Here is a 56,331-nt window from a genome sequence, read left to right as displayed (position 1 = left end):
GGCCACCGCCGACGCCGTGGCCGCGGCCGACCGGCTCACCCGGTCGGGGCTCATGGTCACCATCGACCACCTGGGCGAGGAGGTGCGCGACACCGACGCCGCCGTGGCGACCACGAAGGCGTACGTGGAACTGCTCGGCGCCCTCGCCCCGCTGGGGCTGGGACACCGGGCGGAGGTGTCGGTGAAGCTGTCGGCCGTCGGGCAGGCGCTCGACGACGCGATGGCGCTCGAACACGCCCGGGAGATCTGCGAGGCCGCGCTCTCCGCCGGGGCGACCGTCACCCTCGACATGGAGGACCACACCACGGTCGACTCCACCCTGGGCATCCTGCGCGACCTGCGGGCCGACTTCTCCGACGTCGGGGTGGCCGTCCAGGCCTACCTGTTCCGGAGCGAGGCCGACTGCCACGACCTTCGCGACTCGCGGGTCAGGCTGGTGAAGGGCGCCTACCGCGAGCCGGCGTCGGTGGCGTACCAGAAGAAGAACGACGTCGACCTGGCCTACGTGCGCTGCCTGAAGGTGCTGATGGCCGGCGCCGGGCACCCCATGGTCGCCACCCACGACGACCGGCTGATCTCCATCGCCGAACTGCTCGCCGACCGGCACGACCGGCCCCGCGACACCTACGAGTACCAGATGCTCTACGGCATCCGCACCGACAAGCAGCAGGCGCTCGCCAACTCGGGCGCCCTGGTCCGCGTGTACGTGCCCTACGGCGACGACTGGTACGGCTACTTCATGCGCCGCCTGGCCGAACGACCGGCCAACGTGGCCTTCTTCCTGCGCTCTCTTGGGGGTAAGTGATGGACGCCGTCTCCACGGTCCCGGCCCCGGTCAACGAGCCGGTCCGGTCCTACGGTCCCGGCAGCGCCGACCGCGCCATGCTGGAGGGGCGGCTGAAGGAATTGGCCGCCACGAGCATCGACCTGCCGATGACGATCGGCGGCGAACGCCGCATGGCGGGCGGGGCGCCCATCCCCGTCGTTCAGCCGCACAACCACGCCTCGGTGCTCGGCACCACCAACGACGCCACCCCCGCCGACGTCCAGGCGGCCGTCTCGACGGCCCTGGCGGCGGCCCCGGCGTGGCGGGCGCTGAGCTTCGACGAGCGGGCGGCGATCTTCCTGCGCGCGGCCGAGCTGCTGGCCGGGCCGTGGCGGGCGACCCTGAACGCCGCGACCATCCTCGGGCAGTCGAAGTCGGCCCAGCAGGCCGAGATCGACGCGGCCTGCGAGCTGATCGACTTCCTGCGCTTCAACGTGGCGTTCGCCCGGCAGCTCCTCACCGAACAGCCCGTCTCCTCCCCCGGCGTGTGGAACCGGATGGAGTACCGGCCCCTTGAGGGCTTCGTGCTGGCGATCACGCCGTTCAACTTCACCGCCATCGCCGGGAACCTGCCCGCCTCGGTGGCGCTGATGGGCAACGTGGTGGTCTGGAAGCCGTCGCCCACGCAGCAGTTCGCCGCCCACTTCACGATGGCGCTGCTGGAGGAGGCCGGGCTGCCGCCGGGTGTGATCAACCTGGTGACCGGCAACGGCGCGGCGGTGTCGGAGGTGGCGATGACCCACCCGGCGCTGGCGGGCGTGCACTTCACCGGCTCGACCGCGACCTTCCAGCACCTGTGGGCGACGGTCGGGGCCAACATCGGGCGCTACCACGCCTACCCGCGCCTGGTCGGCGAGACCGGCGGCAAGGACTTCGTGCTGGCCCATCCCTCGGCCGACCCGGCGGCGCTGACGACGGCGCTGATCAGGGGCGCGTTCGAGTACCAGGGCCAGAAGTGCTCGGCGGCGTCGCGGGCCTACGTGCCGCGCGCGATGTGGAACTCGATCAAGGACGACTTCGTCTCCCTGGCCGAGTCGCTGACCGTGGGCGACGTGGCGGGCGACCTGTCGACGTTCATGGGCGCCGTGATCGACGCCCGCGCGTTCGCCAAGCACAAGGCGGCGATCGACCGGGCCCGCGCGGCCGACAACATCGCCGTCCTGACGGGCTCCTACGACGACTCCACCGGCTACTTCGTGAAGCCGACCGTCCTGGAGTGCGGCGACCCGACCGACGAGATCTTCACGACCGAGTACTTCGGCCCGATCCTCGCCGTCCACGTCTACGACGACTTCGAGGCCACCCTGGGCCAGCTGGAGTCGGCCACGCCGTACGCCCTGACCGGCGCGCTGATCGCACGGGACCGCTACGCCATCGCGTCGGCCTCGGAGAAGCTCCGGTACGCCGCCGGCAACTTCTACGTGAACGACAAGCCGACCGGCGCCGTGGTCGGCCAGCAGCCGTTCGGCGGCGCGCGGGCCTCGGGCACCAACGACAAGGCGGGCTCGATCCTCAACCTGATCCGCTGGGTCAACGCCCGGACGATCAAGGAAACGTTCGTGCCCCCGGTGGTCGTGCCGCCCTACCGCGGCGACATCCCCCAGTCCGGCTGGCAGCAGCCGGAGCTCTGACGGCAGACTGTCGGGGTGATCAGGTACGGAGCCGTCGAAGCGGGCGGTACGAAATGGGTGTGCGCGCTCGCCGACACCGACGGAAACATCGTGGCCACCGAGGTGGTCCCGACGACGACCCCCGAGGAGACGATCCCGGCCGCGGTCGGCTTCTTCCGGCGTCATCCCGCCCCGGCGGCGGTCGGCGTCGCCACGTTCGGCCCGGTCGACCTGTCGACCGGGCACATCACGGCCACGCCCAAGCCGGGCTGGTCGGGGGCCGACGTGGTGACGCCGTTCCGTGAGGGGCTGGGCGTCCCGGTCGGGCTCGACACCGACGTCAACGGGGCGGCGATCGGCGAATGGCGCTACGGCGCGGGGCGGGGGCTGCACACGCTGGCCTACATGACGGTCGGCACCGGCATCGGGGTCGGCGTCGTCGTCGACGGCCGGCCGCTGCACGGGCGCACCCATCCCGAGGCGGGGCACATGCTGGTCCCCCACGACACCAAGCGCGACCCGTTCCCGGGGGCGTGCCCGTTCCACGGCGACTGCCTCGAAGGGCTCGCGTCGGGGACGTCGATGCGGCAGCGCTGGGGACGTCCCGCGCAGGAGCTCGGCGACGGCGAGCCGTGGGAGCTGGAGGCCGACTATCTGGCGAAGGCCGTCCACAACCTGGCCTCCTCCCTCTCCCCGCAGGCCGTGATCATCGGCGGCGGGGTCGGCGGGCGCCCGGGGCTGCTCGACCTCGTGCGGGCCCGTGCGGCCGAGCTGGCCGGGGGCTACCCGCTCGACACGCTCATCACCGCGCCCGGGCTGGGGAACCTGTCGGGGGTGACGGGCGCGGCCGAACTGGCCCGCCAGGCGCTGAACGCTACCTGAGGACGGGCGACCCGGCGGTGACCTCGGCCCACCTGCGGCCGAGGCCCCACGTGTCGCCCGCGTCGCCGGCGGCCAGCCCGATCAGGACGATCGCGTAGACGAGGTGGTCGTCCAGGAACGGGTGGGTCGCGATCGGCAGCGCGGCTCCCCACATCATGACCAGCATGACCGTCCCGGCGCCGGCCGCGATCCGCATCCCGACGCCGAGGACGAGGGCCGCGCCGACGCCGAGCAGCCCGGCCATGAACAACACGTCGACCCACCAGTGCCCGGCCAGGGCGCCGTAGAGCCCGCCGAGCGGGCCGTCGGCGGCGCCCTTCAGGAAGCCGGTCGTCGGGCTGCCGCCGTTGAGCCACGACCGTTCCCCCGGGGTCGCGAAGCCGAGGCCGAGCAGCTTGTCGAGGAAGGCCCAGAGGAACACCCAGCCAAGGGCGATCCGGGCGACCGCCCAGACGTGGTCGGCGCGGACGATGGGGGTCATGAGGGCTCCTTCTGCACGGGGTGATCTCGGTTCCCTCATCCCACGCGTTCGCCGGCCGGGACGGCAGAGCACGAGGACCCGCGGGCGAAGGACCTTCGGCCCGCCCGGCGGGGGCCCATCGGCCGTGTCGGAGGGCCCGCGCGGCCGCCACAGTGGAGGCCATGAGCACCCTGCGCACCCTCACCGCCGACGAATGCCTCACCCTGATCGCCCCCGGGGGCGTCGGCCGGATCGCCTTCACCGGCTCCCACGGGCCGACCATCCTCCCGGTCAACTACCGTCTCGACGACGGCCGGATCGTCTTCCGCACCCGCACCGGCGGCGCCATGGACGACGACCTGCGCACGAACGTCGACGACCTGGAGATCGTGGTCGCCTTCGAGGTCGACGCGATCGACCCGGAGCGTCAGGAGGGGTGGAGCGTGCTGGTCCAGGGCCCCTGCCGGCACGCGGCGGGCGAGCCGGGCGGCTCGTGGGTCGAGGGTCGCGACCACCTGATCACCATCAGGCCGCAGCGTGTCACCGGGCGGCAGCTGGAGGCCTGACGGGTCCTAGCGAGGCCGGGCGCTGAGGCCGTCGAGGATGAGCGCCAGCATGCGGGGCGACCGGTCGTCCGGGCCCGGCGCGGCCCGCCAGAGGGCGCCGCTGAGCTGGAGGAAGTCGCCGGGGTCGGCGTCGTCGCGGATGCTGCCGTCCTTCTTGCCCGCGTCGAGGAGCTCCGCGATGGCGGCGACGACCGGGCCGTAGGTCCGCTCGGTGATGGCCTGGTGGGCGCCGGGGCTGAGCGCGTCGCCGAGGCCGTGTTTCCGGCGCATGGCCTCGACCAGGTCGGCGGTCCAGCGGCGGAGCGCTTCGAGCGGCGGGTGTGCGGCCAGCAGGCCGGGCACGGCGGCCACGATGCGGTCGACCTCGTCCTGGTAGACGGCCAGCAGCAGCGCCTCGCGGGTGGGGAAGTTGCGGTAGAGCGTCCCCGCGCCGACGCCCGCGCGCTGGGCGATCTGGTTCATCGACGTGCCGCCGTCTTCGGCGAACGCCTCCCGGGCGGCCGCGAGGATGCGCACCCGGTTCTCCCGCGCGTCGGAACGGACCATCAGGCTCCCGCCTTGCTATGTGGAGAACTCTCCACTACGTTATCCGGAGAGTTCTCCACATAGTTTAGAGGGACCGATGCGCTACATCAAACTCGGCACGACCGGCCTCGACGTGTCCCCCATCGCCATCGGCGCGATGACCTACGGCGACCCCGGCCGGGGCCACCCCGTGTGGTCCAAGGGCGAGGCGGAGGCGCGCCCGCTGATCAGGCACGCGCTGGAGGCGGGGATCAACTTCTTCGACACCGCGAACATGTACTCCAACGGGTCGAGCGAGGAGATCCTCGGCTGCGCCCTGCACGACTTCGCCGACCGCGACGCCGTGGTGATCGCCACGAAGCTGCGCCATCCGATGCGCCCGGGCCCGAACGGCCGGGGCCTGTCCCGCAAGGCGATCATGACCGAGGTCGACCACTCGCTGCGGCGGCTCGGGACCGACTACATCGACCTCTACCAGATCCACCGCAACGACCACTCGACGCCGTGGGAGGAGACCCTCGACGCGCTCAACGACCTGGTGAAGGCCGGCAAGGTGCGCTACCTCGGCGCGTCCTCGATGCACGCCTGGGAGTTCGCCAAGGCCCTCCACCTGCAGAGACAGCACGGCTGGGCGCGGTTCGCGTCGATGCAGGACCACTACAACCTGCTCGCCCGCGAGGAGGAGCGGGAGATGCTCCCGTTGTGCCTCGACGAGGGCGTCGGCACCGTCGTCTGGTCGCCGCTGGCCCGCGGGCGCCTCGCCCGCGCCTGGGACGACGCCAGGGCGACGGCGCGGTCCGAGACCGACGGCGCGTTCGCGGACCTGCTCTACCCCCCGGCGGACGAGGCCGCCAACCGCCTGATCGTCGAGGCCGTCGGCCGGGTCGCCGAGGCCCGCGGCGTGAGCCGGGCGCAGATCGCCCTCGCCTGGTTGCGCCGCCAGCCGGTCGTCACCGCGCCGCTGGTCGGCGCCGGGTCGATCCGGCAGATCGACGAGGCCGTGGCGTCGCTCGACGTCGAGCTCACCGACGACGAGGCCCGCGAGCTGGAGGCCCCCTACACCCCGCGCTGGGACTGGCAGGGCGTCTCCGACGAGGCCGCGATGGAGGCCATCCGCGCCCGCGTTCCCGGAATGGCGCTGTCTCGTTAGCCTGCGGGGGTGGAACGCATCCTCCTGGGGCTGATCCTGGAGTTCGTCGGCCTTCACCTGCTGGCCCAGGGGCAGGCGGTGCGGCGGGCGGCGCGGGCCTTCCTGTCCACGGCGGTCCGCGCCGAGGGCGAGGTGATCGCGCTTCTGGTCAGCCGCGCCGGGGTGTCGCAGCGGCCCCGGCCGAGCCACGTCTACCTGCCGGTGCTCCGGTTCCGCACCGCCGAGGGCACGCTCGTGGAGGCCCGCTCGCCGGTCGGCGGCAACCCCGCACCGGCCGCCAAAGGCGACCGCGTCGGCGTGCTCTACGACCCGGCCGACCCGCGTGACGTGCGCATCGACACCGTCACCGGCCACGGCACGACGGCCGGGCGGCTGCTCACAGCCCTCGGGGCGGCGGTGCTGGTCGTCGCGGTCGGGGTGGTCGTCAGCGGCGTCTGGTGACCCGCGCCAGCAACACCCGGGCGGCCGCCAGGAGGGCCATGCCGACCGCGCCGACCAGAGGTTCCCGTTCCTCCTCCTTCGAGGGGCCGGGGTCCGGGAGTGCCGGTTCGGTCTGGTGGGTGCGCGAGGCTTCGAGCTGGGCCGCGAAGGCCAGGCCGAGGAACAGCGCGATCGAGGTCAGGAACGCCCAGAGCAGCAGCGCCATCACCGCCGTCAGCGGGCCGTAGGTCTCGCCGAAGCCCTCGTTGAGGCTCGTGTAGAGGGCCAGGCCCAGGGTGAACGTCGTCCACAACACCAGGGTCACGAGGGCGCCGAAGGCCAGCCATGTGTGGCCGGGCTGGCGGCGCCGGGGCGCGGCGCGGAAGATGACCGAGGTCGCCACCAGGGCCAGCAGGAAGCCGAGCGGCCATCTGACCAGGTCGAAGGAGAAGCGCAGGGCGGGGCCCCAGTCGTACACGCGGGTGAGGGCCTCTTTCAGCGCGTCGCCGCCGACCATCATGACGAACCCGGCCACCGTGAACGAGCCGGCGGTCGTGGCCAGCACCAGCCCGCGCAGGTATTTGCGGTGGAAGGGGCGGTCGCGCTCGATGCCGTAGATGCGGTTGGCCCCGCGTTCGACCTGGGCCATGGTGCTGACCAGGGCGAACACGGAGGTGGCGAGGCCCGCCCACAACGCCACGGCGTCGGAGCGCGAGCCGCCGTCGAGGATGCTGCGCACGGCCGCGACGCCCTCTCCTGGGCTCAGGTGGCTCAGGGTCAGCGCCAGGACCTGGCCGAGTTCCTCGGTGTGGACGACCGAGGAGAGCCCGACCAGGGCGATCGCGCCGGGGATGACCGACAGGCACATCTGGAACGCCAGGGCCCGCGAATGGCTCATGCCGTCGCCGTAGCGGAAACGCACGAACGAGTCGCGGGCCAGCCGCCACGCGCCGTAGGCGCGCAGAGCCGCCCAGGCGTCGTCGGCCGACAGGTCGTCGCCGGTCATCGACTGGGTTTGGGGGACGAGGGTCGCTGAGCCCACGCCGCCAAGTTACCCAATCTCAGATGAACTGCACGACCGGGATCACCTCGGACCCGATCTGCTCCAGCGGGGTCAGCTCGTACACCCCCTTGACCTGGCCGATCGCCATGGAGAAGCCCATCTCGGCGAAGCCGCCGAGGTCGTCGACGATCTTCTGGACGCCGTGGGTGGTGTCGTAGGCGTAGTAGACGGTCTTCTGGATGTCGTCGTAGTTGCGGCCGACCGCCTCGCAGTGGCCGCGCAGCACGTCGAGCTTGTGCTGGAGCTCGTCGGAGGGGAACAGGTTGCAGGCGTCGCCGTACTGGGCGACCAGGCGCAGCGTCTTCTTCTCGCCGCCTCCCCCGATCATGATCGGCGGGTGCGGGCGGGTGATCGGCTGCGGAGAGTTCAGCGGCCGCTCCAGCTGGAAGTGCTTCCCCCGGTACGGGCTCTCGTCGCCGTCCCACATCCGGTGGCAGATCTGCAACGCCTCTTCGAGCTGCTCGAAGCGTTCGGCCAGCGGCGGGAACGGGAAGCCGAGGCCCTTCGACTCGTCCTCGTTCCAGGCGGCCCCGATGCCCAGCCAGGCCCGGCCCCCCGACAACACGTCGAGCGTGGTCACGATCTTGGCGAGCAGACCGGGCTGCCGGTAGATCACCCCGGTGATCAGGGCCAGCAGCCGCGCCCGCGAGGTGTGCGCGGCGATCCAGCCGAGCGTGGTGTACGCCTCCAGCATGGGCTCCTCGGGAGCCCCCACGCCGCGGATCTGCCAGAAGTGGTCCATCGTCGCGATCGTGTCGAACCCGGCCTGGTCGGCGGTGGTGACGATCTGGGCGAGCCGGTCACTGAGCACCGGGTCGCCGGGGTACGTGAAACTCGGGATCTGAAGTCCAACCTTCATGCTTACATTCTTACTGGTATTACCTCGCAATTCCGGACAGGGCGGCGAGCTGCTCCGTACGCGCCGCCGTCATGTCGGCCGCCAGGTCGAGGGCCTCCTCCGCCGCGCCGGCCTTCTGCTCGCTCGCGGTCACCATGGCCGACTGGTCGAGGTGGCCCTTCAGGCTCCTGACCAGGATCTTGTCGAACGCCTTCCCCTTCGCCCTGGCCGCCGCCTCGATGACGATCGGGGTCGGCATGCCCGGCATGTCATGCCCCTCGTGCGGGTTGGGGCCCGCCTTCGCGCTGGTCAGGATCGCGCGAAGACGGGCCAGCTCGTCCCGGTGGCCCCGGCCGACGGACCCCGCCAGGTCGGCGAGCGCGGGGTCCGCGGTGCGGCCGGGGGCCAGGTCGAGCACTTTCAGCACCCGCTCGTTCATCGCCGCCATGAGCTGCGCCCACGCCACGTCCGTCGGGTTGTAGGCCGCCACGGTGACCACCGGCTTCGGCGGGGGCGGCGGCGCTTCCGGCGTACAGGAGCAGAGCGCGAGGATCAGGGCGGCGAGAACGAGTCTTCTCATGGGCGGCCGTTGGCCCCGCACTTGATGACCGGACGGATGCAGTCGCGCACCCGCTGCCACATCTCGGCCTCGGGCCAGGCGTTGAAGAAGTCACCGTGCATGGTGAATCCCCGGCCCGACGAGAGGCGGATCCGCGACGGATCGCCGTTGACCGGGTAGCGGAGCACCTGGCGCAGCTTCGGCACGGGGACCGGGTGGGTCGACGGGCACGCCTGGTTGACCGGGTAGGCCATGTGGCTCTTGTGGTCGGGCGAGTCGAGGTTCACCCCGTCCCAGCACTGCGGGAAGTCCAGGTACGACTCGAGCATCGTCCCGGCCGGACAGTTCACGAAGTCCTTCGACGCGCCCGCCTCGTTGGCGTGCAGGCACGACCAGCGGGCGATCGTCGTGCTGTCGGGCGCGGTGGCCTTGGCGTTCCCCGCGACGATGCGCAGGCCCAGCGGCAGCGGCTGGATCTGCGCGGTGATGTCGGGCCGCACGCCCTCGCCGAGGTAGTAGAACGTCGTGATGACCGGTTCGACGGGCTGGTCGTTGACGTAGAGCGTCGGCACCCAGTACGACGACAGGTCGATGCGCGGGTTGCAGTTGGAGTCGCCCGCGAGGAGCGTCTGCACGGTCGAGTTGGCGTTCGTCGTCAGGTTGCCGAAGAACGAGTGCATGTGCGAGGCGCCCGGCAGGTTCGGGTAGATGATCGGGTCGTCGGGCAGCCGGTGCGTGAACGGGCAGTCGGCCAGGAACTCCGACACCCGCACGATCGGGCCCGTCGGGCCGGTCGGGGTGGGCGACGGCGACGGCGCGGGGCCGCTGCCGGGGCCGTACACCTCGAACTCCCACAGCGACACCCCGTAGCCGGTGGCCCGTGCGGTCGTGTAGACGCGGATGTAGCGGGCGGACGTCTGGGTGAAGCTGATCGTCTGCACGCCGCCGGTCTGGGCGGTGCGGCTGGCCACCGTCGACCAGTTCGTGCCGTCCGACGAGGTCTGGAGCTGGTAGGCGGTGGCGTAGGCCGCCTCCCACCGCAGCACGACCTGGTTCATCGAGGTGGCGGCGCCGAAGTCGACGCGGAGCCACTGCGGGTCGGAGAAGAGGCTGGACCAGCGGCTGCCGGCGTTGCCGTCGACCGCGTTGGCGGCCACGTGGCCGCCCTCGACGGAGGAGGCGGTGGCGGTCTTGCCCTGGGAGATGGGGGCCGCTTCGGCCCGTTGGGTGACGATCGTGAGCATCGCCAGGATCAGCACGCCGATGGCGGCGATCCTGGCCCACGTGATGGTCAGGGACATCGCGTACTCCAATGGTGGGGGGTGCTCCCCGGGGGCCGTGAGCCCCCGGAGAGGTGGATCACTGGTACACGCGCACGTAGTCGACGAGCATCTGCTTCGGGAAGCCGGTGCTGGCGTCCGGCGGACCCGGCCAGTCGCCGCCGACGGCGAGGTTGAGGATGATGTAGAACGGGTGGTCGTAGACCCAGGGCCCACGGGTCGCCTCGACCTGGGCCTTGCTGAGCGTGAAGACCTGGCGGCCGTCGACGTACCAGGTCATGCCCTGGCTGTTCCAGTCGAGCGACCACACGTGATAGTCGTCGGAGAAGTCGGCGCCGTTCGGCAGGGTGTTCGGCGCCCCGATCCCGCCGCCGCCGTTGTAGGCCGGCGCGTGGATCGTGGTGTACGACGTCTTCACGTCCTTGCCGAGCACCTCGACGATGTCGATCTCACCGTTGTAGGGCCAGGGCCGCCCGGTCAGGAAGTCGGCGCCCATCATCCAGAACGCCGGCCACAGGCCGTTGCCCTTGGGCACCTTGATCCTGGCCTCGATCCGGCCGTAGGTGAAGTGGAACTTCGTGCCGGTGTTCATGCGGTGGGAGGTGTACTGGCAGGTGCCGCCCGGACACGACGATCCCGGCGTGACCTCCTGGCGGGCCTCCATGACCAGCTGCCCCGCGCCGTTCATGTTGGCGTTGTTGTTGTTGGTGTAGTACTCCAGCTCGTTGTTCGGGCCGGTGCCGGGGTCGGGCCGCCACTTCGCCGCGTCGGGCTTGCTGCCCGCCGGGCCGTTGAACTCGTCGCTCCAGACCAGCTGCGGGGGGTTGCGCGGGTCGGGCGGAGCGGCGGGCGGGGTGTTGGGGGCGCCGCCGGTGCCGTACACCTGGAACTCCCACAGGCTGTAGCCGTAGGGGGTGCCGCGCTGGGTGCCGTACATCCGGACGTACCGCCCGCTCCCCGTCACGGGGATCGACTGCTTGAAGCCGGTCCCGGTGGTCGTGGAGTAGATGTTGGTCCAGGTGACGGCGTCGTTGGAGGTCTGGATGTTGAACGACCGCGCGAACGCCGGGTCCCACTGCAGCACGACCCTGCTGATCTGGGCCACCGCGCCGAGGTCGACGTAGATCCAGCCGGGGTCGACCCAGCCCGTGGTCGAGCTCGTCGCCCAGCGGCTGGCCGGGTCGAGGTCGAACGCGCGGGCCGGCGTGCACTCCCAGCAGTTCCCGTCGCTCTGCGACGTGGAGGCCACGGCGGGCTTGTTGTACGAGAGCAGCCGCTCCCCACCCGGGTCAGGTGACGGAGAGGGACTCGGGCTGGGACTCGGAGAGGGGCTCGGCGACGGAGACGGCGACGGGCTCGGGGACGGGCTGGTCGTGGTCCCGGTGCGCACCTGGATCTCGAAGAGGCTGACGCCGAAGGGCAGCGCCCGGTTCGACATCACGATCCGCAGGTAGCGGCCGGAGCCGCTCAGCGTGACGTTCTCCGTGCCGCCGGCGCCGGTGGTCGTCGCGTAGACCTGGGTGAACGTGGTGTTGTTCGGCGAGACCTGCACCTGGTACGTCCGCGCGAACGCGGCCTCCCAGACCAGCGTCAGGCCGCAGATCGACGTGGTGGCACCGAGGTCGATCGTCACCGACTGGGGCTCGCCGTAGGCGCTGGCCCACCGCGTGCCGGCGACGCCGTCGACGGCGTTGGCCGCCACGAAGGTCCCCTCGGTGGAGGTCGCGGTGATCGGCTTGCCGAGGGCGGCGTTGCCGCCACACGTGCCGGTCGGGCCGGTGGACCCGTAGACCTGGAACTCCCACAGGGAGTAACCCCAGGCGGTGCCCCGCTGGGTGCCGTACATCCGGACGTAGCGCCCGGTGCCGGTCACATTGAGGGTCTGGACGCCGCCCGTTCCGGCGGTGGTGGTGTGGATGGTCGTCCAGGTGGTGCCGTTGGCGGAGGTCTGGATCTGGAACGCCCGCCCGTAGGCGGCCTCCCAGTTCAGCACGACCTGGCTGATGGTCGCCGAGGCCCCCAGGTCGACCTGGATCCACTGGGGATCGGAGAAGGCACTGGCCCACCGGGTGCCGGTGCTGCCGTCGACGGCGTTGGACGCCGCGAAGGCCCCCTCGACCGAGGAGGCGGTGGCGGTCTTCCCCTGCGAGAGCAGGGCGTCGGCGGCCTGGGCCGGCTGGATGGCGACGTAGGAGGCGAGCAGCGCCAGCGCTGCCGCGATGAGCACGCCCAGGCGTAACCGGCCCGGACTGCGCGATGAACTCAACGTGTCTCCTCGGGAGGGCGGGGGGTGAAGTTCGGGGAGCGCTCCCTGGGCCCTGAGGTTCTCCTTTTGTTCCGATATCTGTCAAGTATCAAATTAACTCTGACGTAACGAGGGCGAAAGGGTTAACTGGATCGGAGAGCGCTCTCCGGAAGCGATCATGAGACGGACGGTGGGCGTTTGAGCTTTGAATATCCAATGGAACGGTTTCCGCCGACGTCAGGGGGCGATTCACTGACAGGGGCCGGTACGAGCCATTGACGAGCCCAGCCAGCCCGGGTCACCCTGGTGAGGGAACGTTCTCTCCATGATCATTTAACCGCCTCGGATGGCGGCCGTCATAGATTCCTGAACCAGCCTGTACGTCTGCTAGACCTATAACGATTCGATGACACGCCGGGTTTTCCCGGTCGCGGTGCGTAATGTCAGAGGCATGCCGACCACCGAGCACGAGATGTGGCTGGACCTGTTCGCCAACAACCCCCGCCTGGCCCCCGACCTCTTACAGGAGACCTTCGGCGTCGACATGCCCCCTTACGAGGAGGCCCGCATCGAGACACCGGTCATGAACGAGGCCAAGCCCGTCGAACTGCGGGCCGACTCGGTGATCGTCCTGCACAACCGCGGCCGGCCGGTCCTCGCCTGCGTGGTCGAGATGCAGCGCGATCACGACTCACGCAAGGAGTGGACCTGGCCGAAATACCTCACGGCCGTCCGGGCCCGGCACAAGTGCCCCGCCATCCTCCTGGTGATGTGGCCTCATGCCAATGGCGCCGAGCGCATCTCCACGCCGATCGCCCTGGGACCCTCTTCAGTGGTGACACCCCATGTCATCGGGCTGTCCACCATCCCCATGGTGACGGACGAGGCGCAGGCCATCGCCAACCCCGAGCTGGCGACCCTTTCGGCCCTGGCCCACGCCGAAGGCCCTCAACGTGAAGCGGTGCTGGCCGCGACCAGCGCGGGCGTCCTGGCGTTCGGGAAAAAAGACGCCAAAGAAGCCAGAAATTACACTGACTATCTCTCTGAGGCGCTGAGCGAAGCCGCCGCCGAGTTGTGGAGGACACTGATGGGTGTGGCATCCAAGGAATACCGGAGCGAGTGGGCCCGCGGGTACGTCGCGGAGGGCAGGGCTGAGGGCATGGCTGAGGGCAGGGCCACGGGCAGGGCCGAGGCCGTGCTGGCGATTCTCGCGCACCGGCAGCTGACGGTGACCGACGAGGTCCGTGACCACATCCTCGCCTGCCCGGACCCCGAACTGACGGCAACGTGGCTTGAACGCGCATTCCATGTCGGCAGCGCCGAGGAGCTCCTCCGGGAAACGTGATGGGTCAACCCGGCACGCCGGGTCCGAACCACTTCTCCAGGTGCACGTTCAGGTCGGTCTGGTCCTCCCCCACCCACGCCACGTGCCCGTCCGGCCGCAGCAGCGCCGCGGGCACGCCCACGTCGACCCGCACGACCTCGACCCGGTCGGCCCAGCCCACGACCGACAACCGCCCGGCCGGGTCGGCGAGCACCCCTCGTCCGCCGTGCATCGACGCGTACAGCGACCCGTGGTCGCGCATCCGGCGGCCGACCAGTTCGTGGTCGGAGCCGAAGTCGTAGCGCACCCCGATCGCGGTGATCTTCTCCAGCAGGAAGCGGGTCACGTTCTCGAAGTCCATCAGCTCCGACATCAGGGCGCGCACCGCCCGGGGCCCCGGCTCGGTCGACAGCAGCAGCATCTGGGCGGCCGTGTTGACCAGCACGTTCGCCGCCACCGGGTGGCGTTCCGCGTGGTAGGTGTCGAGCAGTCCCTCCGGGGCCCAGCCGTTCACCTCGGCGGCGAGCTTCCAGCCGAGGTTGAAGGCGTCCTGCACGCCGAGGTTGAGGCCCTGTCCGCCGGTCGGCGGGTGGATGTGGGCGGCGTCGCCCGCCAGCAGCACCCGGCCGACGCGGTAGTGCTCGGCCAGCCGGGTCGCGTCGCCGAAGCGGGAGAGCCAGCGGGGCGAGTGGGCGCCGAAGTCGGTGCCGGCGTAGGCGACCAGCTGGCGGCGGAAGTCGTCGAGGGTGGGCGGAGTGGTGGAGACCTCGGCGGCGGGCACGCCGACCCGGTAGACGCCGTCGCCCTGCGGGATCGCGCCGAACTTCAGTTCCGTCTTGCGGACCTCGGCCACGACTTCCGCGATGGTGTCCGGCGCCGCGGTGAGTTCCATCTCGCCGAGCAGGGTGTCGACGCGGCTGGGCTCGCCGGGGAAGGCGACGCCGAGCAGTTTCCGGACGGTGCTGCGGCCGCCGTCGCAGCCGACCAGATACCGGGCCCGCAAGGAGGTGCCGTCGGCCAGCTCGGCCGTGACGCCGTCGTCGTCCTGGGTCAGGCCGGTCAGTTCGGCGCCGCGCCGGATCTCGGCGCCGAGGCCGGTGGCGTGTTCGGTCAGGAGGCGTTCGGTGACGACCTGCGGGATGCCCAGCAGGTAGGGGCAGGCGGTGTCCAGCTCCACCGGCCAGGGCTTGACGATTCCGGCGAAGTGGCTGGTGAGCGGGTACTGCTGACCGTGCGCGAGGAATTTGTCGAGCAGGCCGCGCTGGTCCATGATTTCGAGGCTGCGGACGTGCAGGCCGAGCGCCTTGGAGTGGGTGACCGGTTCGGCGAGCCGCTCCACGACGACCGTCTCGATCCCGTGCAGGCGCAGTTCGGCGGCCAGCATCACTCCGGTCGGCCCGGCGCCGACGATGATGACGTCAATCATGAGCGGTGATTTTGCAGCACACCCCGGGTCTTGTGGCAAGACCCGGGGTGCGCTATAGCTTGGTAGTGGCGGGGAGGTTCAGTCGTCGCCGCGGTTCTCGCGTTCCTTGCGCTCCGCCTCGTCCATCGCTGCCGCCTCTTCGGGCGTCGGGGCCGTGCCACCGAGATGCGCCGGCTGCCACCAGGTGCCGCTTCCGTCGTCGGGGTAGGACCGCTGGGCCTTGTCGACCAGTTCCGACAGGCGGCGGTGGAGTTCGGCGGTGGCGGCGTCCATGTCTTCGCGGCGCTGCGGGCGCATCGGCTCGCCGATCGAGATCGTCACCGGGATGTTCCGCTGCACGATCTTGCGCGGGCGGCCCTTGGTCCAGAGCCGCTGGGTGCCCCACAGCGAGATCGGGACCAGCGGCACGTTGGTGGCGGCGGCCATGCGGACCGCGCCGTTCTTGATGTCCTTGACGGTGAACGACCGGCTGATGGTCGCCTCCGCGAACACGCCCACGACCTCGCCCGCCTTGAGGGCCTTCAGCGCGGCGATGTAGGCCCCGGCGCCCTCGGCGCGGTCGACCGGGATGTGGTGCATGCCCCGCATCAGCGGCCCGGAGATCCGGTGGTCGAAGACCTCCTTCTTGGCCATGAACCGCACCAGCCGCCGCGACGGCCGGGCCGCGAACCCGGCGAAGATGAAGTCGAGATAGCTGATGTGGTTGCTGACGAGGACGGCCCCGCCGGTGGTCGGGACGTTTTCGGCGCCCTCGATGTCGATCTTCATTCCGAGGACCTTGAACATCGTCAGGGCAGCCCCGATCACCGGGGGATACACGATCTCAGCCATGCGAGAACCGTAACCTACGCAAGCCGGGTCAGTGCCCTCTGAACGCCTCCTCCAGCCACCAGGAGCCGCGTTCCCTCGTCACCTTCGCGTGGATGAGAAGCGGCAGGTCACGCGGCCCGTCGAGCCACTCGCGCACCGCGTCCAGATCGGCCGGGGCGCGCACCGTCACGGCCGCGCAGCCGAAGCCGCGCCCGATGGAGGCGAGGTCGACCGGCGGGAAGGTGACGGTGTCGTGCGGGGCCCCGTGGAAGTGGTGGACCTCGGCGCCGTAGCCCTCGTCGTCGTACACCACCACGACCATCGGCAGGCCCAGCCGCACGACGGTCTCCAGCTCGGCGATCCCCATGAGCGCGCCGCCGTCGCCCAGCGCGGCGACGGGCAGCCGGTCGGGCCGGGCCAGGGCCGCGCCGATCGCGGTGGCCAGCCCGAGCCCGATCGACTGGAACGACTGGGTGAAGCAGAAGCCGTGTTCGTCGGGGACGTCCAGGAACATCGCCGGATAGCCCATGAAGTTGCCCGAGTCGACCGAGACGATGCGGTCGGCCGGCAGCAGTTCGTCGAGCCGGATCGTCAGCGTGCGGGGGTCGATGCGCCCCCCGCCGCTCTCGTCGTCGTAGGCGACGTCCTGCCAGCGCCGCCCCGCCGCGATGCGCGCGGCCAGCTCATCGCTCCGGTATCCGCCGCGCTGAGCCGGGATCATCTCCGTTACGGCTGTCGCACACCCCGCCACCTCCCCGACGACCCCGAAGCTCACCGAACGGTGCGCCCCCAGGGCCGCGGCGTCGAGGTCGACCTGCACCACGGTGGCCGACGGGGCGATGAGCGCGCCGTGCCGCATCGTCCACATGTTGAGCGCGCAGCCCCAGCCCACGATGAGGTCGGCGTCCCGGATGAGCTCGGCGGCGAGCGGCGTGGCGAACCCGCCGGAGACGTCCAGGTCCCAGGGGTTGCCCTTGAACAGCCCGCGCGCGACGGCGGAGGTCGCCAGCAGCGCCCCCACCCGGTCGCCGAGCAGTTCGAGCTCCCGCCGGGCCCGCCGCGCGCCGCGCCCCGCCACGAAGACGGGCCGCTCGGCGGCGGCGAGCACCTCGGCCAGCCGCTCGAACGACCCGAGGTCGGCCGGCACGAGCGGGGTGCCCTCGGGAGCGCCAAGGGGGAGGACCTGGGCGGGGAGGTCCCCGGCCTCGTGTCCCTGCACGTCGAGCGGCAGGTTCAGCAGCACGGCCCGCCGTTCCCTCAGGGCGAGGCGGTAGGCCGCGACCGCCTCCGCGACGGCCGTCCCGGCCGAGGTGATCCGGACGGACAGCGCCCCGACGGCCTGGGCGAGCGCCGCCTGGTCGACCCAGAAGTTGGACAGCGGCGAGGTGACCTCCCCGGCGAGCACCAGCAGCGGGGTGCGGCTCTTGGCCGCCTCGGCCAGCCCGGTGATCATGTTGGTCAGCCCCGGCCCCTGGTGCACGGTCACCACGCCGACCTCGCCCGACATGCGGGCGTAGGCGTCGGCCATGGTGGCCGCGCCGCCCTCGTGACGAGCCGCGACGTAGCGTGCTCCCCCGGCCACGAGGGCGTTGGTCACGTGGAAGTTCCCCGAGCCGACGACCCCAAAGACGGTCCGGACCCCTTCGGAGGCCAGCGCCCGCCCCACCGCTTCGTCGACGTGGACTTCGGGCAGATTCACGGCGCGAGCCACGACCGGCCTTCGGCCGTCCGCGTCTCGCTTCACCTCTCCACCAGGGCCAGGACGCGCACCGGCGACCCCGACCCGCCCGCGATCGGCAGCGGCGGCGCGACCACGACGGCCCCGGTGACCGGCAGCCGGTCGAGGTTGCGGAGCTGGGTCAGGCCGTACTTCCCCGCGCCGAGCAGGAACGAGTGGCAGGGGAACGCCGGGTCGAACGAGTGGGCCGTGCCCGCGTCGGTGCCGACCGTCTCGACGCCCAGCCCGACGATCGGGGTCTGCTCGGCCAGGTAGCGGGCGCACTCGACCGAGACGCCGGGCGTGTGCGGGCCCGTCTCGTTCGCGTTGAGGAACTCGGCCTGGTCGTGGGCGCGGACGTCCCAGCCGGTCCGGTAGAGCAGCCAGCCGCCGTCGGGCAGCGGCCCGTGCTCGGACTCCCACGCCTTCACGTGCTCGATCTCCAGCAGGAAGTCGGGGTCGGCGGCGGCCTGCGCGGCGAAGTCGAGCACGACGGCGGGCGCGAGCAGCTTCGACGGGGCGACCTGTGAGACGTCCTCGCCGTCGCGGGCGGTGACCCAGTGGACCGGGGCGTCGAAGTGGGTGCCGGTGTGCTCGCCGGTCGAGATGTTGTTCCAGTACCACCCGGGGCCGCGGTCGTCGTACCGGCTGATCTCCTGCAGCGTGAACGGCACGGTGTTTCCGAACGGCTCGGGCAGCATCAGGATCGGGGTCGACTCGGCCAGCGGCGCGGTCAGGTCGATCACCTCGATCGAACCGCCCTTGATGCCTTCGACGAGATCACGCAGCACCGACATGAGAGAACCCTTCCGTTGAGCCTGCTGGGGATCTTCCTACAGGTTCGGCGGCACGGGGAAGATGAGAGTCTTCTCATCGTGCTCCCATGATCTTCTCCCGAAAGGGCCCGACACTGGGGCCATGGGTCGCAGGGTGTCGGTGCTGTTGCTGATCGCCGGAGCGGTGGTCGCCGCGCTGGCCGTGTCCGGCGTCTTCGCGGCGTTCGGCGACGACGGCCCCCAGTTGGGCGGCCCCGTCGTCGTCACGGTCGAGCCGTCCGAGACGGCCACGCCCGCCAAGGAACCCACGCCCCGCCCGTCGACGTCCCCGGCGAAGAAGACCCGTGGCGAGCCGGTCAAACCGCCGCCCCCCAAGCAGGGCGGAGACGACGACGGAGATGACGATGACGACGGTGACGACGACTGATCGCGGGGTGCGATGAGCGCCCGTGCCCGGATCGTGGGCTGGATGCTCTTCCTGGTGGCGCTCGCCCTGTCGGTGTCGTTGTCGGCGACGTGGAGCATCCTGCTCAGCCGCCTCGACGCCCGCGTCAGCGCCGAACTGGAGAACGAGACCGAGAAGCTCCGCCGGTACGTCGCCAACGAGACCGCCGCCGGCCCGCCCGCCGGCGTGAAGACGCTGCTCGACGGCTGGTTGTCGGTGAACCCGCCCGACCGGTGGGAGACCTATTTCACCGTGGTCGGCGGCCGCATCGAGTCGATCCCCGGCGGCGACCGTCCCCCGGCCGCGCTCGACGCCGACGAGAACCTGGTGCGGGCGGTCGCGCGGGTCACCGAACGGCCGGTGGCCGGCTGGACCGACAGCACCGCCGGACGGGTGCGTTACGCCGCGATACCGGTCCAGATCACCGGCGACGCCACCATCGGGCAGTTCGTGGTGGCCGTCTTCTACGACCGCCACCGTGAGGAGGTCGTCGCGTCGGTCCAGGTCCTGGCGATCACCGGCCTGGCGGCGCTGACGCTCGCGGGCGCGGCCGGGTGGTTCGTGGCCGGACGCGTGCTGGCCCCCATCCGCCTGGTGCGCCAGACCGCCGAGGCCATCTCCGACAGCTCCGACCTGACCCGGCGGCTGGAGGTCACCGGCAACGACGACGTGGCGGCGCTGGCGGCGACCTTCAACCACATGCTCGACCGGCTCGACCAGGCCTTCGCCGCGCAGCGCAGGTTCGCCGACGACGCCGGCCACGAACTGCGCACCCCCATCACCGTGATCCGGGGCCACCTGGAGCTGATGGGCGACGACCCGCACGACCAGCGCGGCACCCTGGCCCTCGTCAACGACGAGCTGATCCGGATGAACCGCCTGGTCGACGACCTGCTGACGCTCGCCAAGGCGGGCCAGCCCAACTTCCTGACCCTGGAGCCGGTCGAGCTGGCCGAGCTCCCGGTGGCCGTGGTGGCCCGCGCGCGCGGCCTGGCCGACCGCAAGTGGCGCGTCGACGAGGTCGCCGAGGAGTACGCGGTCGCCGACCAGCAGCGGCTCACCCAGGCGTTGATGCAGCTCACCGCCAACGCGGTGCGCCACACGCAGGAGGGCGACCTGATCGCGGTCGGGTCGGCGGTCCGCGACGGGCACGTGGTGTTGTGGGTGCGCGACAGCGGCCCGGGGGTGCCCGTGGAGGACCGCGAACGCATCTTCCAGCGGTTCGAGCGGGCGCGCATCGCGGGTGAGGGTTCGGGCCTCGGGTTGTCGATCGTGCGGTCGATCGCCGAGGCGCACGACGGCCGGGTGTTCGTGATGGACGCGCCCGGCGGGGGCGCCCAGTTCGTCCTGACGTTCCCGATGGTGGCGGAGAGAGTGGAGACGGTGTGAACAGCATCCTGATCGCCGAGGACGAGGAGCGCATCGCCGCGTTCCTGGAGAAGGGCCTGCGGGCCAGCGGTTTCGTCACGACCGTGGTGACCGACGGCCTGGCCGCCTACGAGCACGCCAGGGCCGGCCACTACGACCTGATGATCCTGGACCTCGGCCTGCCGCTGAGCGACGGCTTCACCGTCTTACGGCGTCTGCGGGCCGCCCGCGCGGAGATCCCCGTGATCATCCTGACCGCCCGCGACAGCGTCGGCGACACCGTCGCGGGCCTGGAGGGCGGCGCCGACGACTACATCGCCAAGCCGTTCGCGTTCGAGGAGCTGCTGGCCCGCGTCCGGCTGCGGCTGCGCACCGAACGCGCGCCCGAGGCGACCGTGCTGCGCGTCGGCGACCTGGCCCTCGACCTGCGCACCCGCCGCGCCCACGCGGGGGAACGCTCCATCGACCTGTCCACCCGCGAGTTCGCGCTGGCCGAGGCGTTCTTCCGGCATCCGGAGCAGGTCCTGTCGCGGGAACAACTGCTCAGCCAGGTGTGGGGCTTCGACTTCGACCCCGGTTCGAACGTCGTGGACGTCTACGTGCGCTACCTGCGCCGCAAGATCGGCTCCGACCGCATCGAGACCGTGCGCGGCACCGGCTACCGCCTCCGCGCCCGATGAGACCGCTCTAACGCGGCTCTCAGACAGGCCCAACCCTCGCTCACGAGGCTCGTCTCAGCACCGGAACACGAACCCGAACAGGGAGCCGAGATGAACCTCGAAGCACGCCGCGCCCTCCTGGCCCTCGCCGCCTTCGCCACCGTGGGCGGCGCGACCATCGCCCTCCCGGCCACCGCCCACGCGGCCCCCACCTGGACGGCCACGACCGCCGACGACGATGACGACCGCCGCGACGACGACGATGACGACCGCCCGCGCGGCGGCGTCGAAACGGGCAAGGGCGGCACCTCGGACGACGACGACCGAGGCGATGACGACGATGACGACCGCCCGCGCGGCGGAGTCGAGACCGGCAAGGGCGGCACCTCGGACGACGACGATGACGACGACGACCGCGCCCGGGGCGGAGTCGACGCGGGTGCCGGTGGGACCCAGGATGACGATGACGACGACCGGCCCAACGGCGGTGTCGAGACGGGCGCGGGCGGCACCCAGGACGACGACGATGACGACCGTCCGAGCGGTGGCGTGGACACCGGCATGGGTGGCACGGCCGACGTGCGGTTCGTCTCGGCCGAGGAGGGCACGAGCCCGTGGGTGCCGCTCGGCATCGCCGGGATGGCCGGCGTGGGGGCCGTCACCGGTCTGGTCGTGCTGGCCCGGCGGCGTCAGGGCGCCGGGTCGTGAGGGCGTACACGATGAGGGCCGGCGCCTTTCTCGCCGGTGCGCTGCTGCTCGCGGCGTGCGCCGGGGAGGGCGCACCGCCGGCGCGGGCGGCCGTCGCCCCCGCGAGTGTGGTGCCCGCCGCCAAGGACGTCGCGAACCCGACCCGGGTCCGGATCCCGGCCATCAAGGTCAACTCCCGGATCATCCCGTTGAAGCTGGACAAGAAGGGCAAGCTCCTCGCCCCGAAGCGGTTCGACGTCGCGGGATGGCACAAGTCGGGCCCGGAACCGGGTGAGAAGGGCGTCGCGGTCATCGCCGCGCACGTCGACTCGACGTCGGGCCCGGCGGTCTTCTACCGGCTGCGCGAGCTGAAGCCCGGGCACAAGGTCACCGTCGGCCGGGCGGACGGGTCGAGCGTGACCTTCACGGTCTACCGGGTCGCCCGCTATCCCAAGAACGGCATCCCGGACAGGCTCGTCTACGCCTCCGGCGGCGGCGCCCAGCTCAGGCTGATCACCTGCGGCGGCACGTTCGACCGCGCCCGGCGCTCCTACCGCGACAACATCGTGGTGTTCGCCCGCTGATCACCGGGAAGGGGAAGCCGTGAGGAACGGCTTCCCCTCTCGCCGTGGAGGCACCCGTGAAGAAACTCATCAACGCCGTCGGCGACGTCGTGCCCGACACGCTCAGAGGCATGGCCGCCGCCCATCCGTCGCTGCGCGTCGACGTCGAGAACCGGATCGTGCTGCGCGCCGCCGGCCCCACCCCGGGCAAGGTCGGCCTGGTCTCGGGCGGCGGCTCGGGCCACGAGCCGCTGCACGCGGGCTTCGTCGGCTACGGCATGCTCGACGCCGCCTGCCCCGGAGAGATCTTCACCTCCCCCGTCCCCGACCAGATGATCGAGGCCACCAAGGCCGTCGACGGCGGCGCGGGGGTGCTCCACATCGTCAAGAACTACACCGGCGACGTGCTCAACTTCGAGATGGCCGCCGAACTGTGCGCCGAAGAGGGCGCCCACGTGGTCAGCGTCCTGGTCGACGACGACGTCGCCGTCCAGGACTCGACCTACACCGCCGGCCGCCGCGGCACCGGCGCGACGCTGTTCGTCGAGAAGATGGCCGGCGCCCTGGCCGAACAGGGCGCGCCCCTGGAGGCCGTCGCCGCGATGGCCCGCACGGTCGACGCCCGCAGCCGCTCGTTCGGCGTGGCGTTCTCGGCATGTACGGTCCCGGCGGCCGGCAAGCCGACCTTCGACCTGGGCGCCGACGAGATCGAGCTCGGCATCGGCATCCACGGCGAACCGGGCCGCTCGCGGGAGCGGTTCCGGGAAGCCCGCGAGATCGTCCGGGTGGCCATGGACGCCATCGACGCCGACCTGCCGTTCTCCGGCGACGTGCTGGTGATGGTGAACGGTATGGGCGCGACCCCCCTCATGGAGCTCTACGTCGCCTACGGGGAGGTGGACGCCTACCTGCGGGAGAAGGGCGCGACCGCCACGAGGTGCCTGGTGGGCGACTACGTGACCAGCCTCGACATGGCCGGGTTCTCGATCACGACCTGCCTGCTCGACGCGGAGCTGACGTCGCTCTGGGACCATCCGGTGGAGACCCCGGCCCTGCGGTGGGGGCGCTGATGGACACCGCCTTCTTCCTGCGCTGGATCGCGGCCGTCACCGAGCGGGTGCGCGCCGACCGCGACCACCTGACCGACCTCGACCGCGCCATCGGCGACGCCGACCACGGCGCCAACCTCGACCGCGGCTTCACCGCCGTCGAGGAGGCCCTGGCGGCCAGGCCTCCCGAGACCCCCTCCGACGTGCTGACGACGACGGGCACGACCCTGATCCGCAAGGTCGGCGGGGCCTCCGGTCCTCTGTACGGCACCCTCTTCCGCACCCTCGGCCGCGCGGTCGGCGACGGGCCCGAGGTGAGCCAGGAGGCGCTGGCCGAGGCGTTCGCCCAGGCCCTGGCCGCCGTCATGAAACTGGGCTCGGCCCAGGAAGGCGACAAGACGATGATCGACGCCCTGGCTCCGGCCGTACCGGAGCTGAGAACCTCCTTCGACGCCGCGGCGCGGGCCGCCCTCGACGGCGCGCGGGCCACGACCCCGATGCGCGCCCGCAAGGGCCGCGCCAGCTACCTGGGCGACCGCAGCATCGGCCACCAGGATCCGGGCGCGACGTCGACGGCCCTCGTGATCGACGCGCTGAGGGCCGCCTGATGGTCGGCATCGTGCTGGTCTCCCACAGCGCCGGCCTGGCCGAGGAGGCGGCGGCCCTGGCCGTCGGCATCGCCGGGGAGGACGCCCCGATCCGTCCGGCGGGCGGCACCGACGACGGCGACCTGGGAACCAGCCTGACCCGGCTGGAGGAGGCCGTCGACGAGGTCGACCAGGGCGACGGCGTGGTCCTGATCATGGACCTGGGCAGCGCCGTCCTCACCGCCCGCACCTTCGTTGAAGACCGGGCCGACGTGGTCATGGCCGACGCCCCCTTCGTCGAAGGGGCCATCAACGCCCTGGTCACGGCGGGCACCGGCGCCCCGCTCGACGCGGTCGTGGCCGCCGCCGAGGAGGCCAGGACGATCGGCAAACTCTGCTAACCTCGCCGCTCGTGACAGAACGGGTGTACGTAGGCAACGCGAACGCCGACGCGCTGCTCGACCGAGGCTGGCTGCTCGGCCACTTCCGCCCCGAGGGAGACGCCCGGCACAGCGACGAGGTCGAGATCAAGTGGGGCGTCCACCCGGCGGGCGAGGAGCGCACCCAGTGGGTACGGGGCGAGTCCCGCACGGCGATGATCGTCCTGATCAGCGGCCGCTTCCGCATGGAACTGCCCGACCGCAGCGTGGTCCTGGAGAAGCAGGGCGACTACCTGGTGTGGGGCCAGGGCGTCGACCACTCATGGGTCGCCGAGGAGGAGTCGGTGGTGCTGACGGTCAGATGGCCGTCGGTCCCCGGCTACCGGGCCCCGCTCACGCCGAGATCCTGAGGTCGACCGTCCGGCCGTCGGGGTCGGTGTGACGACCGGGCTCCCGGCCGGGGCCGCTCGGCAGCGTGAAACCGAGACGGAGCCGGCCGGTGGGCGGTCGGTCACCGGCCGGATAGAGCTCGAAGACGGTGGACCCGAGCGTGGCGGAGAAGTGCTCGGGTCCGGTGCCGTGCCGCTCCTTCTCGAAGGTCAGGCCGAGGCCGGTGTAGAAGGCCCGGCATTCCTCGACGCGTTCGGTGTAGACGACGATCAGGTCGATCACTTGTTGTGCCGGAAGTACACGAACAACCGGCCGTGGTTCTTCGCGTCCTTGTCGATCCGGTGATAGAGCGCCTTGATCTCCTTCTGGTCCAGGAAACGCAGCACCTTCTTCTTGAGCTGGCCCGACCCCTTCCCGGGGATGATCTCGACCTCGGTCGCCTTCTTGTCGATGGCCTCCTGGATGATCCCGCGCAGGGCCCGGTCGATCTGGTCGCCCTTGTTGAAGATGTCGTGCAGGTCCAGCTTCAGCTTCATGGTCAGGAGTCTAGGTCGCGGCCACATGTGGACACTAGGCGGCGGAAAACCCTCTGGTTAAACTCCGGGGCAGGTTAGACCGTTCCAAAGCCGACGCTCCGGGGAGCGGTCGACCTCCCCTGCGCGGCCCCGCAGCCCCCATGGGAGGTTACGTGTCAAAGAAGTCACGCTTAGCCGCCGTAGCCGCAGGACTGAGCCTGGTCATATCGGCCTCACCACCCGCGAGCGCGCCCCTCTCCCCCGCCGAGCGCCAAGCTCACCGCCACCCCGCTGACCAACCCCGAACGGGTCACCGGCGCCAAGTCGGCCACGGGCCGGCTCGCCGAGAGCGACCAGGCGTTGATCCGGTCGCGGTCGTCCACGCCCGTGAACGTCGTGGTCAAGCTCGACTACGACGCGCTGGCCGCCTACGAGGGCGGGATCAAAGGGCTGGCGGGCACCTCCCCCTCGGTCACCGGCAAGGCGCTCGACCTGCGCAGCGCGGCCGCGAAGAACTATCTCAAGCACATCGAGGGCGTCGAGAACACCTTCCTCGCCGAACTGCCCAGGCGGGTGGGGGGCGCCAAGGTCGGGCAGCGGCTGCGGACCGTCTACGGCGGGGTCGCGCTGACCGTCCCGGCGAACAAGGCCGCCGAGTTGCTGAAGATCAAGGGGGTGGCGGCCGTCCAGGAGGACAAGCTGGTGCAGCCGCTGACCGACTCCAGCCCGGCCTTCATCGGCGCGCCGACCGTCTACTCGAAGCTGGGCGGGGCGCCGAACTCCGGCAAGGGGGTCGTCGTCGGGATCCTCGACTCCGGCGCGTGGCCCGAGCATCCGCAGTTCGCCGCCTCCGCCGACGTTCCCGCGCCGCCCGCCAAGGCCGACGGCACGGCCCGGACCTGCGACTTCGGCGACAACCCGCTCACCCCGGCCGCCGACGTGTTCACGTGCAACAACAAGCTGATCTCGGGGCAGCCGTTCCTCGACACCTACAACGCCGTCGTCGGCGGCGAGGTCTACGGGGACAGCGCCCGCGACTCCAACGGCCACGGCACGCACACCGCGACGACCTCGGCCGGCGCGCCGGTGGCCGACGCGAACCCGCTGGGCATCTCGCGCGGGCCCGTCCACGGCGTCGCCCCGGCCGCGCACGTGGCGGTCTACAAGGTGTGCGGGGCCGAGGGCTGCTACCAGTCCGACTCGGCGCAGGCCGTGGCGCAGGCGGTCCTCGACGGGGTGCGGGTGATCAACTTCTCGATCAGCGGGGGCGCCGATCCGTACAGCGACCCTGTTGAGCTGGCCTTCCTCGACGCCTACGCGGCGGGGGTGTTCGTGGCGGCCTCCGCCGGGAACGCCGGGCCCGGGGCGGCGACGGCCGACCACCTGAGCCCGTGGGTGACGACCGTGGCGGCCTCGACGCAGACGCGCACGTACCAGTCGACGATCTCGTTGTCGGGCGGGACCACCCTGAAGGGCGCGAGCGTGACCGGGGGGGTGCCCGCGAACCTGCCGGTGGTGCTGGCGTCGGCGCCGCCGTACAGTGACGCGCTCTGCCTCACCCCGGCGCCTCCCGGCCTCTTCACCGGGAAGATCGTGGCCTGCCAGCGCGGGCCGAACCGGGTGCTGAAGGGGTTCTCGGTACGTCAGGGCGGCGCCGCCGGGATGATCCTCTACAACGCCGAGCCGCTCGACGTGATGACCGACAACCACTGGTTGCCGACCGTGCACGTCGACAAGCCCGCCTCCGACCAGTTGCTCGCGTGGAAGGCCGCCAACCCGGCCGGCACCGCGTCGTTCACCCGGGGCGCCAAGGCCACCTGGCAGGGTGACGTGATCACCACGTTCTCCTCGCGCGGGCCGGGCGGCGACTTCCTGAAGCCCGACGTGACCGCGCCGGGGCTGCACATCCTGGCCGGTACGACCCCCACTCCCGAGTCCCCGCTCGAAGGGCCGCCCGGCAACCTCTACATGTCGATCGCGGGCACCTCGATGTCCTCGCCGCACGTCGCCGGCGCGGCGGCGCTGCTGTTCGCCCTCCATCCGGCGTGGACGCCCGGCCAGGTCAAGACCGCGCTGGAGACGACGGCCAAGACGAGCGTCACCAAGCAGAACGGCACCACCCCGGCCGACGCGTTCGACATGGGCGGCGGCCGCATCGACCTGAGCAAGGCGGGCGACGCCGCGCTGACCCTCGACGAGTCGGCGGAGAACTTCGCCGCCTCGGCGGCCGACCCGCTCAACCGGATCGACCTGAACCTGCCGTCGGTGAACGCCCCCACGATGCCGGGCCTCATCACCGCCAAGCGCACCTTCACCAACGTCACCGGCAAGAGCCTCACCTACACGGCCACCGGCACGACCGTGAGCGGCGCGTCCATCGTGGTCGTGCCGCCGCTGTTCACGGTCAAGGCGGGGAAGACGCAGACCGTCCAGATCGTGATCGCCGCGCCCGACCTGCCCGACGGGCAGTACTTCGGCCAGGTCGACCTCAAGCAGGTCGGCGGGGGCCTCCGGCAGCACCTGCCGGTGGCGTTCGTGCGCGGCGAGGGCGCCGTGCCGGTCGAGCAGGCCTGCGCCCCGGCGTCGATCCCGCGTGACACCGGCGAGTCGACCTGCACGGTGACCGTACGCAACGACACGCTCGACGACACCGAGGTCACCGCGCTGAGCACGCTGAACTCAAGGCTGCGGCTCAACGCGGTCACCGGGGCCACGAAGGTCGGCACCCAGATCGCGACGGCCAGGAAGACGCTGGCGGGCCGCGAGCCCGACGCCCCGGCGATCGCCGCCGGCGGGCTGTTCGGCTACCTCCCGCTCGACGCGTTCGGCATCATGCCGATCCCGATCGGCGACGAGGAGGCGCTCGACTTCACCGTGCCGGCCTTCCGCTTCTCCGGCCGGACGTTCACCCGCCTGGGCATCACGTCCAACGGCTACCTGGTGGCGGGCGGCGCCGAGGGCGCGGAGGACGTCGCCTTCGTGCCGCAGGACCTGCCCGACGCCGACCGGCCGAACGCGGTGCTGGCGCCGTTCTGGACCGACCTCGACGGCACCGGCGCGCCGGGCGTCTACGTGGCGACGCTGACCGACGGCGTGGCGAGCTGGATCGTCGTCGAGTGGCGGGTCAACCTGTTCGGCACCGGCGACCTGAAGACGTTCCAGTCGTGGATCGGGGTCGACGGGCCGGAGGACGTCACCTTCGCCTACCCGTCGCCGATCGCCTACCCGGGCGACGCCTACGGGCTGACGATCGGCGCGGAGAACACCGAGGGCACCCGGGGCGGCCGGGTCCCAGCGGGCACCGGCGCGGCCTCCGACTACCGGGTGACCAGCACGCCGGGCGCGCCCGGCGAGTCGCTGACCTACACCCTGAAGGTCAAGGGCGTGTCGGCGGGTGAGGGCACGGTCACCACGGCGACCTCCACCGAGAAGGTGAAGGGGGTGACCGTCGAGGTCGACCGGATCACCGTCCAGTAGACACGGCGACGGCCCGGCGGGAGTGCCGCCGGGCCGTTGTCCCAGGAGGTCAGCCGTGCAGATAGCCCACGAGGTGGGCGCGCTCGGTCTCCAGCTCCTCGATCGCGCTCTTGACGACGTCGCCGATGCTGACGATGCCGATGAGGCGGCCGTCCTGGACGACCGGGACGTGCCGGAATCGGTGCACGGTCATGGTCTTGCGTAGTTCGTCGACGTTCTCGTCGGGGCCGCAGGTGCGCACCTCGACGGTCATGATGCTGGAGACGGGCTCGGCGAGCACCGCTCCGCCTCGCATGTGCAGGTGCCGGACGATGTCCCGCTCCGACACGATGCCCGTGATCGCCTGGCCGTCGGCGGAGACGACCACGGCGCCGATGTTGTGCTCGGCCAGCAGGCGGAGCAGTTCGGTCACTGTGGCATCCGGGGGAACGGTCACCACGTGGGCGCCCTTTCCCTGCACGATCGTCCCGATGAGCAATCGACACCACCCTTCTGCTTGTCTCCTCAGGCAACAACCTGTGGTGACGCTCCGTCAAGAGCAGGGCCGGATTTTTCACATTCCCCGAAATGACTCTTAATGTGCCGGTGGAATGTGAAATACCATGCGTCGTCATGACGACCGAGAACACCGGTTCCCATGACCTCCCGATCACGCCGGAGCTGGCCGCCTTCATGACGACGGGCTGGGCCGACACGCGGCACGACGATCTGCCGCAGCTGCCCGTGGCGGCGTACACGCGGAAGAGGCGGGCCAGGCTGGCCCAGCGGTTCCCGGGTGAGCGGCTGGTGATCCCGGCCGGCGACCTGAAGGTCCGCAGCAACGACAGCGACTACCGGTTCCGGGCGCACAGCGCCTACGCCTACCTGACCGGCGCGCAGGAGCCCGCCGACGTGCTGGTGATCGAGCCGTCCGGGGAGGCCGTGCTCTACCTGCGGCCCCGCTCGCCCCGGTCGCAGGGCGAGGAGTTCTACCGCGACCGGCGGTTCGGGGAGTTCTGGGTGGGCCGCCGCCCCGACCTCCAGGAGGCCGCCTCCCTGTACGGCCTGGAGACCGCCCATATCGACGACTTCCGCCCCGGCGGGCGGACCCTCGACCAGGACGCCGAGCTCACGTCATACCTGTCGGAGATGCGGCTGATCAAGGACGAGCACGAGATCGCCGAGCTCCAGCACGCCGTCGACGCGACCACCCGGGGCTTCGAGGACGTCGTGCGCGCCCTCCCCCAGGCGCTCGGGCACCCCCGGGGCGAGCGCTACGTCGAGGGGATCTTCGGCCTGCGGTCGCGGCTGGAGGGCAACGCGACCGGCTACGACTCGATCGTGGCCTCGGGCGCGCACGCCTGCGTGCTGCACTGGATCCGCAACGACGGCCCCCTGAACCGCGCCGACCTGCTGCTCCTCGACGCGGGAGTGGAGACCGACGGCCTCTACACCGCCGACGTCACCCGCACCTTCCCGCTGTCGGGCCGGTTCTCACCCATCCAGCGCCAGGTCTACGACCTCGTGTACGAGGCCCAGAACGCCGCCATCGCCACCCTGCGGCCGGGGGCCCGCTTCCGCGACTTCCACCTGGCCGCGATGCGGGTGATCGCCGACGGCCTGGCCGGATGGGGCCTGGAGTCCGACTTCGAGACGGGTCTCTACCGCCGCTACACCTTGTGCAGCAGCGGCCACATGCTGGGCCTGGACGTGCACGACTGCGCCAGGGCCAGGGCCGAGACCTACCTCGACGGCGTGCTCGAAGAGGGCATGGTGCTGACCGTCGAACCCGGCCTCTACCTGCAGCCCGACGACCTGACGCTGCCGCCGGAGCTGCGCGGGATCGGCGTGCGGATCGAGGACGACCTAGTGATCACCGCCGACGGCGCCCGGCTGATGTCCGGCGCGCTCCCCCGCTCGTCGGCCGAGATCGAGACGTGGCTGGAAGGGCTTCAGTAGATCCACACCCTCCCGCCGACGGGCAGGCTGCCGCTCTTCCACAACCAGTTCATGGCCTCGTACGACACCCGCACGCACCCGTGCGAGGCCGGTCTCGGCGGGACGTAGGCCGACCCGTGGATGGCGTAGCCGCCGTGGAAGTACTTGGGCCGGTAGAGCTCGCCCAGCGGCGACTTCTCCACCTTGTTCACCTGCCGCTGCACGGTGAACACCCCCCGGGGCGTGGTGGCGATCTTGCCGCCGCCGTACGGCTTGCCGTTCCCGCCGGAGGTGTTGAAGACCTTCACCACCTTGCCGCCCCTGACGACCATCAGCAGCTGCCGCTGCAGGTCGACCTCGACCAGGTTGCCGCTGGTGCTGCGCGCGACGGGCACCCAGCCCCGGCGGATCTTCCGGTCGACCTCCTCGCTCCAGCGGGCGTTGGTCTTGAGCCCGTTCACCTTCTGGACGGCGAACATCGCCTGCGCCATGTCGGGCCCGTAGTAGCCGTTCCACGGCCCGGTGAAGTAGCCCAGAGCGGACAGCTCCTTCTGCAGCCGCCGGTTGGCCGCACTCGTCGTGCCGGGTTTCGGGACGTCGGCCTGGTGACGGTGCGTGACCTTGTGCGGCCCCCGATCGGCGTGCGCCGCGCCCGCCGGCACCGCGCCCACAGCGGCCCCCACCAGCACAACCAGACATTTCGAACGGCTCATTGCTTACCCCCCGTAGTTCACTTGATCGACATATACCTCCAATACGCTGAGGTGATGCGCGCCCCACTGGCCGTCGCCGGTTACACCGACGAAGTCCTGGACGCCGTCGGCGGGACGCTCACCGAGACCGAGCGGGCCCGCGCCGACCGGTTCACACGGGAGCAGGACCGGCTCGACTTCGTGGCCGCCCACCTGCTGGTCCGTTACTGCGCGGCGAAGATCCTCGACATGCGCGCGTGCGTGCTCACCCTCGAACAGCGCTGCGACCGCTGCGGCCGGCCCCACGGCCGCCCCTTCATCACCGAGGCCCCCGAGTTGTCGGTCAGCCTGGCCCACACCGCCGGGTACGTCACCGCCGCCGCGGGGGCGGGCAGGGTCGGCGTGGACGCCGAGCACGCGACCGGCGGGCAGGCCGACGAGAACCTGGTCGCGCTGGCCCTCACGCCGGCCGAGGCGGGGCTGGTCGGGATGGACAACCGGCGGCTCATCCGTCAGTGGGTGCGCAAAGAGGCGCTGGTCAAACGGGGCGAGCTGGCCCTCGACCGGTTACGGGACGCCGATCTGTCGAAGGTGCCGTTCGACGGTCGTACACACGAATGGGAAGGCCGTCACCTGGTCGAGTGGACCGCCGGGACCGTGATCGCCACCGCGATCTTCGACGAGCCCGGCGAACTCCAGATCATCGGCGGCTAGAACCGGTCTTCGGCCGAGGAGGTCGGGTCGAGGAACACCTCGCGGATCTCCGGGAAATCGCCGCGCAGCCGCCGCTCCACCTCGGCCGAGGCCGATTCGAGCGCGGCCCCGGTCGCCTCGTCGACGAAGTCGATGCGCGCCGCGACCAGGATCCGGTTGGGCCCGATGACCACGGTCAGCAGCTCGACCACCCGCTCGACCTCGGGCAGCGCCTCCAGATGGGCCAGGATGCGCCGCTCCAGCCCGGCCGACGCCGACCGGTTCAGCAGCAGGCTGGCGTTGGCCCGGATCAGGGTGACCGCCACGAACAGCAGCAGCAGGCCGATCAGGACCGACCCGGCGCCGTCCCATGCGGTGTTCCCGGTGAGCTGGGTCAAGCCGAGCCCGCCGAACGCGATCAGGATGCCGGTCAGCGCCGCGGCGTCCTCCAGCACCACGGCCTTCAGCATCGTGTCGGAGGTCCGTCTGAGCAGTGCGAACGGCCGCGTCTCCCACCGCGTGGCCGACGTGCGGAGCTGCCGCAGCCCCTGGAACATCGAGACGCTCTCCAGCCCGAACGAGACCGCGAGCACGATGTAGGAGACGGTGAAGTCGGTCAGCTCCTCGCCGTCGAAGATCGTGTGGAACCCGTGGGTGACGGAGAACCCGGCCCCGACGACGAGGGTGAAGCAGGCGGCGATCAACGCCCAGAGGAACGCGGCGTTGCCGTAGCCGAGGGGATGCCTGCGGTCGGCGGGCCGCTCGCCGCGCTTGATCGCGGTGAACAGCAGCACCTCGGTCACCGTGTCGGCGGCGCTGTGGGCGGCCTCGGACAACATCGACGCCGAGCCGCTCACCAACCCCGCCACCAACTTGGCGACCGCGATGGCGAGATTGGCCCCACCTGCGACGATGACCGTAAGGAGGGAGTCACCGCCATCGGTTTTGTCGTTCATGTTCGACATCGTGTCATGCTCCCGTGTACGGCGGTGACAGACGATCTTTAGACTGGTGGGATGGCAGACCCCCGCTGGCTGACGGCCGACGAGCAGAGAGCGTGGAGGGCCCATCTGACGGCCCACCGGCTCCTCACCCACCGCCTCGACCGGGAGTTGCAGGAACACGGGCTGTCGTTCAACGACTACGAGATCCTGGTCAACCTGTCGGAGAGCCCCGACCACCGCATGCGGATGAGCGACCTGGCCGACGCGACCGTCCAGTCGCGCAGCCGCCTGTCCCACCAGATCTCCCGCATGGAGCAGGCGGGCCTGGTGACCAGAGAGCTGTGCGAAGACGACCGGCGTGGAACGTTCGCCGTGCTCACCCCTCTGGGCTACCACACGATCGAACGCGTCGCCCCCGACCACGTGGCCGGGGTGCGTGCCCACTTCATCGACCTGCTCAACCCCGAGCAGATCCGAGAGGTCGAAGAGATCTACACACCCGTCGTGGCACATCTCCAGGGGAGGTAGCCCCCGGCGGGCTAGCATCCCTGGCGTGAGAAGAATCCTGTGCTTGGCGGCCTTGGTGGCTTTCGTCACGGCCTGCTCCTCCTCGACGACCGAGGGCGGCCTCCCGGCGGCGCCCGACGTCCTGAAGAAGTCGGCGGCGGCCATGGGCGCCGTCAAGACGGTGGCCTTCTCCCTGACGACCGAGGGCAACCCGCCGATCCCCGTGAAGACCGCCGAGGGCGACCTGACCCGCGAGGGCGACGCCAAGGGCAAGCTCCAGATCATGATCGGCGCGCTCCAGGAGCTGGAGTTCGTCCTGGCGGGCGACGCCGTCTACATCAAGGGCCCGACGGGCGGCTTCCAGAAGTCGATGTCCCGCGCCCAGCTGGCGGCGCTCTACGACCCGAGCGCGGTGGTGACGGCGGTCCCGACCCTGCTGTCGTCGGCGAAGGGCGCCACGATCGAGGGCGAGCAGAACGGCATCTACACGCTCAAGGTGACCCTGCCGGGCGACCCCCTGAAGAAGATCGTCCCCGGCGTGACGGGCGACCAGCCGGGCACCCTGATGATCGACAAGGCCACGAGCCGCGTGACGGCCATCGACCTCCCCCTGAACGGCGGCACGGTCAAGGTCGCCCTCACCGACTACGACGCCCCGGTGACGATCGAGGCCCCGGCGGTCTGAGAAGTTCCGGCGTTCGGGCGGCGCGTCCCGTCGCCCTGTGCCAGCCTTTGCGTTGATCTCTGTGCGATGAGTCGTTCACACCGAGCGACCCACAGAGGCCGGAAATGGCGCTGCCCCGGTTGCGTGCGAAGCAGAGGCAGGTCCGGGGCGTATGGCAGCAGGCTAGCACGATGGGACAGCTCAGTCAGGATGCTCGAGACCGAAGCGTGGCGGCTCCACGTCGCTCTGTCGCCCGTCCGCATGTCGCCCTACCTGTTGCGGACCGGCGGAGATCCGGTTTCCGCGCTGCGCCTGCACTGCTGGAACACCGAGATCAGTTCGGCGTTCTACGGTCCCCTTCAGTTTCTGGAAGTGGCCATGCGGGTGGGGATGAACAGGCAGCTCGCATTGTTGTTCGGCCAGGATGACTGGTGGAACCACCCGAACGCCCGGCTCACGTCCGTGGCGAATCGGAAGATCGCCGACGCGGTGAGTCAGGTCACCCGGCTCCGGCTGCCCGTCGACGCCGAGCAGATCACCGACCAGTTGTCGTTCGGCTTCTGGGTCGCGCTGCTCGGGCGAGGAGACAACTACGACCAGCGCCTCTGGCGGCCGGCCCTCCACAAGGCGTTTCCGCACTTCCGGGGACCGCGCCGGGAACTGCACGCAAGACTGGACCACCACCGGATCCTGCGTAACAAGATCGCGCATCACGGTCCGATCCACAACCGGCACTTGACGGCCGACTACGAGAGCATCGTGACCTGCCTGACCCTCATCGATCCGGATCTGGCCGCCATGGTGCGGCGGCACGGCGACATCGCCGAGGTGTTGAGCCGCCGGCCCTGATCGTCCGGGCGCGCGTGCGGGTCTGATTCAGCGGTTAATCTCGGCGTCGTGGAGTCTGTGGAGGAGGAGTCCCGGGTCATGGCGCCCCGGTCGAACCGGCGTGTCGTTCTCGGGGTCACCGGGGCCGCCGTGCTGCTGGCCGCGCTCGACGCCTATGTCGTGGTCACCGTCCTGGTCGACATCGCGGCGTCGGCGAACGTGCCCGTCAACCGGCTGGAGCGGGTCACCCCCGTGGTCACCGGGTTCCTGCTCGGCTACGTCGCCGCGATGCCTCTGCTCGGGCAGTTCTCCGACCGGTTCGGGCGGCGGGTGGTCATCCAGGCCTGCCTGGCCGGGTTCGCCCTCGGGTCGCTCGTCACGGCGCTGGCCGGCAGCGTCCCGCTGCTCACCGCCGGGCGGGCGGTCCAGGGCATCGCGGGCGGGGCGCTGCTGCCGATCACCATGGCCCTCATCGGCGACCTCTGGGACGCGCGCAGGCGGCCGACCGCCCTGGGCGCGGTGGGGGCGGCGCAGGAGCTCGGGGCGGTCCTGGGACCCCTCTACGGCGCGGGGCTCGCGGTCGTGCAGGTCGGGTTCCTCGACGGGTGGCGCACGATCTTCTGGGTCAACCTCCCGCTGACCGCGCTGGCGGCGGTGGCGGTGCATCGGTACGTCCCGGCCGGGACCCGGACCGCCACCAGGGTCGACGTGCCGGGCGGGGTGCTGCTGGCCCTGGGGCTGGGGCTGCTCGTGGCGGGGCTCTACAACCCCGAGCCCGGCGAGCGGGTGCTGCCCTCGTGGGGGGTGCCGGCCGTGATCGCGGGGGCGGTCGTCCTGGTCGTGTTCGTCGTCTGGGAGCTGCGCACGCGGACGCGCATCCTCGACCTCACCGGCGTCCGCAAACGGCCCGTCTTCGCGACGCTGGCGGTCAGCTTCCTGGCCGGGGCGGCGCTGCTGGTGACGCTGGTCGACGTGCAATTGGTGGCGCAGACGCTGCTCGGCGCCGACGCGACCGGTGGGGCGCTGGTGCTCACCCGGTTCCTGGTCGCGCTCGCCGTCGCCGCGTTCGCCGGGGGCGCGCTGGCGCGCCGGTTCGGCGAACGGCCGGTCACCGTGGCGGGCATGGTCGTGGCGACCGCCGGTTACGTGCTGATCAGCCGGTGGCCGGTCGTGCCGGGCGGGTTGTCGATGGACGTCGACCTCGTCGTCGCCGGGCTCGGCCTGGGGCTGGTCATCGCGCCGGTCAGCTCGGCCGTCCTCACGACCATCCCGGCCGTCCAGCACGGCGTCGCCTCGGCCGCCGTCGTGGTGGCCCGCATGATGGGCATGCTGCTCGGGGTGGCGGCGCTGTCGGCCTACGGGTTCCACCGGTTCCAGACCCTCACCGCCGACCTCGACACCCCCCTGCCGTTCGGGGTGTCGCCCGAGACGTACCAGAAGCAGCTTGAGGTCTACACCCAGGCGGTGCAGGCGGCCCTGCACACCGAATACTCGGAGATCTTCCTCATCACGGCGGTGCTGTGCGGCATCGGGGCCGTGGTGGCGCTGGCGATGGAGTAGGGGGATACTCAAGCCACCCCGACAGAGCGGGTCAAGGATCGGAGAAGGCCGCGATCCCGGGCGTTCAGGACGCCGGTCCCATGTGCTCGGGACACCCCTTGGCCCACAGTTGGCGCCAGCGACACCACTCTGTCTGGGGGATCCCACATGCGTAAGGTCTTCTTCGGCTTCACGGTGATCATGTTCGTCTCCGTGATCGCCCAGTTCTACTTCGCCACGTTCGGCGCGTTCGAGCGGCCCACGCCCGCCTTCGGGGCCGAGGACGCCGCGATCATGCCGCACATCCTCAACGGCACCATGGTCCTTCCGATCCTGTCGATCCTGACCACGATCGTGGCGGCGATCGCCAAGGCCGGGGGCCGTCTCATCCTGCTGTCGATCACGCCGCTGCTGCTGATCGTCGTCCAGCTCTTCGTGATCTTCGAGCTCGCCGGGATGCTCGGCGCCACCGAGAACAGCACCAGCACCGCGAGCCTGGTCGTGCTCGGTTTCCACGCCCTCGACGGCGTGGCGATCCTGTGGGCGTCGGTCGTGCTGATGAAGAAGGCCCGCGACCTCACCAAGGCCGCGGCGCCCGCGCCCCAGGCCGCCGTCGCGTGACCACCGCGCTCGCCGGCGGCCTCGACCAGATCGTGGTCGTCGTCGCCGCCGTGGTGTGGGCCGCCGCGGCCGGTTTCGCGTTCGCCGCGTTCCGGCCGCCGCACGACCCGCGATTCCACCTGGCCGCCCTGGCGCTGAGCGCCGGGGCGGTCGTCGTGAGCGGGGTGCGGGTGGTGCTGACGGCGCGGCTCATGCAGGCGGGGTGGTGGTTCGTCGCCGAGAAGGTGCTGCTGGCCCTGCCCCTGCTGCTCGTCCCGATGGTGTACGCCCTCACGACCACCGTCCCGGCGCTGCTGCGGCGGGACCGGGACCCGAAGAAGGCCTACCCGCTGATCCTCACCGCCATCGGCGCGATCATCGGGGTGGCCTGCGACGTGATCGTCTCCTACCCCGTGACCGTGTCGTCGGCCCTGGTCGTGATGCTGGTCGGGGGCGGCGCCGCGGCACTGGCGTGGCGGCTGGTCGCGGGCGGGGGCGGCGACCGGTGGCGGATCGCGGGGTTCGCGGTGGCGCTGACCGGCGTCGTGTGGGCGGTCTCGGGCAGCTTCTCCGGCACGCCGATGCACGCGGGCCACGACACGGCCACCGGTGGTGTCTCCGTGGCCTCGTTGCGCGGCCCCGCCGACCCGGACGCGCGCAGGTACACCCTGACGGCGAAGTCGTCGAGCCTGACCGTCGGCGGCCGGACCGTGCAGACCTGGTCGTTCAACGGCCAGAACCCCGGTCCGACGCTGCGGGTCAGGCAGGGCGAGACCCTGGAGGTGACGCTGCGCAACGAACTGCCCGGCGACCAGGGCGTGACGATCCACTGGCACGGCTACGACCTGCCCGCCGGGGAGGACGGCGTGCCCGGCGTCACCCAGGACGCCGTCAAGCCCGGCGGCGAGCACGTCTACCGTTTCCGCGCCGACGACCCCGGCACGTACTGGTACCACTCCCACCAGAACTCCAGCGTCGCCGTGGCCAAGGGCCTGTTCGGGCTGCTCATCGTGGAACCCGCCGAAGGCGACCACACGGTGGCGGTGCACACATACGGCAACGTGAAGACCCTCAGCTTCGACGACCGGCCGCCCACCGACCGGCAGGTCACGGCCGTCATCCCGCCCGGCAGCCCGGTCCGGCTGCGGATCGCCGACACCGACAGCACGCCGGTGACCCTGGGGCTGTCGGGCGTGGACTTCCGGCTGCGCTCGGTCGACGCCCGCGACGTCGCCGGCGCCACGACGCTGCGGGACCGGCGGATCAAGCTCGCCGCCGGGGGCCGCTACGACTTGGCCTTCACCATGCCCGACGGCCCGGTCATGCTGAGCGTCGACGGCCACCCGGGCCTGGCCCTGAACGGCCAGACCGCGCCCGCGACGGGCGAGCCGCTCGACGTCACCCGCTACGGCACGCTGCCCGACCTCCGCGAGGATTTCGACCAGGAGATCGTCTGGGTGCTCGACAAGACCTTCGCCATGGTCGACGGGGTGCCGAGGCTGGCCCACACGGTCAACGGGAAGGGCTACCCGAACATCCCGACCCCGGTCGTGCGCGAAGGGGAACGCGTCAAGATCACGATCGTGAACCGGTCGGGCGACCTGCACCCGATGCATCCGCACGGCCACCACGTCGAGGTCCTGTCCCGCGACGGCCGGCCCGCCAACGGGATGCTCGTCGACACCTTCGACGTCGAACCGGGCGAGGTCTGGGTCGTGGCGCTGACCGCCGACAACCCGGGCCTGTGGATGTCCCACTGCCACGACCTGGCCCACGCGGTCCAGGGCATGGAGTTCCACGTGGCCTACGAGGGCGTCACGACCCCCTACGACATCGGCGGGCCGGCGGGCAACCACCCGGCCTAGGAGCGCAGGAAGGCCAGCACCGCCAGCACGCGGCGGTGCTGGTCGGCGTCGTCGGCGTACAGGCCGAGCTTGGCGAAGATCGAGCGGATGTGCTTCTCCACCGCGCCCTCGCTCACCACCAGGTGCCGCCCGATCGCCGGGTTCGAGCGGCCCTCGGCCATCAGCGCCAGCACCTCGCGCTCCCGCGGCGTCAGCAGGGCCACCGGGTCGTCGCGCCGCCGCCGGACCATGAGCTGCGAGATGACCTGCGGGTCGAAGACGGTGCCGCCGGAGGCGACGCCGCGCAGCCCGGCCATGAACTCCTCGACGTCCACGACACGGTCTTTCAGCAGGTAGCCGACCCCGCCCCGGGCGTCGGCGAGCAGGTCGTCGGCGTAGGAGACCTCGACGTACTGCGACAGGATGAGGACCGGCGCCCCGAGCACCTCCTTACGGGCCGCCACGGCGGCGCGCAGGCCCTCGTCGGTGAAGGTCGGCGGCATCCGCACGTCGACCACGGACACGTCAGGCCGATGCGCCGCGACGGCGGACACGAGCTCATCGCCCGTCCCCACCGTCGCGACCACCTCACAACCGAACTCTTCGAGGAGGCGTACCAGACCCTCCCGGATGAGCACGGCGTCGTCGGCCACCACTACCCGCACGGAACCTCCGCCACGATCAGGGTCGGTCCCCCGGCGGGGGACTGAACGGACAACTCGCCGTCGACCGCGCGCAGCCGGTCGGCCAGACCGGACAACCCGTGGCCCTTGGCGACATGGGCGCCGCCGACTCCGTCGTCGCCGATGGTCAGCAGCAGCGAGTCGCCCGTGCGGTCGAGCATGACCCGGCACAGGGTGGCCCGGCTGTGCTTGGCGACGTTGGTGAGCGCCTCGGCGGTGACGAAGTAGACGGTGTTCTCGACCAGCGCGGCGAACCGCTCCTCGATGCGGACGTCGAGCTCGACCGGCACGGTGCAGCGGGCCGCCAGTGCCGACAGCGCCGGGTTGAGCCCCCGGTCGGCCAGGATCGGCGGCGCGATGCCCCGCGACAGGGCGCGCAGCTCGTCGAGCGTCTCCCGGGTGGCGGTGATCGCCTGCCCGATCGTCGTCGAGGCGGCCGCGGCGTCGCGCTCCAGCAGCCGCTGGGCCCGCGACAACTCCATCGCCAGGTGGACCAGCCGCTGCTGCGGGCCGTCGTGGATGTCCCGCTCCAGCCGCCGCAGCGCGTCGGCCTCGGCGTGGGCGGCGGCGTGCCGGCCCTCGGTGAGGTCGTCGATGCGGCCCTGCAGCTCGGCCATGCCGCTGAGCAGCGTCCGGCCCAGGTTGGCCTGCAACGTCGCCATGAACCGGATCACCGGGAACAGCACCAGCGTCGCGACGATGCCGAGCACCGCGTAGAACAGGGTGTTGGACAGGTAGCTCCCGCTGAAGCCGAGCAGCTCGGGCAACTCCTCGTTGCCGGGGATCTGGTTGGTGAACCAGCCCCAGATGGGGTAGGTCACGCCGCCCAGCACCAGCCCCCACATCGCGGTCGTGACGACGAACGTCGCGATCGCGACCGGGAAGGCGATGATCAGGTGCAGCACGTCGAGCCACGACTGGGGCGTCAGCATCGGGTTGACCAGCCGTCGGATCCAGCCCGCGCCCACCGGCGGCGCCGGATAACGCGGACGCTGCACCGGCCGGTCGAGGACCAGCGCGATGCGGCCCCGTTCGAGGTCGCCGAACAGACGGGCGATGAGCAGGGTGACCGCGAGGACGGCCACCCCGACGCCGACGACGACGGTCCCGGCTCCGGCCGAGAGCCCGGCGACCATCAGGCAGAACGCGACCGTCGCCAGGGGGAAGCCCAGCATCAGGTAGCCGGTGTCGGCGGCCAGGCGGCGCAGATGTGTTCTCATGCCCATCAACTTAGAAATCGGCGGCTTTCCTCACGATCCCGCGTACACCCGGCCGATGGTAGGGCTGGCACCACCATCACAGGCGCCTGAACCGCCGCGGGCCGCACCCGGAGGTGCGGCCCGCGGAAGAACGGCCCTACTTCTTGCGCTTCTCCCTGATCTTCATCGTCACCTCGATCGGGGAGCCCTCGAAGCCGAACTCCTCACGCAGCCGCCGCTCGATGAAGCGGCGGTAGGTCTCCTCAAGGAAGCCCGAGGTGAACAGGACGAACTTCGGCGGCTCGGTCGCGGCCTGGGTGGCGAACAGGATCTTCGGCTGCTTGCCGCCCCGGACGGGCGGCGGGGTCGCCTGCACCAGCTCGGTGAGGAACTGGTTGAGCCGCGAGGTCGGCACCCGGGTCGTCCAGGAGTCGATCGCCCGCTCCAGCGCCGGGACCAGCTTCTCGACGTGGCGCCCGGTCTTGGCGGAGATGTTCACCCGCAGCGCCCAGGGGGTGCGGACGAGCTGGCGCTCGATCTCCTTCTCCAGGTAGTAGCGCCGGTCTTCGTCGACCAGGTCCCACTTGTTGAACGCCACGACCATGGCCCGGCCCGACTCGATGACCAGCCCGATGATCCGCAGGTCCTGCTCGGTCAGCACCTCGGACGCGTCGATCAGCACGATCGCGACCTCGGCCCGCTCCAGGGCGGCGCGGGTGCGCATGGCGGCGTAGAAGTCGGCGCCCTTGAGCTCGCGGTCGCGCCGCCGGATGCCGGCGGTGTCGATGAAGCGCCAGGGCACCCCGCCGAGCTCGATCAGCTCGTCGACCGGGTCACGGGTGGTGCCGGCCATCGGGTCGACCAGCACCCGCTCCTCGCCGGCGACCCGGTTGAGCAGCGACGACTTGCCCACGTTGGGCTTGCCGAGCAGGGCCACGCGGCGCGGGCCGCGCTGCTCGCCGAACTTCAGCGGCGGCGTCTCGGGCAGCGCGTCGAGCACCACGTCGAGCAGGTCGCCGCTGGAGCGGCCGTGCAGCGCCGACACCGGGTAGGGCTGCCCGAGGCCGAGCGACCACAACTCGTTGGCCTCCAGCTCCTGGAGCTGGTTGTCGACCTTGTTCGCGGCCAGCACGACCGGTTTGCCGGCCTTGCGGAGCACCCCGCCGACGGCCTCGTCGGAGTCGGTGATGCCCACCGTGGCGTCGACCACGAACAGGATCACGTCGGCCAGCTCGGCCGCCACCTGCGCCTGCTCGGCGATCTTCAGGGCCATGCCGGTGGCGTCGGGGTCCCACCCGCCGGTGTCGACCAGCGTGAACCGGCGGCCCCGCCAGTTGGCGTCGTAGGTGACCCGGTCGCGGGTCACGCCGGGGACGTCTTCCACGACCGCCTCCCGGCGGCCGATGATGCGGTTGACCAGGGTCGACTTGCCCACGTTGGGGCGACCCACCACCGCCACGACGGGCAGCGGACCGGAATCGGGCTCGTCGTCGTGGCCTCCCTCGACATCGAGGGTGGCCAGTTCGGCCTCGATCCAGCCGTCGTCGTCGTACTCCGCGCTCATCGCGGCATTCCTCCTGTCAGCGCGCCTCGATCGGGGCGCGCTCCTTCACGAGCCGCAGGATCTCGGCGATCACCTCGTCGAGCCCCAGCTCGGTGGTGTCGACCTCGACCGCGTCGGCGGCCATGGTCAGCGGGTCGGCCTTGCGGGTGGAGTCGAGCGTGTCGCGGCGGGCCATGTCGGCCACCTGCGCCTCGACGGTCGACCCGGTCAGCTCGGCGTTGCGCCGGCGCGCGCGGGCCTCGGCGCTGGCGGTCAGATAGATCTTGACGGGGGCCTGGGGGGCGACGACGGTGCCGATGTCACGGCCCTCGACGACCATGCCCTCGGGGGCTGCGGCGATCAGCGTCCGCTGGAGGGCGACCAGATGGGCGCGGACCTCGGGGACCGCGGCGACCGCCGAGACGGCGGCGGTCACGGCCGCCTCCCGGATCGGGCCGTTGACGTCGATCCCGTCGATCGTGACGCCGGAGTGGCCGGGGTCGGTGGACATCTCGAGCACCGGCTCGGTCGCCCGTGCCGCGATGGTCTCGGCGTCGGCCAGGTCGATGCCCTGGTCGAGCACCCACCAGGTGAGCGCCCGGTACATCGCCCCCGTGTCGAGGTAACGCAGGCCCAGCGCGCGGGCCACCCCGCGGGACACGCTCGACTTGCCCGACCCCGAAGGCCCGTCCATGGCGACGACCAGACCCGGCACGGTCCACTCCCCTGTTCTCGTGTGTGTTGCGACCCTCAGAAGGCTACCGGGGCGCAGGCCCGGCCCCGACAGCCTTCACGATCGCCTGTGGACGACGGCCCTCTCGATCGTCACCTTGTGAACACGTGACCATCGCCGGGCCCTCACCCTTGCAGCTGCCAGCCCTGCGCCCGCAGGGCCGTCGCGAAGATCTCGGCCGCCTCGGGTTGCACCGACAGCTCCACCGCGCCCAGGGGAAGCCCGGGCACGTGCTCCAGCCGCACGTCCTCGATGCTGACCCCGGCCTGCTCGGCCACCTGGAACAGCCGCGCCAGCTCGCCCGGACGGTCGCCGATGACGACCTGCACCACCGCGTAGGTGCGGGCGGGACCGCCGTGCTTGCCGGGGATGCGGCCGGTGCCGGTCACACCCCGCTGGAGCAGGTCGGTGACCTCCTCCATGGGGGTGCCGTCGATCGCGAACTCGCGCAGCGCCCGCGCCGCGAGGGCGAGGTCGCCGGCGACCGCCTCCAGGACCTCCGCCACGGGGGCGGCGTTCCCGGACAGGATCCCCGTCCACAGGGCCGGGTCGCCGGCCGCGATGCGGGTCACGTCGCGCACGCCCTGGCCGCTGAGGCCGAGCGCGGTGTCGGGGGCCTCGGCCAGCCGCGCGGCCACCGCCGCCGCCGCCACGTGGGGGGCGTGGGAGATCAGCGCCACCGCCCGGTCGTGCTCCTCGGCCCCGACCGTGACGGCGTTCGCCCCGCAGAGGGCGACGAGCTCGTACACGGCCTCCCGGGCGCGCGGACCCGACTCGATCGTCGGGCAGAGCGCCCATGGGCGGCCGAGGAACAGGTCGCCGCGGGCCGCCCCGGGGCCGGACTTCTCCCGCCCCGCCAGCGGATGGCCCGCGACGAACACCGACAGGTCGCACCCGAGCACGGCCGCCTGCGCGATCGGCACCGCCTTCACACTGGCCACGTCGGTGTAGAACCGGGCCGCCTCGTTCTTCTGCAGTTCGAGGAGCTGGTCGGCGACGTACTGCGGCGGCACCGCGATGACCGCGATGTCGGCCCGCTCACCGCCGTCCCAGGGTTCGCCGGCGCCCAGTTCGCTGGCCAGCCGTACGGCCCCCGGGTCGCGGTCGGTCAGCAGCACCCTGATGTCACGGCGGCGCAGCGCCAGCGCCAGCGACGTGCCGATGAGGCCCGTGCCGACGACCAGAGCACTGCTGAGTGAGCCACCCTCGGTCATGGATTTCCTCGGTGATCTATTGAGCGATGTCGACCCGCAGCGCGACCGCGCCGCGCAGGTAGACGTGGTGGATCTCCTGGCGCGGCCGGTCGACGGCGATGTGGGCCATCAGCCGCACCACGCGGGGCAGCGCGCCCGGAACGCCGATCTCCGACGCGCAGAGCAGCGGCACGTCGTGGAATCCCAGCTTACGTGCGGCCAGAGCGGGGAACTCGGCGGTCAGGTCGGGTGTCGCGGTGAAGATCACGCTGATCACGTCGTCGGTGGTGAGCCGGTTTCGCTCCATCACCTCGGTGACCAGCTCGGTCGTACCCGTGATGATGGACTCCCGGTCGTTACCGTCAACCTGGATCGCGCCGCGGACCGCCCTGACCATATGCCTGACTCCTATCTGATCGTCCGCAAAGGCTACAGCTTGACCGATGCGTAGAGTTCGCCGACTTCGTGCAGGCTGAGCGCGCGGATCGTGCCGGGCTTGAGCCGGCCGAGCTTGACCGGCCCGAACTCGATGCGGGCCAGGTCGATCACGCGGTGCCCGGTCTCCTCCAGGAGGCGGCGCACGATGTGCTTGCGCCCCTCGTGGAGCACGACCTCGACGAGCGCCTGCTGGCCGTGCTCCTGCACGATGGTGAACGAGTCGACCTTGGCCAGCCCGTCTTCCAGCTCGATGCCCTTGCGCAGCGTGCGGTGCAGGTCACGCGGGACGGGGCCGGGCACCTTCGCCCAGTACTTCTTCGGCACCCCGTAGCTCGGGTGGGTCAGCCGGTGGGCCAGCTCGCCGTCGTTGGTGAGCAGCAGCAGGCCCTCGGTCTCGGTGTCGAGCCGGCCGACGTGGAACAGCCGGGGGGCCAGTTCCTGGACGTAGTCGGCAAGGCACGGACGGCCCTCCGGGTCCTCCATCGTGGAGACGACGCCGATGGGCTTGTTGAGGGCGTAGTAGACCAGGTCGGGCGCGGTCGGGATGCGCTTGCCGTCGACGTGGATGACCTGCTTGGCCGGGTCGACCCGCGCCCCGAACCGCCGGACCACCTGCCCGTCGACGGTGACGCGCCCCTCACCGATCATGTCCTCGCACGCCCGCCGCGAGGCGACGCCCGCCTGGGCGAGCACCTTCTGCAGCCGCTCGCCGCCGGGGACCTCGGTGGTGTCGCGCTCGTCGGTGTAGCCGGGCTCCCAGAAGTCGGGGTCCCGCTTCGGCTGGGCCGACGTCTTGAAGGGCTGAGCCTTCGGACGGGCCGGCTTTCCAACCGTCTGTACGTCGTCACGACGCCCGCCCCGGTCGGCGCGCATCGGCCGGTCGGCCTTGCCGAACCGCGCCCGCGTGCCCTTGGGGGCCGGGTTGCCCCGGTCGTCACGGGACTCGAAGGACTTCTCGGGCCGGTCGAGGTAGTCGTCCCGGAACGACCGCTCGGGCCGCACCGGCCGCTCGGGCCGCTCGTCACGGAACGACCGCTGCGGGCGGTCGCCGAAGGAACGCTGCGGCCGGTCACCGTAGGGCCGGTCGGAGCGCTGCCGGTCGCCACCGGAAGGACGGTCGGAACGGTAGGAGCGCTGAGGGCGGTCGCCGCCCGAGGGCCGGTCACCGCCGTAGGAACGCTGCGGGCGATCGCCGTAAGAACGGCCCGGACGGTCGTCGCCGTAGGACCGCTGCGGCCGGTCACCGCCAGAGGGCCGGTCGCCGCCGTAGGAACGCTGCGGACGGTCGCCGTAAGAACGGCCCGGACGGTCGTCGCCGTAGGACCGCTGCGGCCGGTCACCGCCAGAGGGCCGGTCGCCGCCGTAGGAACGCTGCGGCCGATCACCGTAAGAACGGCCCGGACGGTCGTCGCCATAGGACCGCTGAGGGCGGTCGCCAGCAGAAGGCCGGTCACCGCCGAAGGAACGCTGCGGCCGATCACCGTAAGAACGGCCGGGGCGGTCGTCGCCGTAGGACCGCTGCGGCCGATCGCCGTAGGAACGGCCGGGGCGGTCGCCGCCAGAGGGGCGGTCGTCGCGGAAGGACCGCTGCGGGCGGTCGCCGTAGGACCGGTCGGAGCGGGGGCTGTCGTCGCGGGAGGACCGCTGCGGCCGGTCGTCGCGGGCGCGGAAGTCGCGGCCGCCGCGGTCGTCGCGGGAGCCGGAGCCGCCGCCCGACGAGCCGCCGCCGAAGCCGCCGCGTTTGGCGGGGCCTCCGGAGCCGGAGCCGCGGGAGCCAGATCGGCCCGCGCGGAAGGAGTTGCCTCGACCGCGTCCATCACCGGACGGGGTGCTGCGCTTGTTCACTTGGGTTGCTCCTCAAGGGTGTCAACGTCGTCGGGGAGGAAGGGCGCCAGTTCGGGGAGCTCCGACAGCTCCCGCAGGCCCAGCCTCTCCAGGAAGTAGCTGGTGGTCCGGTAGAGCACGGCCTGGCTCTCCGGGTCGGTCCCGGCCTCTTCGACGAGGCCGCGGGCGGCGAGCGTGCGCATGACGCCGTCGCTGTTGACGCCGCGGATCGCCGCAACGCGGGCCCGGCTGACGGGCTGCCGGTAGGCGACCACGGCGAGGGTCTCCAGGGCGGCCTGGGTCAGCCGCGCCTGCTGGCCGTCGCGCACGAACCGCTCCACCAGCGGAGCGCATTCGGCGCGGGTGTAGAGGCGCCATCCACCGGCGACCTCTCTCAGATCAAAACCCCTCCCGGCGGAGGTGTATTCCGCCGACAGGTCGCGCAGGGCGGCGGCGACCTCGGCGGTCGGCCGTTCGAGCACCTGCGCCAGGGTGATCTCGGCGACGGGTTCGTCGACGACGAGCAGGATGGCCTCAAGGCCCATCGTCAGCTCAGACACCGTCGTTCTCCCCCTGTCGCGCTTCGTCGTAGTCGTCGCCGACGAGCACGGTGCCGTCGGCCGTTCCGGTCCAGGTCACGTAGAGATCCCCCAGCGGCTCGGCCTGCTCGAAGGAGACCGCCGCCTCGCGGAACAACTCCAGAACGGCGAGGAACCTCGCCACCACTTCGAAAGGGCCGGCGCAGTCGGAGGTCAGCGCCCGGAACGTCGCGGTGCCCGCCCGGCGCAACCGCTCGACCAGGATAGCGGCCTGTTCGCGTACGGAGGCGAGTGGTTGGTACATGTGGGTGACCGAAACGGTCGGCGGTGCCTTGGGGGTGAACGCCCGGCGGGCGATCTCGGCCAGCCGTTCGGGCCCGATCCCGAGCACCAGCTCGGGCAGCAGGTTGGCGAACGCGGGCTCCAGCGGCACCAGGCGCGGGAAGCGCAGCGCCTCCTCGGCCATCCGGCCGGAGAAGATCTTCGCCACCTCCTTGTACGCCCGGTACTGCAGCAACCGCGCGAACAGCAGGTCACGGGCCTCCAGCAGGGCGAGGTCCTCCTCGTCCTCCACCTCGCCGGCCGGCAGCAGCCGGGCCGCCTTGAGGTCGAGCAGGGTGGCCGCGACCAGCAGGAAGTGACTGGTCTGGTCGAGATCCCATTCGGGCCCGCGGGAGCGGATGTAGGCGATGAACTCGTCGGTGACCTTGTGGAGCGAGACCTCGGTGATGTCGAGCTTGTGCTTGGCGATCAGCCCGAGCAGCAGGTCGAAGGGCCCCTCGAACACCTCAAGGTGGACGTGGAACCCTTCGGGTGGCGCTGTGGTCTCCGGCTCGGTCACCGAGCCATTGTCGCGTGTATTCGAGGCAGATTCACGAGCACGAGCCACGGTCGGCCTCCGGCCGCCCGCCTCTCGCTTGAACTACAACCGCGCGGGCCAGCGGGCCAGCACCTCGCGGGCCAGCTCGCGGTAGGCGGTGGCGCCCATCGAACCCGGGTCGAACTGGGTGATCGGCTCGCCGGCCAGGGTGGCGTCGGGGAAACGCACGGTGCGGTTGATGACCGTGTGGAAGACCTTGTCGCCGAAGCCCTGCATGATCGTGGCCAGCACCTCGCGGGCGTGGAGGGTGCGGGGGTCGTACATGGTGGCGAGGAGGCCGTCTATCTCGAGGTTCTTGTTGAGGCGCTCCTGGACCTTGGAGATCGACTCCATCAGCAGGGCCACGCCGCGCAGCGCGAAGAACTCGCACTCCAGGGGGATCATGACGCTGTGGGCGCAGGTCAGCGCGTTGACCGTCAGCAGGCCGAGCGACGGCTGGCAGTCGATCAGGCAGATGTCGTAATAGGGAAGCAGGGGCTCCAGGCTGCGCTGGAGGGCGTATTCCCGGGCGACCTCGTTGACCAGCCGGATCTCCGCTCCGGACAGGAAGATGTTGCTGGGGAGCAGGTCCATGCCCTCGACGCTGGTGCCGAGCAGCACGTCTTCGGCGGTGACGTCGGGCTCCTCCATGAGGAGGTCGTAGATCGTCGTCTCAAGGGGGCGGGGGTCGATGCCCAGGCCCACCGACAGGGCGCCCTGCGGGTCGAAGTCGACCAGCAGAACCCGCTGCCCGACCTCGGCTAACGCGGCCCCGAGGTTGATCGTGGTGGTCGTCTTGCCGACGCCGCCCTTCTGGTTCACCATCGCGACGACCCGCGCCGGGCCGTGGTTCTCGGGAACGGGCGGCTCGGGGAAGACGGGGCGAGGGCGCCCGGTCGGGCCCAGGGCACCCGGGTTGCCCGCGGTCCACGTCTCGTCTGTGGTCGCAGTCACCTGTTGAACCTCCCTGACGGTCCCGAATCGGACCGAATCTAGAGGGTAGTCACGTATGCGGCAAGGCGCCGCGCCCAAGCAAAGCCAGGGTAATGGAACTCGGTCACCTGCGGGCACGGGGATGCGCGGCGGCGTACACCTCTCGGAGCTTGTCGACCGTCACCAGCGTGTAGACCTGGGTGGTGGTCACCGAGGCGTGGCCGAGCAGTTCCTGCACCACCCTGACGTCCGCCCCGCCGTCGAGCAGGTGGGTCGCGAACGAATGGCGCAGCATGTGCGGGGACACCCCGGACAGACCGGCACGTTCGGCGGCCGACTGGAGGACCTCCCAGGCGCCCTGACGGGTCAGCCGGCCGCCCCGGGCGTTCAGGAACAGAGCGGGTGTTCCCCGGCCGTGAGAGGCGATCTGGGGACGCGCGCGGACGAGATAGGCGTCGAGGGCCGACCGGGCGTACCGGCCGAGGGGGACGATCCGGGTCGTGCCGCCCTTGCCGCGCAGCACCACCTGGGAGGCGGTGGCGATGTCGTCGACGGCCAGGCCCACCGCTTCGGAGATGCGGGCGCCGGTTCCGTACAGGACCTCCAGAAGGGCCCGGTTGCGGAAGGTCAGGGGCGACTCGTCGGGACCCGAGGCGGCGATGAGGCGCTCCACGTCGTCGACGGTGATCGCCTTCGGGAGCCGGCGCAGGGTGCGCGGGGGCCGCACCTGGTTGGCCGGGTCGTGCGCCGAGACGCCCTCGCGCAGCGCGAACCGGTGGAGCCCCCTGACGGCCGAGACGGCCCTGGCCGCCGAACTGGCGACCAGGGCCGGATGATCGTCGTCGCCCTCCCGCAGCGCGGCCAGGAAGGCCACCACGTCGGACTCGGCGACCTGGCCGATGGAGGCCAGGCCGCGCGCGGTCAGATGGTCGACGTAACGCCGCAGGTCACGGCGGTAGGAGGCCAGCGTGTTCGCCGAAAGGCCCCGCTCCACCGCCAGGTGGGCGAGGTAGCTGGTGAGTACGGCTTCCGGCGAGCTCAGCGTAGGTCCCCTGGTTCAGGCCTCCGGCGCGCTCGCGGCCCGCAGGCCCTTGTAGTCGTCGGAGGATGCGGCGTACGCGGCGAGAATACCGGCGATGGCGGGGGAATTGTGGATCATTCCGGCCAGCGCCTTCTCTACCGCTTCGTCCAGAGGTACCCATTCCACCGGCATGTCGATCTCTTCGTCGTGCCGGACGTAGGTGTTCTCTTCGTCAGGGATCCTTTCCAGATCCCTGGCCAGGAAGACGCGGATGCGCTCGTCGCTCATGCCGGGCGAGGTGTAGAGGTCGACCAGGGTGTGCCAGGTCGCGGCCCGGTATCCGGCCTCCTCGGCCAGCTCGCGCGCCGCGCACTCCACCAGCGGCTCCCCCGGCACGTCGCGGATGCCCGCCGGGAGCTCCCACAGCAGGCTCCGCACCGGGTGGCGGTACTGCCGCAGCAGCAGCACCCGGCCGGCGTCGTCGATCGCGGCCACGGCCACCGACCCGGGGTGCTTGACGTAGTCGCGGTCGGCGGTCTCCCCGCCCGGCATCACGACGGTGTCGGTCACCGCCGAGATGATCCGCGCGGAGAACCGCTCGCGCGAGGCGGTGACCTCCCACCGCTCGCGCACGTCGGCCACGGTCACTTGGCCTTCACCGCCTTGGCGCGGCCCTCGGCGTAGGCGATCGAGGCCGCGATCAGGCCGCGGAACAGCGGGTGCGCCCGGGTCGGGCGCGAGCGGAACTCGGGGTGCGCCTGCGTGCCGATGAAGAAGGGGTGCAGGTCGGAGGCCAGTTCGGCGTACTCGACCAGGCGGCCGTCGGGCGACAGGCCCGAGAAGACCACGCCGACCTTCTCCAGGCGCTCGCGGTAGGCGTTGTTGACCTCGTAGCGGTGGCGGTGGCGCTCGTCGGCCTTGGCCTTGCCGTAGAGCTGGCGGGCCAGCGAGCCCTCGCCGAGCTTGGCGGTGTACATGCCCAGTCGCATCGTGCCGCCCATGTCGCGCTCACCAGCGACGACGTCCTCCTGGTCGGCCATCGTCGAGATGACCGGGTGCTTGGCGTCGGGATCGAACTCGGCGCTGTTGGCCTCCTCGATGCCGGCCATGTTGCGGGCCGCCTCGATGACCATGCCCTGCATGCCCAGGCAGATGCCGAGCAGGGGGATCCTGTTCTCGCGGGCGTGCCGGATCGCGCCGATCTTGCCCTCGATGCCGCGCACGCCGAAGCCGCCGGGGATGAGCACCCCGTCGACGCCGTCGAGCTCGCGGGCCGCGCCTTCGGGGGTCTGGCAGTCGTCGCTGGTCACCCAGCGGATGTTCACCCGGGCGTCGTTGGCGAAGCCGCCCGCGCGCAGCGCCTCGGTGACCGACAGGTAGGCGTCGGGCAGGTCGACGTACTTGCCGACCAGCGCGATCGTGGCCTCCTTGGACGGCTTGTGCACCCGCTTGAGCAGCTCGTCCCACTCGGTCCACTCGACGTCGCGGAACGGCAGGCCCAGGCGGCGCACGACGTAGGCGTCGAGGCCCTCGGCGTGCAGCACCTTGGGGATGTCGTAGATCGAGGGGGCGTCGATGGCCGAGACCACCGCGTCCTCGTCGACGTCGCACATCAGGCTGATCTTGCGCTTGAGCGAGGTCGTGATCGGCCGGTCAGACCGGCACACGATCGCATCGGGCTGGATGCCGATGCTGCGCAGGGCGGCGACGGAGTGCTGGGTCGGCTTGGTCTTCAGCTCGCCGCTCGGCCCGATGTAGGGCAGCAGCGAGACGTGCAGGAAGAAGACGTTGTCGCGGCCCACCTCGTGGCGCACCTGGCGCACGGCCTCCAGGAAGGGCAGCGACTCGATGTCGCCGACCGTGCCGCCGACCTCGGTGATGACGACGTCGACGTCGGGGCCGGCCATGCCGCGGATGCGGTCTTTGATCTCGTTGGTGATGTGGGGAATCACCTGCACGGTGTCACCGAGGTACTCGCCGCGCCGCTCCTTGGCGATCACGTTGGAGTAGACCTGCCCGGTCGTGACGTTCGCCGAACCGTGCAACTCGGTGTCGAGGAAACGTTCATAATGGCCGACGTCGAGGTCGGTCTCGGCTCCGTCGTCGGTGACGAAGACCTCTCCGTGCTGGAACGGATTCATCGTTCCGGGGTCGACGTTCAGGTAGGGGTCGAGTTTCTGCATCGTCACGCGAAGGCCACGGAGCTTGAGCAGCCGGCCGAGACTCGAGGCCGTGAGGCCCTTGCCGAGGCTGGAGGCGACGCCGCCGGTGACGAACAGATGTTTGGTGCTAACGGCGTTGCGCAAGGGGTCTCCCGTGGTCCGAAAAAGTGTCGGCCATGTCCACGGGCTTCGAGCCTATCAAATGCTGGTGTCCCCAGCTCACCCACGTGCGGGAACCCGCCATAGGCGGAGATCTCACAAGAAGGTAACTTGATCCGTTATGTCGATGCGGCAACGGTTGACGGGCCGTCTGATCCATCGGGTGTGGGCGTACATCCGCAGAGCCGGGGCCGTCACCCCTCTCTCCCCGGCGGGCTACCGGTTCCGCAGGCTGGGCGACGGCGTGTGCATCGCGTTCCCCGTGGGGGCCATCTTCGGTGAGCAGTGGATCGAGATCGGCGACCACACCCTGATCGGCGAACGGGTCTCCATCTCGGCCGGCATGGGCCCGGGGGTGGACCTCGGCCCCGACTCCCTCGTCCGGATCGGCGGCTCCTGCTCGATCGGCCGGGGCTCCCACATCGTCGGCCACCAGTCGATCGACATCGGCGACCACGTCTTCACCGGCCCGTACGTCTACATCACCGACCAGAACCACGTCTACGACGACCCGGACATCCCGGTCGGACGCCAGTGGCCGCGTAACAATCCGGTCAGCATCGGCGCGGGCTCCTGGCTCGGCACGGGGGCCATCGTGCTGCCCGGCACCCGGATCGGCCGACAGTGCGTCGTGGCCGGTGGGGCCGTGGTCAGGGGCGAGTTCCCCGACCACTGCGTGATCGCCGGGGTGCCCGCCAAGATCGTGCGGCGGTACTCCCCCGAGGAAGGCTGGGTCGCGCCGGAAGTCCGGTTGATGCGGATCGCGGGAAGTTCCGGGGATATTTCGTAATAGTGGGTCGTTGTCCCCTCAGAGGGAGGTCGATCTGCTGTGTTCGCGACACTGACCGCTTTAGGGCTCTCCACGGCGGCCGGCCTGAACGCCTACATCCCGCTCATGGTGGTCGGCGTGCTGGCCAACGTGACCGACGCCGTGAAGCTGCCGCCGGAGTACGCCTGGCTGGCCGACGGCTGGGTGCTCGGCATCATCGGCGTGCTGCTCCTGGCCGAGTTCGTCCTCGACAAGGTGCCCGTCGTCGACCACGTGAACGACATGATCCAGACGGCGGTCCGCCCGGCGGCCGGAGGCGTGGTCTTCAGCGCCACCTCGGCGGCCTCCCAGCTCGACAACTCGGCCTGGATGGCCGAGCACCCGGCGGTCGGCTGGATCCTGGGCATCGTGACGGCCCTGATCGTGCACGCCGTGAAGTCGACCGCCCGCCCGGTGGTGAACGCCACGACGGCGGGCGTTGGGGCGCCCGTGGTGAGCACCGTGGAGGACGCGGGCTCGTTGTCGCTCAGCCTGGTGGCGGTGTTCCTGCCGGTGCTGGTGCTGGTCTTCCTGGCGGGGATGATCGCGATCGGCTGGGTGACGCTGCGCAGGCTCAGACGCCTCCGCCGGTCGCGGGCCCTGTCCAGGACGGCCGTTCGAGAGTGAGCAGCGTGTCGGAGAACTCCGGCGCCGGCGCCGTGGGATCGGCCGCCACGGCCCTCTCCAGACGCCCGAAGCCCTCTTCCAGCTCCTCAGGGCTCAACTGGGCGAAGAACGACAGGGTGCGCAGGCGCAGCCGCTCAAGCACCTCCTGACGGGTGCCGGAGGACGGCTGCACCACCGTGCCGAAGCTGGCGACCCGCCACCCGGCCGACGTGAAGGTCCGGATGACCTCGTGGAGCGGCTGGAACAGGGCGGCGTCGATCTCGAAGCCCCGGGAGAAGTGCTCCAGCCACCAGGGCCGGGGATGGTGGTCGCTGAAGTTGGCCCGCAGTAACAACCGCCCGCCGGGTTTGAGCACCCTGGCCAGCTCGCGCGCCGCCCGCTCCTTGTCCTGGACGTGGTGCCAGGACAGGAACATGAGCGCGTAGTCGGCGCTCCCGGACGGCACCGGCATCTCCTCGGCGGAGCCTTCCAGATAGCGCACGTCGGGATGGCGGGAATGCTCCTCGGCGACCTCACGCATGCGCACCGACGGGTCGATTCCGATGACCGGCCCGAACTCCTCCGCCAGCGCGGGGGTGAACCGCCCGGTCCCCGACCCGACGTCAAGGCCCATCAGGGGACGCCTCTCCGGCAGCACCGCCGCGAACGCGCCGATCCACACCTGGCGTTGCCGCTCGGTGAGCGCCCGGCCGCGCGCGTAGTCGCGGTACTGCTCCTTGTCGTAGTCGACCCGCCTCATCGCAGCTCCCGCGTCAAATGCCGGGGGATCACCCCGGCCATGTCCTGTGCGACCAGCCTCATCGAAAACGTTCGATTCGCGTCTCCTGGCCCGTCCTCGGCCATGTCGTATGGACCTGTCATCCGCCCACAGGCCCACGTCGGGTGCCGGGGTCAGCCGACTCCGGCCGTCTTCATGTCACGGACCTCGCGCTTGAGTTCCTTGATCTCGTCGCGTAGCCGGGCCGCGACCTCGAACTGCAGGTCGGCCGCCGCCGCGTGCATCTGCTCGGTCAGCGACTCGACCAGGGATTCGAGCTGGGCCCGGGGCATCTCGCCCACGATCGCCTTGGCGTGCTGGCCCGCCTGGCGGGACTTCAGGCCCGGCACGGGAGCCTTGCCGCGCGACTGCTGGCGACCCCCGCCGCCGAGCAGCTCGGCCGTGTCGGCGTCTTCGCGGTTCAGCGAGTCGAGGATGTCGGCGATCTTCTTGCGGAGCGGCTGGGGGTCGATGCCGGCCGCCTCGTTGTAGGCGATCTGCTTGGCCCGGCGGCGGTTGGTCTCGTCGATCGCCCGCTCCATGCTGGGGGTGATCTTGTCGGCGTACATGTGGACCTGGCCCGAGACGTTTCGGGCCGCGCGGCCGATCGTCTGGATCAGGGACGTCTCCGACCGGAGGAAGCCCTCCTTGTCGGCGTCGAGGATGGCCACCAGGGAGACCTCGGGCAGGTCGAGGCCTTCACGGAGCAGGTTGATGCCGACCAGGACGTCGAACTCGCCCACCCGCAGCTCGCGCAGCAGCTCGATGCGCCGCAGCGTGTCGACCTCGCTGTGCAGGTAGCGGACCCGGATGCCGTTCTCCAGCAGGTAGTCGGTCAGGTCTTCGGACATCTTCTTGGTCAACGTGGTGACCAGGACCCGCTCGTCGCGCTCGGCGCGGGCGCGGATCTCCTCCATCAGGTCGTCGATCTGGCCCTTCGTGGGCTTGATCACGACCTCGGGGTCGACCAGGCCCGTCGGACGGATGACCAGCTCGACGAACTCGCCCTTCGAGCGGCCCATCTCGTAGGGGCCCGGCGTGGCCGACAGGTAGACCGTCTGGCCGATGCGCTCCAGGAACTCCTCCCACTTCAGCGGCCGGTTGTCCATCGCCGACGGCAGCCGGAACCCGTGGTCGACCAGGGTGCGCTTGCGGGAGGCGTCGCCCTCGTACATCGCGCCGATCTGTGGGACGGTCTGGTGGGACTCGTCGAGGACCAGCAGGAAGTCTTCGGGGAAGTAGTCGAGCAGGGTGTAGGGCGCCGAGCCGGCCTCACGGCCGTCGATGTGGCGGGAGTAGTTCTCGATGCCGGAGCACGAGCCGATCTGGCGCATCATCTCGATGTCGTAGGTCGTGCGCATGCGCAGCCGCTGGGCCTCCAGCAGCTTGTTCTGGCCCTCCAGCTCGGCCAGCCGCTGCGACAACTCGGCCTCGATGCCGTTGATCGCGCGCTCCATGCGCTCGGGACCGGCCACGTAGTGGGACGCCGGGAAGATGTAGAGCTCGGTGTCCTCGGTGATCACCTCCCCCGTGAGCGGGTGGAGGGTGGCGAGCTTCTCGACCTCGTCGCCGAACATCTCGATGCGGACGGCGAGCTCCTCGTACTGAGGGATGATCTCGATCGTGTCGCCACGGACGCGGAAGGTGCCCCGGGTGAAGGCGAGGTCGTTGCGGGCGTACTGCATGTCGACCAGGCGGCGCAGCAGGCGGTCGCGCTCGATCTCCTGGCCGACCTTCAGGCGCAGCATGCGATCGACGTATTCCTGCGGGGTGCCCAGGCCGTAGATGCACGACACCGAGGCGACCACGATCGTGTCGCGGCGGGTCAGCAGCGAGTTGGTGGCCGAGTGGCGCAGCCGCTCGACCTCCTCGTTGATCGAGGAGTCCTTCTCGATGTAGGTGTCGCTCTGCGGGACGTAGGCCTCGGGCTGGTAGTAGTCGTAGTAGCTGACGAAGTATTCGACCGCGTTGTTGGGCAGCATCTCGCGCAGCTCGTTGGCGAACTGGGCCGCGAGCGTCTTGTTGGGC

58 protein-coding genes (2 of these 58 cut by a window edge) are annotated in these 56,331 nt (G+C 71.0%); 27 read left to right on the top strand and 31 right to left on the bottom strand.

What is annotated here, in order from left to right; all coding sequences use genetic code 11:
* The 3 genes in view from QSK34_RS04195 to QSK34_RS04185 are tightly spaced (at most 15 nt apart) and all read left to right on the top strand, a layout consistent with a single transcriptional unit that may run on beyond the window.
* Positions 1-805 carry the 3' portion of a proline dehydrogenase family protein gene (locus tag QSK34_RS04195; protein ID WP_285580038.1) on the top strand. The gene continues 107 nt to the left of window position 1, outside the view, so 805 of the gene's 912 nt are visible here — the last part of the coding sequence; its start codon lies beyond the left edge, outside the window; the stop codon is at positions 803-805.
* On the top strand, positions 805-2,457 hold the full coding sequence (gene pruA / locus QSK34_RS04190; protein ID WP_285580036.1) for an L-glutamate gamma-semialdehyde dehydrogenase: 1,653 nt from the start codon (positions 805-807) through the stop codon (positions 2,455-2,457). The genes QSK34_RS04195 and pruA overlap by 1 nt, the downstream gene beginning before the upstream one ends.
* 15 nt (positions 2,458-2,472) lie before the next feature.
* A complete protein-coding gene (locus QSK34_RS04185; RefSeq protein WP_202609583.1) occupies positions 2,473-3,318 on the top strand; it encodes an ROK family protein in 846 nt (281 codons plus the stop codon).
* On the opposite strand, the gene QSK34_RS04180 is transcribed toward QSK34_RS04185, so the two are convergent.
* Positions 3,311-3,799: a hypothetical protein gene (locus tag QSK34_RS04180; protein ID WP_285580031.1), complete on the bottom strand. Its 489-nt coding sequence runs from the start codon at positions 3,797-3,799 to the stop codon at positions 3,311-3,313. The two genes, QSK34_RS04185 and QSK34_RS04180, sit on opposite strands and share 8 nt — an antisense overlap.
* Before the next feature lie 161 nt (positions 3,800-3,960).
* Here QSK34_RS04180 and QSK34_RS04175 point away from each other — a divergent pair, with 161 nt between their 5' ends.
* Positions 3,961-4,344 carry a pyridoxamine 5'-phosphate oxidase family protein gene (locus tag QSK34_RS04175; RefSeq protein ID WP_285580028.1) on the top strand — a complete coding sequence of 128 codons (384 nt, stop codon included), beginning with the start codon at positions 3,961-3,963 and terminating at the stop codon, positions 4,342-4,344.
* Between the two features lie 6 nt (positions 4,345-4,350).
* Here the strand turns inward: QSK34_RS04175 and QSK34_RS04170 are convergent, their stop codons facing one another.
* Positions 4,351-4,890, bottom strand: coding sequence for a TetR/AcrR family transcriptional regulator (locus tag QSK34_RS04170; RefSeq protein WP_285580026.1), 540 nt, complete (start codon positions 4,888-4,890; stop codon positions 4,351-4,353).
* A gap of 76 nt (positions 4,891-4,966) precedes the next feature.
* On the opposite strand from QSK34_RS04170, the gene QSK34_RS04165 reads away from it, so the two are divergent.
* Together QSK34_RS04165 and QSK34_RS04160 are read left to right on the top strand one after the other, a co-directional pair.
* Positions 4,967-6,019, top strand: a complete 1,053-nt coding sequence (locus QSK34_RS04165) for an aldo/keto reductase (protein ID WP_285580023.1) — start codon at positions 4,967-4,969, stop codon at positions 6,017-6,019.
* Between the two features lie 9 nt (positions 6,020-6,028).
* Positions 6,029-6,460: a DUF3592 domain-containing protein gene (locus tag QSK34_RS04160; protein WP_285580021.1), complete on the top strand. Its 432-nt coding sequence runs from the start codon at positions 6,029-6,031 to the stop codon at positions 6,458-6,460.
* Here the strand turns inward: QSK34_RS04160 and QSK34_RS04155 are convergent.
* From QSK34_RS04155 to QSK34_RS04135, 5 genes are read right to left on the bottom strand one after another with little or no spacing between them, the layout of a single operon-like run.
* The gene (locus QSK34_RS04155; protein ID WP_285580019.1) at positions 6,444-7,481 is read right to left on the bottom strand and encodes a YihY/virulence factor BrkB family protein; all 1,038 of its coding nucleotides are present in this window, start codon (positions 7,479-7,481) and stop codon (positions 6,444-6,446) included. The genes QSK34_RS04160 and QSK34_RS04155 overlap by 17 nt on opposite strands.
* A gap of 19 nt (positions 7,482-7,500) precedes the next feature.
* Positions 7,501-8,361 (bottom strand): LLM class F420-dependent oxidoreductase, encoded by an 861-nt coding sequence (locus QSK34_RS04150; RefSeq protein ID WP_285580016.1) that lies wholly within the window; start codon positions 8,359-8,361, stop codon positions 7,501-7,503.
* Positions 8,362-8,380: 19 nt separating this feature from the next.
* Positions 8,381-8,920 (bottom strand): DUF305 domain-containing protein, encoded by a 540-nt coding sequence (locus QSK34_RS04145; RefSeq protein WP_285580013.1) that lies wholly within the window; start codon positions 8,918-8,920, stop codon positions 8,381-8,383.
* Positions 8,917-10,200 carry a DUF1996 domain-containing protein gene (locus QSK34_RS04140; RefSeq protein ID WP_285580011.1) on the bottom strand — a complete coding sequence of 428 codons (1,284 nt, stop codon included), beginning with the start codon at positions 10,198-10,200 and terminating at the stop codon, positions 8,917-8,919. Before QSK34_RS04140 ends, QSK34_RS04145 begins: the two co-directional genes overlap by 4 nt.
* Positions 10,201-10,258: 58 nt before the next feature.
* Positions 10,259-12,445 (bottom strand): discoidin domain-containing protein, encoded by a 2,187-nt coding sequence (locus tag QSK34_RS04135; protein ID WP_285580010.1) that lies wholly within the window; start codon positions 12,443-12,445, stop codon positions 10,259-10,261.
* Between the two features lie 430 nt (positions 12,446-12,875).
* Between QSK34_RS04135 and QSK34_RS04130 the strand changes: the two genes are divergently transcribed.
* A complete protein-coding gene (locus QSK34_RS04130) occupies positions 12,876-13,769 on the top strand; it encodes a hypothetical protein (RefSeq protein WP_285580008.1) in 894 nt (297 codons plus the stop codon).
* A gap of 4 nt (positions 13,770-13,773) precedes the next feature.
* Here the strand turns inward: QSK34_RS04130 and rox are convergent, their stop codons facing one another.
* The 4 genes from rox to QSK34_RS04110 all read right to left on the bottom strand — a co-directional run bounded on the left by rox (position 13,774) and on the right by QSK34_RS04110 (position 18,498).
* Positions 13,774-15,174: a rifampin monooxygenase gene (gene rox / locus QSK34_RS04125; protein ID WP_285579982.1), complete on the bottom strand. Its 1,401-nt coding sequence runs from the start codon at positions 15,172-15,174 to the stop codon at positions 13,774-13,776.
* 78 nt (positions 15,175-15,252) lie between these two features.
* A complete protein-coding gene (locus QSK34_RS04120; RefSeq protein ID WP_285579977.1) occupies positions 15,253-16,005 on the bottom strand; it encodes a lysophospholipid acyltransferase family protein in 753 nt (250 codons plus the stop codon).
* Positions 16,006-16,033: 28 nt separating this feature from the next.
* Positions 16,034-17,683 (bottom strand): thiamine pyrophosphate-binding protein, encoded by a 1,650-nt coding sequence (locus tag QSK34_RS04115; protein WP_285579975.1) that lies wholly within the window; start codon positions 17,681-17,683, stop codon positions 16,034-16,036.
* A gap of 41 nt (positions 17,684-17,724) precedes the next feature.
* Complete coding sequence (locus QSK34_RS04110) at positions 17,725-18,498, bottom strand: cyclase family protein (RefSeq protein WP_285579973.1); 774 nt, start codon at positions 18,496-18,498, stop codon at positions 17,725-17,727.
* Between the two features lie 121 nt (positions 18,499-18,619).
* On the opposite strand from QSK34_RS04110, the gene QSK34_RS04105 reads away from it, so the two are divergent.
* From QSK34_RS04105 to QSK34_RS04065, 9 genes are all read left to right on the top strand, one after another.
* The gene (locus tag QSK34_RS04105) at positions 18,620-18,904 is read left to right on the top strand and encodes a hypothetical protein (protein ID WP_285579971.1); all 285 of its coding nucleotides are present in this window, start codon (positions 18,620-18,622) and stop codon (positions 18,902-18,904) included.
* Positions 18,905-18,916: 12 nt separating this feature from the next.
* Entirely contained in the window at positions 18,917-20,311 is a 1,395-nt protein-coding gene (locus tag QSK34_RS04100; protein WP_285579969.1) for a sensor histidine kinase, read from the top strand.
* On the top strand, positions 20,308-20,970 hold the full coding sequence (locus QSK34_RS04095; RefSeq protein WP_285579966.1) for a response regulator transcription factor: 663 nt from the start codon (positions 20,308-20,310) through the stop codon (positions 20,968-20,970). Before QSK34_RS04100 ends, QSK34_RS04095 begins: the two co-directional genes overlap by 4 nt.
* A 90-nt stretch (positions 20,971-21,060) precedes the next feature.
* Positions 21,061-21,657, top strand: coding sequence for a hypothetical protein (locus tag QSK34_RS04090; RefSeq protein WP_285579965.1), 597 nt, complete (start codon positions 21,061-21,063; stop codon positions 21,655-21,657).
* Complete coding sequence (locus tag QSK34_RS04085) at positions 21,654-22,220, top strand: class F sortase (RefSeq protein WP_285579963.1); 567 nt, start codon at positions 21,654-21,656, stop codon at positions 22,218-22,220. The genes QSK34_RS04090 and QSK34_RS04085 overlap by 4 nt, the downstream gene beginning before the upstream one ends.
* A gap of 56 nt (positions 22,221-22,276) precedes the next feature.
* Positions 22,277-23,269, top strand: coding sequence for a dihydroxyacetone kinase subunit DhaK (dhaK, locus tag QSK34_RS04080; RefSeq protein ID WP_285579961.1), 993 nt, complete (start codon positions 22,277-22,279; stop codon positions 23,267-23,269).
* A complete protein-coding gene (dhaL, locus tag QSK34_RS04075; protein ID WP_285579959.1) occupies positions 23,269-23,856 on the top strand; it encodes a dihydroxyacetone kinase subunit DhaL in 588 nt (195 codons plus the stop codon). The genes dhaK and dhaL overlap by 1 nt, the downstream gene beginning before the upstream one ends.
* The gene (gene dhaM, locus QSK34_RS04070) at positions 23,856-24,236 is read left to right on the top strand and encodes a dihydroxyacetone kinase phosphoryl donor subunit DhaM (RefSeq protein WP_285579957.1); all 381 of its coding nucleotides are present in this window, start codon (positions 23,856-23,858) and stop codon (positions 24,234-24,236) included. The genes dhaL and dhaM overlap by 1 nt, the downstream gene beginning before the upstream one ends.
* Before the next feature lie 11 nt (positions 24,237-24,247).
* On the top strand, positions 24,248-24,625 hold the full coding sequence (locus QSK34_RS04065) for a cupin domain-containing protein (RefSeq protein ID WP_161478513.1): 378 nt from the start codon (positions 24,248-24,250) through the stop codon (positions 24,623-24,625).
* Here the strand turns inward: QSK34_RS04065 and QSK34_RS04060 are convergent.
* Positions 24,609-24,887 carry a glyoxalase/bleomycin resistance/dioxygenase family protein gene (locus tag QSK34_RS04060; RefSeq protein ID WP_285579955.1) on the bottom strand — a complete coding sequence of 93 codons (279 nt, stop codon included), beginning with the start codon at positions 24,885-24,887 and terminating at the stop codon, positions 24,609-24,611. The genes QSK34_RS04065 and QSK34_RS04060 overlap by 17 nt on opposite strands.
* A complete protein-coding gene (locus tag QSK34_RS04055) occupies positions 24,884-25,141 on the bottom strand; it encodes a Smr/MutS family protein (RefSeq protein WP_062330266.1) in 258 nt (85 codons plus the stop codon). Before QSK34_RS04055 ends, QSK34_RS04060 begins: the two co-directional genes overlap by 4 nt.
* Before the next feature lie 366 nt (positions 25,142-25,507).
* Here QSK34_RS04055 and QSK34_RS04050 point away from each other — a divergent pair, with 366 nt between their 5' ends.
* The gene (locus tag QSK34_RS04050) at positions 25,508-28,597 is read left to right on the top strand and encodes a S8 family serine peptidase (protein WP_285579950.1); all 3,090 of its coding nucleotides are present in this window, start codon (positions 25,508-25,510) and stop codon (positions 28,595-28,597) included.
* Positions 28,598-28,646: 49 nt separating this feature from the next.
* On the opposite strand, the gene QSK34_RS04045 is transcribed toward QSK34_RS04050, so the two are convergent.
* Positions 28,647-29,075 carry a CBS domain-containing protein gene (locus tag QSK34_RS04045; protein WP_285579948.1) on the bottom strand — a complete coding sequence of 143 codons (429 nt, stop codon included), beginning with the start codon at positions 29,073-29,075 and terminating at the stop codon, positions 28,647-28,649.
* Positions 29,076-29,209: 134 nt separating this feature from the next.
* Between QSK34_RS04045 and QSK34_RS04040 the strand changes: the two genes are divergently transcribed.
* The gene (locus tag QSK34_RS04040; RefSeq protein ID WP_285579946.1) at positions 29,210-30,535 is read left to right on the top strand and encodes an aminopeptidase P family protein; all 1,326 of its coding nucleotides are present in this window, start codon (positions 29,210-29,212) and stop codon (positions 30,533-30,535) included.
* Here QSK34_RS04040 and QSK34_RS04035 read toward each other — a convergent pair.
* Positions 30,529-31,197: a L,D-transpeptidase family protein gene (locus tag QSK34_RS04035; RefSeq protein WP_285579944.1), complete on the bottom strand. Its 669-nt coding sequence runs from the start codon at positions 31,195-31,197 to the stop codon at positions 30,529-30,531. The two genes, QSK34_RS04040 and QSK34_RS04035, sit on opposite strands and share 7 nt — an antisense overlap.
* 84 nt (positions 31,198-31,281) lie before the next feature.
* Here QSK34_RS04035 and QSK34_RS04030 point away from each other — a divergent pair, with 84 nt between their 5' ends.
* Complete coding sequence (locus QSK34_RS04030) at positions 31,282-31,920, top strand: 4'-phosphopantetheinyl transferase family protein (protein ID WP_285579943.1); 639 nt, start codon at positions 31,282-31,284, stop codon at positions 31,918-31,920.
* Here the strand turns inward: QSK34_RS04030 and QSK34_RS04025 are convergent.
* Positions 31,917-32,855 (bottom strand): cation diffusion facilitator family transporter, encoded by a 939-nt coding sequence (locus QSK34_RS04025; protein WP_285579941.1) that lies wholly within the window; start codon positions 32,853-32,855, stop codon positions 31,917-31,919. The two genes, QSK34_RS04030 and QSK34_RS04025, sit on opposite strands and share 4 nt — an antisense overlap.
* A 60-nt stretch (positions 32,856-32,915) precedes the next feature.
* On the opposite strand from QSK34_RS04025, the gene QSK34_RS04020 reads away from it, so the two are divergent.
* From QSK34_RS04020 to QSK34_RS03995, 6 genes are all read left to right on the top strand, one after another.
* Positions 32,916-33,371 (top strand): MarR family winged helix-turn-helix transcriptional regulator, encoded by a 456-nt coding sequence (locus QSK34_RS04020; protein ID WP_161478520.1) that lies wholly within the window; start codon positions 32,916-32,918, stop codon positions 33,369-33,371.
* A 25-nt stretch (positions 33,372-33,396) separates the two neighbouring features.
* Entirely contained in the window at positions 33,397-34,035 is a 639-nt protein-coding gene (locus tag QSK34_RS04015) for an LppX_LprAFG lipoprotein (RefSeq protein WP_285579939.1), read from the top strand.
* Positions 34,036-34,275: 240 nt separating this feature from the next.
* Positions 34,276-34,863 (top strand): hypothetical protein, encoded by a 588-nt coding sequence (locus QSK34_RS04010; RefSeq protein ID WP_285579937.1) that lies wholly within the window; start codon positions 34,276-34,278, stop codon positions 34,861-34,863.
* Positions 34,864-34,911: 48 nt separating this feature from the next.
* Positions 34,912-36,402, top strand: coding sequence for an MFS transporter (locus QSK34_RS04005; RefSeq protein ID WP_353051363.1), 1,491 nt, complete (start codon positions 34,912-34,914; stop codon positions 36,400-36,402).
* Positions 36,403-36,549: 147 nt separating this feature from the next.
* Positions 36,550-37,002, top strand: coding sequence for a DUF6220 domain-containing protein (locus tag QSK34_RS04000; RefSeq protein ID WP_285579935.1), 453 nt, complete (start codon positions 36,550-36,552; stop codon positions 37,000-37,002).
* On the top strand, positions 36,999-38,846 hold the full coding sequence (locus QSK34_RS03995) for a multicopper oxidase family protein (RefSeq protein WP_285579933.1): 1,848 nt from the start codon (positions 36,999-37,001) through the stop codon (positions 38,844-38,846). The genes QSK34_RS04000 and QSK34_RS03995 overlap by 4 nt, the downstream gene beginning before the upstream one ends.
* Here the strand turns inward: QSK34_RS03995 and QSK34_RS03990 are convergent.
* The 13 genes from QSK34_RS03990 to pyrG all read right to left on the bottom strand — a co-directional run bounded on the left by QSK34_RS03990 (position 38,843) and on the right by pyrG (position 52,096).
* A complete protein-coding gene (locus QSK34_RS03990) occupies positions 38,843-39,490 on the bottom strand; it encodes a response regulator transcription factor (RefSeq protein ID WP_285579928.1) in 648 nt (215 codons plus the stop codon). The two genes, QSK34_RS03995 and QSK34_RS03990, sit on opposite strands and share 4 nt — an antisense overlap.
* Entirely contained in the window at positions 39,481-40,728 is a 1,248-nt protein-coding gene (locus QSK34_RS03985) for a sensor histidine kinase (RefSeq protein WP_285579927.1), read from the bottom strand. The genes QSK34_RS03990 and QSK34_RS03985 overlap by 10 nt, the downstream gene beginning before the upstream one ends.
* Before the next feature lie 136 nt (positions 40,729-40,864).
* Entirely contained in the window at positions 40,865-42,271 is a 1,407-nt protein-coding gene (der, locus tag QSK34_RS03980; protein ID WP_161478526.1) for a ribosome biogenesis GTPase Der, read from the bottom strand.
* Positions 42,272-42,287: 16 nt separating this feature from the next.
* Positions 42,288-42,965 (bottom strand): (d)CMP kinase, encoded by a 678-nt coding sequence (cmk, locus tag QSK34_RS03975; protein WP_285579920.1) that lies wholly within the window; start codon positions 42,963-42,965, stop codon positions 42,288-42,290.
* A 143-nt stretch (positions 42,966-43,108) separates the two neighbouring features.
* Positions 43,109-44,197, bottom strand: a complete 1,089-nt coding sequence (locus tag QSK34_RS03970) for a prephenate dehydrogenase (protein ID WP_161478527.1) — start codon at positions 44,195-44,197, stop codon at positions 43,109-43,111.
* A gap of 16 nt (positions 44,198-44,213) precedes the next feature.
* Positions 44,214-44,573 (bottom strand): chorismate mutase, encoded by a 360-nt coding sequence (aroH, locus tag QSK34_RS03965; protein WP_062354738.1) that lies wholly within the window; start codon positions 44,571-44,573, stop codon positions 44,214-44,216.
* A gap of 32 nt (positions 44,574-44,605) precedes the next feature.
* Positions 44,606-46,459, bottom strand: coding sequence for a pseudouridine synthase (locus QSK34_RS03960; RefSeq protein WP_285579917.1), 1,854 nt, complete (start codon positions 46,457-46,459; stop codon positions 44,606-44,608).
* Positions 46,456-46,983, bottom strand: coding sequence for an SMC-Scp complex subunit ScpB (scpB, locus tag QSK34_RS03955; protein ID WP_161478693.1), 528 nt, complete (start codon positions 46,981-46,983; stop codon positions 46,456-46,458). The genes QSK34_RS03960 and scpB overlap by 4 nt, the downstream gene beginning before the upstream one ends.
* Before the next feature lie 7 nt (positions 46,984-46,990).
* A complete protein-coding gene (locus QSK34_RS03950) occupies positions 46,991-47,818 on the bottom strand; it encodes a segregation and condensation protein A (protein ID WP_161478528.1) in 828 nt (275 codons plus the stop codon).
* 81 nt (positions 47,819-47,899) lie between these two features.
* On the bottom strand, positions 47,900-48,790 hold the full coding sequence (locus tag QSK34_RS03945; protein WP_062354743.1) for a ParA family protein: 891 nt from the start codon (positions 48,788-48,790) through the stop codon (positions 47,900-47,902).
* Between the two features lie 103 nt (positions 48,791-48,893).
* Entirely contained in the window at positions 48,894-49,811 is a 918-nt protein-coding gene (gene xerD, locus QSK34_RS03940; RefSeq protein ID WP_285582034.1) for a site-specific tyrosine recombinase XerD, read from the bottom strand.
* Positions 49,812-49,826: 15 nt separating this feature from the next.
* The gene (locus QSK34_RS03935; RefSeq protein ID WP_051759143.1) at positions 49,827-50,438 is read right to left on the bottom strand and encodes an NUDIX domain-containing protein; all 612 of its coding nucleotides are present in this window, start codon (positions 50,436-50,438) and stop codon (positions 49,827-49,829) included.
* A complete protein-coding gene (gene pyrG / locus QSK34_RS03930; protein ID WP_161478529.1) occupies positions 50,435-52,096 on the bottom strand; it encodes a CTP synthase in 1,662 nt (553 codons plus the stop codon). Before pyrG ends, QSK34_RS03935 begins: the two co-directional genes overlap by 4 nt.
* Positions 52,097-52,238: 142 nt before the next feature.
* Between pyrG and QSK34_RS03925 the strand changes: the two genes are divergently transcribed.
* A complete protein-coding gene (locus QSK34_RS03925) occupies positions 52,239-52,901 on the top strand; it encodes an acyltransferase (RefSeq protein WP_419672849.1) in 663 nt (220 codons plus the stop codon).
* A 39-nt stretch (positions 52,902-52,940) separates the two neighbouring features.
* Positions 52,941-53,546, top strand: coding sequence for a DUF4126 domain-containing protein (locus QSK34_RS03920; RefSeq protein ID WP_285579910.1), 606 nt, complete (start codon positions 52,941-52,943; stop codon positions 53,544-53,546).
* Here QSK34_RS03920 and QSK34_RS03915 read toward each other — a convergent pair.
* Both QSK34_RS03915 and uvrB read right to left on the bottom strand, forming a co-directional pair.
* Positions 53,494-54,285 (bottom strand): class I SAM-dependent methyltransferase, encoded by a 792-nt coding sequence (locus QSK34_RS03915; RefSeq protein ID WP_285579908.1) that lies wholly within the window; start codon positions 54,283-54,285, stop codon positions 53,494-53,496. The genes QSK34_RS03920 and QSK34_RS03915 overlap by 53 nt on opposite strands.
* A 152-nt stretch (positions 54,286-54,437) precedes the next feature.
* On the bottom strand, positions 54,438-56,331 hold the 3' portion of the coding sequence (gene uvrB, locus QSK34_RS03910) for an excinuclease ABC subunit UvrB (protein ID WP_285579906.1). Its footprint extends 218 nt past the window's final position; the window shows 1,894 of its 2,112 coding nt (coding positions 219-2,112); its start codon lies off the right edge, out of view; it ends in the stop codon at positions 54,438-54,440.

It is taken from the genome of Herbidospora sp. NBRC 101105, from assembly GCF_030269205.1.
Taxonomy (GTDB): domain Bacteria; phylum Actinomycetota; class Actinomycetes; order Streptosporangiales; family Streptosporangiaceae; genus Herbidospora; species Herbidospora solisilvae.
Note: the sequence above shows the minus strand (reverse complement) of the source record. Positions and strands in the feature narration are given on the sequence as shown.

Excerpts from the sequence above, each read along its gene's own strand:
- pruA (WP_285580036.1), top strand. The coding sequence starts at position 805 with ATGGACGCCGTCTCCACGGTCCCGGCCCCGGTCAACGAGCCGGTCCGG.
- QSK34_RS04180 (WP_285580031.1), bottom strand. The coding sequence starts at position 3,799 with ATGACCCCCATCGTCCGCGCCGACCACGTCTGGGCGGTCGCCCGGATC.
- QSK34_RS04175 (WP_285580028.1), top strand. The coding sequence starts at position 3,961 with ATGAGCACCCTGCGCACCCTCACCGCCGACGAATGCCTCACCCTGATC.
- QSK34_RS04170 (WP_285580026.1), bottom strand. The coding sequence starts at position 4,890 with ATGGTCCGTTCCGACGCGCGGGAGAACCGGGTGCGCATCCTCGCGGCC.
- QSK34_RS04165 (WP_285580023.1), top strand. The coding sequence starts at position 4,967 with ATGCGCTACATCAAACTCGGCACGACCGGCCTCGACGTGTCCCCCATC.
- QSK34_RS04150 (WP_285580016.1), bottom strand. The coding sequence starts at position 8,361 with ATGAAGGTTGGACTTCAGATCCCGAGTTTCACGTACCCCGGCGACCCG.
- QSK34_RS04145 (WP_285580013.1), bottom strand. The coding sequence starts at position 8,920 with ATGAGAAGACTCGTTCTCGCCGCCCTGATCCTCGCGCTCTGCTCCTGT.
- QSK34_RS04140 (WP_285580011.1), bottom strand. The coding sequence starts at position 10,200 with ATGTCCCTGACCATCACGTGGGCCAGGATCGCCGCCATCGGCGTGCTG.
- QSK34_RS04130 (WP_285580008.1), top strand. The coding sequence starts at position 12,876 with ATGCCGACCACCGAGCACGAGATGTGGCTGGACCTGTTCGCCAACAAC.
- rox (WP_285579982.1), bottom strand. The coding sequence starts at position 15,174 with ATGATTGACGTCATCATCGTCGGCGCCGGGCCGACCGGAGTGATGCTG.
- QSK34_RS04120 (WP_285579977.1), bottom strand. The coding sequence starts at position 16,005 with ATGGCTGAGATCGTGTATCCCCCGGTGATCGGGGCTGCCCTGACGATG.
- QSK34_RS04110 (WP_285579973.1), bottom strand. The coding sequence starts at position 18,498 with ATGTCGGTGCTGCGTGATCTCGTCGAAGGCATCAAGGGCGGTTCGATC.
- QSK34_RS04105 (WP_285579971.1), top strand. The coding sequence starts at position 18,620 with ATGGGTCGCAGGGTGTCGGTGCTGTTGCTGATCGCCGGAGCGGTGGTC.
- QSK34_RS04100 (WP_285579969.1), top strand. The coding sequence starts at position 18,917 with ATGAGCGCCCGTGCCCGGATCGTGGGCTGGATGCTCTTCCTGGTGGCG.
- QSK34_RS04090 (WP_285579965.1), top strand. The coding sequence starts at position 21,061 with ATGAACCTCGAAGCACGCCGCGCCCTCCTGGCCCTCGCCGCCTTCGCC.
- dhaL (WP_285579959.1), top strand. The coding sequence starts at position 23,269 with ATGGACACCGCCTTCTTCCTGCGCTGGATCGCGGCCGTCACCGAGCGG.
- dhaM (WP_285579957.1), top strand. The coding sequence starts at position 23,856 with ATGGTCGGCATCGTGCTGGTCTCCCACAGCGCCGGCCTGGCCGAGGAG.
- QSK34_RS04055 (WP_062330266.1), bottom strand. The coding sequence starts at position 25,141 with ATGAAGCTGAAGCTGGACCTGCACGACATCTTCAACAAGGGCGACCAG.
- QSK34_RS04040 (WP_285579946.1), top strand. The coding sequence starts at position 29,210 with ATGACGACCGAGAACACCGGTTCCCATGACCTCCCGATCACGCCGGAG.
- QSK34_RS04030 (WP_285579943.1), top strand. The coding sequence starts at position 31,282 with ATGCGCGCCCCACTGGCCGTCGCCGGTTACACCGACGAAGTCCTGGAC.
- QSK34_RS04025 (WP_285579941.1), bottom strand. The coding sequence starts at position 32,855 with ATGAACGACAAAACCGATGGCGGTGACTCCCTCCTTACGGTCATCGTC.
- QSK34_RS04020 (WP_161478520.1), top strand. The coding sequence starts at position 32,916 with ATGGCAGACCCCCGCTGGCTGACGGCCGACGAGCAGAGAGCGTGGAGG.
- QSK34_RS04010 (WP_285579937.1), top strand. The coding sequence starts at position 34,276 with ATGTCGCCCTACCTGTTGCGGACCGGCGGAGATCCGGTTTCCGCGCTG.
- QSK34_RS04000 (WP_285579935.1), top strand. The coding sequence starts at position 36,550 with ATGCGTAAGGTCTTCTTCGGCTTCACGGTGATCATGTTCGTCTCCGTG.
- QSK34_RS03985 (WP_285579927.1), bottom strand. The coding sequence starts at position 40,728 with ATGAGAACACATCTGCGCCGCCTGGCCGCCGACACCGGCTACCTGATG.
- der (WP_161478526.1), bottom strand. The coding sequence starts at position 42,271 with ATGAGCGCGGAGTACGACGACGACGGCTGGATCGAGGCCGAACTGGCC.
- QSK34_RS03970 (WP_161478527.1), bottom strand. The coding sequence starts at position 44,197 with ATGACCGAGGGTGGCTCACTCAGCAGTGCTCTGGTCGTCGGCACGGGC.
- aroH (WP_062354738.1), bottom strand. The coding sequence starts at position 44,573 with ATGGTCAGGGCGGTCCGCGGCGCGATCCAGGTTGACGGTAACGACCGG.
- scpB (WP_161478693.1), bottom strand. The coding sequence starts at position 46,983 with ATGGGCCTTGAGGCCATCCTGCTCGTCGTCGACGAACCCGTCGCCGAG.
- QSK34_RS03925 (WP_419672849.1), top strand. The coding sequence starts at position 52,239 with ATGCGGCAACGGTTGACGGGCCGTCTGATCCATCGGGTGTGGGCGTAC.
- QSK34_RS03915 (WP_285579908.1), bottom strand. The coding sequence starts at position 54,285 with ATGAGGCGGGTCGACTACGACAAGGAGCAGTACCGCGACTACGCGCGC.